Source organism: Maribacter sp. 2-571 (genome assembly GCF_050589625.1).
GTDB lineage: Bacteria > Bacteroidota > Bacteroidia > Flavobacteriales > Flavobacteriaceae > Pelagihabitans.
The window spans coordinates 1-57,671 of the sequence record NZ_JBNGOP010000019.1 but is presented as its reverse complement, the minus strand read 5'-3'; the positions used below and the strand labels follow the sequence as shown (position 1 = coordinate 57,671).

Below are 57,671 nucleotides of genomic sequence, written 5' to 3'. Positions count from 1 at the left end.
GAAATGGATAATAACCCGGCACTCACCCCCGCCGATCAAAAGCCTGGATATTAATTGAGTTAGTTGAGTTAGTTTTAGGAAACCCATGATTTTTTTCATGGGTTTCTTTTTTAATCCGCATTATGCATTGAAGCTTCGTGGTGAAGCTTCAAGATATAAGGAATACCGACTTTTTCTTAATTTTGGCATAGCCCCGAATCCTCGGGGCTACGGCGAAATGAAAAAAAGTAGTTAAGCGACGGTATTCTTGGTAGCTTGGAGCTGTAATAGATTTTCCAACGCCTATTATGGGTTTTAATAAGTATAACTTTCTTCTCACAATGTATTATTACAAATACCATATTCTTATATGTATTGGGCTCCTTTTAGTTGGCTGCAAACAAGGCACGAAGGATTCAAAAAAGTTTGCGCTTTTAAAAGCTTCCGAAACTGGAATCGAATTTCAGAACACCATAGACGAAAATGCCGTCAACGTCTTCGATTATGTAAATATGTACAATGGTGCAGGAGTCGCCGTTGCCGATTTTGATAAGGATGGCTTTGAAGATTTATATTTTGCAGGAAACTTGGTTTCCTCAAAGTTATATCTGAACAACGGAAAGACCGAACCATTCAGCTTTTTGGATAAAACTGCCGAGGCAGGGGTCGGAACGAGTTCTTGGGTAAACGGGGTGACCGTCGTTGATATCGACCAAAATGGTTGGGACGATATTTATTGTAGCGTCTCCGGAGGCAAATCCGGAAATGATAGGGCCAATCTACTCTTTTTGAACAAAGGCTTGGATACGAATGGCGAACTGCATTTTGAGGAAAGCGCGGCCCAGTACCATCTCAATGATACCACTCATACCATACAGTCGGCATTCTTCGACTATGACGGGGATGGAGATCTTGATATATTCATGATCGTGAACTACCCCACTGGTTATATCGGGTCGGAAGCCAATCGCATTATCCGCCTCAAACCGCAAGGGAGGCCTGAACGCACCGATCGCCTCTATCGAAACGACGGTTTGGGAAGCGACGGCCATCCAATATTTACCGATGTTTCGCAAGAGGCCGGTATCACTTTGGAAGGTTTTAGTCTCGGTTTGGCGATACATGATTTCAATCAAGACGGCAAACCCGATATCTACGTAGCGAACGATTATGTCACGAACGATATTATTTATATCAATAATGGCAACGGGACCTTTACCGACCGCATCCGTGATTATGTGAACCATACGAGTTTTGCCTCCATGGGTATCGATGTCTCGGATATCAACAATGATGGCCTGCAAGATTTTATGGTCGTTGATATGCTTCCCGAAGCGGATGAGAGGATGAAAATGATGTACCCGTCTATCGATCATTTCGGATTCGATACACGGAAAAAAGTCGGATACGTAGATCAATATCAAAGAAACACCTTACAACTGAACAACGGTTTACGGGATTCCGTCCCCAGGAAGTTTAGCGAGATCGGAAGATTTTCAAATGTCTCCAATACGAACTGGAGTTGGAGTACCCTGATGCCCGATTTGGACCTTGATGGTTGGCGAGATATTTTCATTACCAATGGTTTCTTGAAGGATGTGAACGATCTGGATTTTGTCAATTACGATGATACCGATCCGTTTGGCAACCAAAGAAAACGGGATGACGCCGCCTATCTTGAGTCCCTGAAAACCCAGAAAGGCATACACCTTCCAAATCGGCTGTACCATAATCAGGGGAATCTCCTTTTTGAGGACAAAAGTGAGGAGTGGGGTTTTACCAGGCCCAGTTTTTCCAATGGAGCGGCCTATGCCGATCTTGATAACGACGGTGACCTGGACCTTATCGTAAACAACATCAACGAAGCCGCTTATATCTATGAAAACCGCACCATAACCTCAACACATCGAGATAACAATTATTTGCAAGTGATTTTGGAAGGAAATCGACCGAACGCAGCGGCGATAGGCAGCAAAATCAGTTTTAAAACCTCTCAGGGCATTGTATCACATATCAATTACCCAACAAAAGGCTTTATGTCTTCCGTGAGTTCCATTGCCACCTTTGGGCTCGGTAGCGATTCGATAATAGATCAAATCGATATTACCTGGCCCGACGGAACAAACCAAATGCTCCGCGATGTTAAACCTAATCAACGAATCGTCATTTCCAAAGAGGCCGGCTCAAAGGTTCCCAAGGGCTCGGACAGGTCTTCGTTGGTTCAAAAGCTTTTCGATCCGGCCAACATAAAGGGGCTTGATTATGTTCACCAGGAAACACCCTTTAATGATTTTGATTACCAAATCCTGATTCCACATAAACTCTCAAGACTAGGGCCGTCGTTGTCCGTCGGCGATGCAGATCAAGATAGCCTTGAGGATTTTTATGTCGGCGGTGCAAAGGGCTCATCCGGCAAGCTATTCTTTCAAGACAAAAGTGGCACTTTTGCAGGTCTGTTGATAGAAGATACGCCTTTATACGAAGATCAGGCTAGCTTGCTCCTCGATATCGACAACGATAACGACCTTGACGTTTATATTGTCAGTGGTGGTGTTGAGAACGGAAGACAGAGCCGATTTTACGCAGATCGTTTATTGCTGAATCTCGGCAATCGAATATTTGAGAACGCCGCTCTTGATTTTCCCAAAGTAAACGGCTCATGTGCGGTCGCTGCGGATTACGATAAGGACGGGGACCTCGATATCTTTGTCGGAGGCGCCTCTCAACCAGAGGCATACCCGTTGCCCGCCCAGAGCATGCTGCTACAAAACGACACGCAAAGACCACATGAACCTATTCTGACCAATCTTGCAGATTCGATCTTGCCAGAACTGAAGACATTGGGCATCGTTCGAAGTGCAGTATGGTCCGATTATGACAATGATGGCTGGCAAGATCTTCTAGTGGTCGGTGAATTTATGCCCCTTACTATCTTCAAAAACCGAAAGGGTAAATTGGAAAAAATAGATACGCAATCACTATCCGAAATAAAAGGGATGTGGAATAGTATTAACGGCCACGATCTGGACCAAGATGGCGATATGGATTATGTTCTGGGAAATTTTGGACTCAATTCCAGATTCCGCCCAACATCGGAGGAACCTGTTCGAATCTATGCAAAAGACTTCGATAAAAACGGTGTCATAGATCCCATTATGACCCATTACCGTGACGGTCGTGAGGTTCCGATACATTTACGGGACGACTTGTACAAGCAACTTGTCGCGTTAAAAAAAGCGCTGCCCACCTACCGGGATTATGCTTCTGCCAGTATAACGGATATTTTACCCTCCGGTGTACTTCAAGAGGCGAAGGTGTTTTCATGGAACTATTCCTATAACGCCTGTTTGATCAATAAGGGCGAAAAAGGTTTTGAACTGGTGCCGCTGCCCTATCAGGCCCAAATCGCCCCCATCTACGGAACGCTGATACAAGATTTTAATGAAGATGGTATTCCCGATATTCTGGCCGTAGGGAACTCGCACAGTCCCGAAGTCTTTTCCGGATGGCAAGACGCTTCCTTTGGATTGCTTTTAATAGGCAATGGAGACGGGAACTTTCAAGTTTCCGATTTGGATACGAGTAATTTCTACATTGATGGCGATGCCAAGGCGCTGGTTCGTCTTAGATATTACGACGGTTCCTATTTGAACTTGATTTCCGTGAACGACGATAGTCTTAAAGTCTTTGGCATTCCGAGACAAACGCCCTTAAAAACCATAAAACTCAGACCTTTGGATCAACGTGCCAAGATGTTTTACCAAGACGGTCGAATCGAGCTGCTTGAATTTCCCTACGGTTCAGGATATTATTCGCAAAGTTCCAGATCCCTTGAAGTGAAACCGATGATGCAAAAAATAGTCATAACCGATGCCCAGGGTAAACAGCGTGAAGTGGCCCCAAGTACGGATGCAATCCTACATTCCGCGCAAAATTGAGAAACGATTCCCATAAGTGGGTAAGTTTAGCGGGGGTCTTACATTGTTTATCAATAGTGTCCCAAACGATTCCGATTTAAAGAATGGAATATCCAGGGATATTCAGCAGTAGTCTAACCCCTTGATATTCATTGCTATAATTCGTATCTTCAAACCTGAGTTCGATTAATATATGATAGCCTTCATATAGGAAAAAAGGCGGAATTTTTGTAACTGAAAGTATTCTAAAACAATTAGTTAACAGAAAAAATCCGCCATGTTTTCAAACCTTCAGGTTACTGACCCCGAGGAGTCGGGGCTGTCTTGTGGACGAGTTCTGCAAGGAATACGACAAGATTGTCGAGAAAAACCTCTTGGGCAACCCTTCCAAACGCCCGCCCATTATGTCCAAGGCGGAGGTCATTACCATAATGGCGCTCTTCCACTTGAGCGGCTACCGTACCTTCAAGCACTTTCACCTTGACCATGTAAAGCTGCACATGAAGGCGGATTTCCCCAGGACCGTTTCCTACAACCGGTTCACCGAACTTATGGGCAGGTGCCTTTTGCCAATGACCTTGTTCCTAAAGACCACGGCAATGGGCAAATGTACCGGTATTTCCTTTGCAGATTCCACCAAGATCAGGGTGTGCAACAACAAAAGGATAAAAAGGAACAGGGTCTTCCAGGGGGCGGCCACTACGGGGAAGTCCACCATGGGATGGTTCTACGGCTTCAAGTTGCACCTGTTGATCAACGAGAAGGGCGAGATTCTGGAGTTCCGCATCTCCCGGGCACATGTCGATGACAGGGAACCTTTCAAAAAGGGCAACTTCCTGAAAAATATATTCGGCAATGGCCATGCGGGCAAGGGCTACATAGGAAAGGAACCGATGCAGGTCTATCGAAACATGCCCCTTCAGAATCTCGACATTGTTGCGCTTGCATACCTCCCGTAGAAGCTCACGGACCCGTCTTCCGACCTCGCCGCCCAAAACCTTTTTCCTATATTTGGTTATCAAGACTATATGGTACTTGCAATCATAGGTCGTATGCGATGTCTTTCGATAGTTCTGCATCACACAAAATTATAAAACTAAAGTCTTCGCCTAAAGGCGAGGGATTTTCCCCCAGAATGATACATTAAAGAATATAGATTGTATTACCAGAGAAAACAGATGGAAGGAAAGCCCCATTTCCTGATTATGAACAACGTGTCAAACAAACTTCTAAGGACCGTATATAGCGTAATAAAAAATAAAAAACCATACCGACCAGACTACATCTGCCTAGATCCAAGAGAAAAGAATGTAAACGGCTCAGCAAAAAAAGTGGCCTGATAATTTGTTTTTTGATAGAGTATATGTCCAGTCTAATATAGCAACTCTACCCGGGGAGAGTTCGCACAGAGCCGAGGCCCACCCCATGAAACTACTGTTGAAGGCCTTGGTGTCAAGGGCCGAAAAGACCCTTCTTCAGCATATCGGGCGAGGGAACCCCGTTGGAAAAGGGACTTTGCCGGCGCAACCAATCCAGCTGGTTCTCCCCGAACAGAACTACCGTCTCCCGATCGTCCGCCCCACTGACAACGCCTGATACCACCAACAACAGTATGTCCGTCAACGGATGGAGGAAATTGCCTTTGTGGGTGCGACGGGAATCTTCTATGTCCTTGAAATGTTCGGTGAAAAGTCTTTTGCGATCGATAGATACTAGATTATGTGCCATTTTTTTGAACCCCTGGCAAAATCAACATTATATTAACCTAACGAGATGGCGAGAAGAATCCAAATCAAATCACAGATTTTTTAAATGCTTTTGTCCTGGGCTTTTTGCCAAGAGCTTCAAAGTACTTAATTTAGGGTAAAAATACACAAGAAAGATGGAGCTAAGATTCAAAAGCCTGTCCCTTTTCGAATTCCAAGAGCGTTACCCCGATGGCGACAGCCGTCTTTCCCACCTCGCGGATTTTAAGTGGGCCGATGGATTCAACTGCCGAAGATGTGGGCATGGCAGAAGTTGCAAGGGCGGCATGCCCCGCTCCCGCCAGTGCACCTCGTGCCGCTACGACGAGTCGCTTACGGCGGGCACCCTTTTCCATAAGGTCAAGTTCGACATCCTGAAGGCCTTCTACATCGTGTACTTCGTGTCGACCAACAAAAAGGGCATTACCTCGACCGAGCTCTCCCGTAAGTTCGATCTTGGGCAGAAGACCTGTTGGGCCTTCAAGCGAAAAGTGATAAAGGCAATGAAAAGTTCGGGCAACTATCCCATAACCGGTACGGCCGAGGTGGACGAGACCGTGTTCGGTGGACAGGAGGAAGGGATCCGGGGCAGGAAGAACGGGACCAAGAAGTTGGTAGTGGTCGGCATCGAGAAAAAGAAAAAGGGCGTCTACAGGCTGTACGCATGGGAGATACCCAAGGCCGATGCAGCTTCCTTGGGCGGTTTCAAGAAGGGCCACATCGCCACTGGCGCAAAGGTCACCACAGATCAGTGGACCGGCTATGGCCCCTTGGCCAAGACCTTCGAGAACCTGGCGGGCATACCGTCGGGCAGAAAGAGGAGCAATTTCCCGGAGCTACATCGCGCCGTGATGAACCTGAAAGGATGGCTCCGGGGCATACACCACCACATAGGGTACCTTCAGGACGATCTCGACGAATACTGCTATAGGTTCAACCGCAGTTTCATGAAAGAAGGGATGTTCGACAATCTCGTGAAGAGAATGGTGCATCCCCGCCATGTTATTTCAAGAACATTAATGCTTAAACGCTTAAGTCAATAAAGGCAAAAGTCTAAATGAGTTCGTTAATCCTTGAGAAAGATATTTACTATGCCTAAAAAAAAAAGTGCCGTCCTTTTTGGTATTCAAGTTATGCAATCAGCGTGCATAGGAGCAATTGCCGTGTGCTGCTCATGTACCGAATTTTCTAAAACGCCCCGGCTTTTCGAAAGCTTGCCCGCGAAGCTGACCGGAGTTGGATTTAAAAACGAAATCATTGAAAATGATCACTATAATTTTTTAAATTTTAGTAATATTTATACGGGTTCCGGGGTCGGCATTGGTGATTTTGATAAGGATGGTTTGCCGGATATTTTTTTTGGTGGATGTATGGAAACCAGTCGCCTTTACCTAAATCGAGGCGATTTCAACTTCAAGGATGCTACCGCAGCGGCCGGTTTGGTGACGGACCGGTGGGTCACGGGCGTGACCGTAGTCGACATTAATTCCGATGGATGGCTCGACCTTTATCTAAGCGTCTCCGGAATCGGATCCCCGGAAAAACTTAAAAACCTCCTGTTTATCAACAATGGTATTCGAGATGGAAAGCATCAAATTTCCTTTACCGAAAGTGCTGAACATTACGGTGTAGCCGACGCCTCGCCCAGCACCCATGCCAATTTTTTCGATTTTGACAAGGACGGTGACCTTGACCTTTTTGTAATCGTGAATCCCCCGGAATACGAATTGGAAAAGGTAAATTATATTCGTCCCAAAAAAGTAAGGGGCGAGGCTATCAGTACCGACAAGCTTTACCGCAACAATACCGTCGAAAACGAGTTGAAACGAAAAGAGGGACGCTACGATGCTACATCAAAGGACATTCCTTTATTTACCGACATTTCCAAAGAGGCAGGTATATTAATCGAGGGCTACAGTCTTGGCCTGAACGTCAGCGACCTGAACAATGACCACTGGCCGGATGTTTATATCACCAACGACTTTTTAAGTAACGACATCGCCTATATCAACAACAGGGATGGAACTTTTACCAACCGTGCGGCAGCGCTCTTTAAGCATACAAGTTACGCCAGTATGGGCGTGGATGTTGCCGATATCAATAACGACGGTTTGCCGGAAGTGTACGTTTTGGATATGCTACCAGAAGAAAACTACCGTCGTAAAATGATCGTAACCTCAGGTAACTATGACCGTTTTCAGCGTGCCGTCGATAATGGATATGAACCATCGTACACGCGCAATACGTTACAATTGAATAATGGCGACGGCACTTATAGTGAGGTAGGTCAACAATTCGGGGTTCACAAAACCGGGTGGAGCTGGAGTGCGCTTTTGGCCGATTACGACAATGATGGCTTTCGTGATCTATATATTACCAATGGCTTTAAAAGAGACCTAGGGAATCTAGACTATATCAACTACGGCGAATGGAATCCTTTCGGTACGGTGGAGTCACAAAAGGAAAGAAGATTGGCGTTGATCAACGAACAGCCAGCGGCCTCCCTTTTCAACTATGTATACCAGAATAGAAAAGCGGAGGGGTTTGCAAAAAAATCGAAGGAATGGGGTATCAATGAGCGTTCGGTCTCGAGTGGAGCGGCATTTGCCGATTTAGACCTGGATGGCGATTTAGATATCGTGGTCAACAACATCGGTCAAGAAGCCTTTATTTATGAAAATAGGGCCAATGAACTTTCGAACAACCGCTACCTGAAACTACAATTGGAAGGAACCCCACATAATCGTCAGGCCTTGGGAGCAAAAATTTGGTTGTATTATGGAGAAGAAATGCAATTTGCCGAGCACACCACCTATCGTGGCTATCAGTCCAGCGTAGACCCGATGCTACATTTTGGTTTGGGGGAGGTAACCCTTTTGGATAGTATCAAGGTAGTTTTTCCGGATGGTAGAAAAGCGGTTCGCAAAAACGTGGAGACCAATACGTTATTGTTGCTTAAAAACAGTTCGGCAAAAGAGGCTAGCGCCCCAGTAAAGGTGAAAACGGAACCGATTCTTTTTGAAAGAGCCGCGCCCCGGAATCAGGTAAAGTATTTGCATCAGGAAGATAAACAAGTCGATTTTAAACAGCAATCCCTTTTACCGCACCAACACTCCCAGCTAGGACCCGCAATGGCGAATGGGGATGTGAATGGCGATGGCTACGAGGATGTGTTTATAGGCGGTGCGGCCGGTAAACCTGCCGTTTTGTTTTTTCAAAAAGCCGATGGCACCTTCATTAAAGAGGAGTGGGCCTTCGACAACGCGCATGAGGACACCAACGCCCTGTTTTTTGACTCGGATTCCGATGGGGACCTGGACCTTTATGTATGTTCCGGTGGCGTTATTCAATATGGGAAACCCACGATATACCAGGATAGGCTCTACCAAAATGATGGTTTAGGAAATTTTGTACGCAACGAGACCGCACTCCCTGCAATGCCGACGAGCACCAAAGCGATCGCTGCGGCCGATTACGATGGGGACGGGGATACCGACTTGTTCGTCGGGGGTCGTGTAAGCCCGGGGGAATATCCCAGAACCCCCCAAAGCTATTTATTGGAAAACCAAAAAGGTACTTTTAGAAAGTCGATAAAGGAAGGTGTTTCAAAATTGAATCGTATTGGCATGATCACCGACGCCCTGTGGACAGATTTTGATGGTGATAGCGACAAGGATTTGATCTTAATAGGCGAATGGATGCCCATCACAATTTTTGAGAATAGGGCAGGAAAACTAGCCGCCGAGCCTACTATCATTTCGGGTTCAAACGGATGGTGGAACACGATTGCAGCGGGCGATTTTGACAAGGATGGCGACCTGGATTTTTTAGCAGGTAATCTAGGCATGAATACGGATTACAGGGCAAGCATAGAGGAACCTTTTCGTTTGTACGCCAAAGATTTTGATCAAAACGGTAGTATAGACCCGGTTTTATCCCAATATATTGACGGGGTTGAGCAGACGGTGGCCTATCGTGATGATTTGATAAAACAAATACCTCCGCTCAAGAGACGTTTTACAAACTATCATCAATATGCTGAAAAACCGTTTAAAGAAGTCTTTACGGCGTCCGAGTTGAAAGACGCAGAAGTACTGGAGAGCTATCTCTTTACTAATAGCTACGTCGAAAATGTAGGGCAAGGAAAATTTGAAATACGACCCTTGCCCATGGAGCTGCAAATGGCTCCGTTAAAAGAATTTATTGTAGCGGATTTTAATGGTAATGGCCATTTAGACGCCTTGGTCATTGGGAACGACTATAGCACAGATGTAACTATGGGCCGCTACGATGCCTTTTCAGGCGCCCTCCTGAAAGGAGATGGAACGGGCAATTTCAAGGTTGCGAGAGGTGCCGCATCGGGTTTCTTGGCGAATAGGAACGCACAGAATATGATCAAGATTCAACTCGGGAAAGATGCCGATAAGGGCGAGTATATATGGGTGGGCAATAACTCGGACAGTCTTCAAGTGTTCAAAAAAGTGGATGGCGACTAGTGTCGTGTCAACTATATAAAGTCGTATTATTTGAGTAATTTTATCGAAAATCACCATAGCCAGATACAAAGTGACATTGACCCAAGAAGAAAGGATGTCGCTTGTGGACATCTCCACAAAGGGTTCCCACAAGTCCCAAAAAAGTGCTTAACGCACTGATATTGTTGAACTGTGACCGTGGGGAGTTCCAGGGCCGGGCATCCACCAACGAGGAGGTTTCGCAGGTCCTGAACATAAGCATGAGGAAAATCGACCGGGTCAAGAAGAGGTTTGTCGAGGAAGGGTTCGACACCGCCCTTAACGGAAGCAAGGGTACAAGGACCTACAAGAGGAAGGTGGACGGCGACCTGGAGGCCCGCTTGGTCGCACTGAGCTGCAACGAGGCCCCGGAAGGGTTCGCCAGGTGGTCGCTGAGGCTGTTGGCCGACAGGGCCGTGGAACTGGAATACGTCGAATCCATATCGCACGAGACGGTACGCCGGCTCCTAAAAAAAACGAGCTCAAGCCCTGGAAGAAGAAGGGCTGGGTGATACCTCCCCTTCGGAACGGCGATTTCGTGGCCCATATGGAAAAGGTGCTGGAGGTCTATAAACGCACGACCCCGTGTTCCCCGTAGTGTGCATGGACAAGTCCCCAAAGCAGCTCATCGGCGAGGCAAAGACCCCCATAAAGGCCGTGCCGGGCAGTGTGGAAAAGTACGACTACGAATACAGGAGGAACGGCGTGTGCAACATTTTCATGGCGATCGAGCCACTGGCCGGAAAGCGGTACGTGAAGGTGACACGGACAAAGACCAAGAGGGACTGGGCGGAATACCTGTCCGGAATCGCCGACCTATATAAGGACGCCGAGAGGATCACATTGGTCATGGACAACCTGAACACGCACAAACCCGAGGTCTTTGTACGAGACCTATCCACCGGAAGAGGCCAAAAGGCTATGGGACAGGTTCGAGTTCGTGTACACGCCCAAGCACGGCGGTTGGCTCAACATGGCCGAGATAGAACTGAACGCGCTCTTGGGCCAATGCCTTGGGAGGAGAATCGACAACATGGCGGAAGTGCAAAGGGAGGTGCAGGCGTGGCAACAATACAGGAACAACAGGAACGCAAAGGCGGATTGGCAGTTCACATCGGAGGATGCAAGAATAAAACTAAAACGTCTTTATCCAACATTTGATGATTGACACGACAGTAGGCTTGTTTGGCCTGTCCGAACTCGCCCTCTATCGCGTTGCGTTCGCTGGACTCCTTCTTTCTCTTCCTTTTTTGGTAGACGGTCTGCTCTGGGCGTTTCCCCTTTGGGGCGACGGTCATCCTTATGCCCCTTTCACGGCACCAGTTGCGGTTCTGGTCGGTCCCGTAATCTTATCGATCTGTATGAGTTCCGGATAATGCCCGTAGAGCTCCCGGTACGATTCGGCATGGGGCTCCAGGTCCGCGCTCTCGTTGTAGGCGTCCCAGCTCAGGGTCTCGGCCTTGGCGAAGCCGCCCGCCTGCGCCAGGCCCATCTTGGTGGCGAACTCGACCTTTTTTCCCGCCTTGCCCCTTACGATAGGCCTGACGTAGGGCTGGGAGATGCTCACGATTCGATTTTCGCACCGGTTCGTTTTGTTCGAGTACATCTCCCGTTACTGGTCGTTCACGGCCTGTACGACCCAGAAGTCCCTCAACATTTCGGGCATCGGGTTCTCCCTTAACAAATCGAGCATACGGTTTATGCTGCGCACGCTGCGGTCAAGGCAACTCAGGTGGTAGCGGATCGCGCTCCTTAGCGTCTTCTTCTTGGCCTGCCTCTTTTTCGATTCGGCAAGGTATTTTTTCCGTGCGACCTCCCGGTAGGTCCTGGGCTTGACCTTGAGCTCGCCGCGCAGGTGTTCGAACAAGAAATCTATGGTGGCCTCCGTTTTTTCCCTGGCCCTGTTGAGCAGGCCCAGGTCGTTTGGGTAGGTTATGTTCTGGTCGGCCACGGTGGCGTCCAGCTTGAGCCTGCCCTTATTGGCGCCCCCTCGGCACTTTGCGTTGCCTTCCCGTCGCCAAGGCATATGGTCGCGAGTACGTCGGCGAAGCCGTTGAAAGTATCGTTGCCCAGCCTTTTCCTCCATTCCACGAACAGGGAGGGCGAGAAGAGCGGGGCCGGGGAGAACCCGTCCTGACCGAGGAAGAACTGCATGTAGGGATTCTCCCCGATGATGCGCACGGTCTCCTCGTCGCTCAAGGCAAGCTTGTGCTTGATGATCAGGCTGCCGATTACGATGCGAGGGTCTATGGCAGTCCTGCCGCTGTCCGGGAAGTGCCCGGAGTAGATCTTGGCGCACTCGTCCCACGGGAAATGGGCCGCCAACTGTATCCACCGGTTACCGGGATCGAGTTTCATTTGGTAAAGGTTGCCGAATTCCTCAATTTTGAGCTGGTGCTCGGAAGTATATTGTACCATGTGCAAGGTATTTGTACGAAATAATCCGCATTAAACTACGGTCAAGACCGTTATAAATTACTGAAATTTAACGAGTTACTGCATGAAGAGACCCTAATTACGTCAATGATAGCGCAGTCGAGAACCTAGAAGCGCAAATAGGTCTCGACTCCGCTCGACCCCATATTCACCGAACAATACAGGTACTATAACCAGTTGACTAGCGACTGACCTCAATCAAACTTTTTCCAACGGGCTAAAAAATGGTTGTTCTGCACGTATTTTTTGTCTTTTTATCGCTCCGTAGCCCCGAGGCCTCAGGGCTATGCTCCTCAAAAAAGATTTCGACCGCGCGCAAAACAGCTAATTTTCGCTCCGATCAAAAAAGTCTAAACTGCTTCAAAGAAAAAACGGTATAAACCCGGACGCCCATTTTACTAAGGACATCCGATTTCGCAAAAACATGAAAAACGAGTTCCTAAACGGTACTGCCGTTAACGATAGCAATGGACTAACCAACTTCTATTTCACCCTAACCTCCAACGGATGCCGCAGCAGTTCTGAAAAACGGGACACATACCGCTCCCAGTCCTCCTTATCCGCAAACTGCCCACTTTTTTTCCAACCAAAACCAGAATAGTAGATTATTTTCCCACCGGTGGCCTCAATATGCGCAAAAAGGTTGCTGGCATCGGTTAGTTCCGTGTCGTAATTTTCATGACCGATCATTTTTCCGTCGGGAACGATAATGGCCGTTCCCAATTCGGAATCGCCGTGAGGTTCCCAATAGCTCACCCAACCGTTTTCCTGGTCAACACCGATTGCGCCCCTTTTTTCATGAAGCGTCAAACCCGCCGAAATGGTATCGGTACCCTTTAAGGCGATTTCAAATTTTGAAAGGTTGCTACCGTGATCTAAAGTGATCGTTTTGACTTCGCCGATCGTTGTACCGTCAGCTTTCCAATCCGCATAGCTCAGCACAAAACCGGTTCGAATTGGGCCGGTATACAAGGTTTCCCATTTGTTGAAGTTTTTGGAAAAGGCATAGGTACTGTCCCCTTTTTTAGCGGTACCGCCTACGCCCCTGCTTACGCCTACATGAAAGTTATCCAACCCTTCACCATTATCCTCATGGTAGGTACCTTCGGTCTGTAACTCTTTATGGTACCATTTGTCGATAATGGGATAGTCAACAAGTTTTAGCCACGCATCGATACCGCTGGACAAGGTTCCCCCGGGTACCCCTTCTTCGTTCATTCTTTGTGCCGTTGGTCCAAAAGTTCGGAATGCCACACGGTCGTTCTCCCAGGCATAGTCGTCGGTCCGTTCGGGAACGAACCTGGAATAACACACATGCGGCGTTTCCGCACCGTTCATTTTTTCGTGTAGCGTCACCTCAAAAATCGCTTCCGAGTTCGCGGCTACCTTAGGCTGGAACAATACTTCGTCCATAGTTCCGTCATTATCGGAATCTACCAGCTGTGTCACCAATACCGTTCCGGAACCGGGTTCCGATATTTCGATTTTTCCCGTTCCCATTTTGGAGCCCAAAGCTTCCAACTTCAAGGACACCGTTTCGTTGGAACGATCGTAGGAAAGTGAGTTCTTTACCGCAATACGAAGCGGCCGGGATCCCGTATCGGCACATGACATCACTAGCGATACGATAAAAAGTGTTCCGATTGCCTTCAAATCCATGTTCTTCAATGTCGTTTACTTTTCGTTTACAGATTTTCCAATGGTGGCCAAAATTCCTCCGTCCACATACAGGATATGGCCATTTACAAAATCACTGGCCTTGGACGATAAAAAAATTGCGGCTCCTGCCAAATCGTTAGGGTCGCCCCATTTCGCGGCCGGAGTACGGTTTAGGATAAACTCGTTGAACGGGTGCCCGTCCACGCGGATAGGCGCGGTTTGTGAGGTTGCAAAATATCCTGGACCGATACCATTGACCTGTATGTTGTGCTTTGCCCATTCCGTGGCCATGTTTTGCGTCAGCATCTTTAATCCTCCTTTGGCAGCGGCATATGCGCCTACGGTATTTCTACCTAGTTCACTCATCATGGAACAGATGTTGATGATTTTTCCCTGTTTGCGGGCGATCATACTTTTTACGACCTGTTTGGACATGATAAACGGACTTACCAAATCGATATCGATCACTTCTTTAAAATCGGCCACTTCCATTTCTTCCAGCGGGGTCCGTTTGATGATTCCGGCATTGTTGACCAAAATATCGATGGGTCCTTGCTCGCTCTGTATTTTGGTTACGGCATCGATAACCTGTTGTTCGTCGGCAACATTAAATTTATATCCCACGGCCGTAACACCTTCCCGCTCATAATACGCGACCGCATCATCGATCTTTAGTTGCGAAGAGTTTCCGTTCACGATTATGGTAGCACCAGCCTTTCCCAAGCCTTCTGCCATGGCCATACCGAGCCCGTGCGTGCTTCCGGTCACCAATGCAATTTTCCCTTTTAAGTTAAACAGTTCCGTACTCATGAATTATCTTAAATCGGTTATTTTGGCAACGTCCATATCACTATAATCCAAGTTTTCGCCCGCCATGCCCCAAATAAAGGTGTAGTTCGAGGTTCCGGAACCGCAATGTATCGACCATGGCGGGGAAATGACCGCCTGATGGTTCTGCATCCAAATATGTCGTGTTTGTTGTGGTTGGCCCATAAAATGGCAAACGGACTGTCCCTCGGGCACATCCAAATAAAAGTATACTTCCATCCTACGATCGTGTACGTGTGCGGGCATGGTATTCCATACGCTTCCGGTATTCAGTTCGGTCATTCCCATTTGCAACTGACATGTAGTGACCACTCCTCCTATAATCATTTGGCTAACCGTTCGATGGTTGGCCGTTTCCAATGCTCCCAGTTCTAGTTTATTCGCCTCTGCTAAACTTACCTTTTTAGTAGGGTAGCTCGTATGTGCCGGAGCCGAATTCAAATAAAATTTAGCGGGGTCCGCTGCACTGTCGCTAGCAAAAATAACTTCCTTGGCACCCATTCCAATATAGAGGGCATCCTTATGATGAAGCGCATACTCCGTTCCATCAACAGTCACTGTTCCCGCAGCACCAACGTTGATGATACCCAGTTCACGCCGTTCCAAAAAGTACTCCGCTTTTAAAGGATCGATCGCTTCCAAGACCAAAGGCTCTTCGGGAACGGCGGAACCGGCAATATAACGATCGTAATGGGTATAGGTAAGATGCAGTTCGCCCTTTCGCATTAAATTATCGATTAAGAATTCGTCACGAAGTTGTTCGGTGTCATATTTTTTAACGGCTTCCGGACTGGAAGCGTACCGCGTATCATAAGATGTTGCCATATTTTTTATATCTCTGTGTTATTGTTTTTGTTTTCAGGGTCATAAAACTACATAAATACTGCCCTTCATCATTGTCTTAAAACTATTATATTCTGCAAAAGCTGCCCTATTTAATTATAAAGTAGCCTTAAACCGAACCAAAGTATGGTTAATCGATTAAATAAATCATCAGCTACTTCCAACACCCAAAACCTTCTTGATGTATTCTATTCTTTTTGCTTTGACAATTTTTACGGTCAGCGCCAAAGATAGTATGCATTCTTTATACGTGCTAATAAAGAAATTTCAAAACGTAATCGTTGATTGTCAATCGGATTTGTAATCCGCATGAACCTAGTTTGCGTTGTTCTTACATATATGAATTTTACCTTTATATCGTAATGAAGTTTTTGTTGTAGGTTACAAACAACAACGTGGACAAGTCGACTACAAGAATAACAAAATCAGGATAAACCTTCGAATAACAAGAAAATTGACTATCGCTCGTTCAGCCCTGCCACTTTCTGCCGTACCATGAACAGGAGCACCAGTTCATATTTACGCCCCAGTTTTTTACGCAAAATAAGAAAAGCCTTTGTAATTTGTGCCTCCACCGTTTTTATGGAAACGTTCAAATGTTCGGAAATCTCTACATTGGTCAGCCCCTCTTTTTTGCTCAGGGTAAACACTCGCTTGCATTTTGGCGGCAGGTTCTGGATTTCCTCGTTTACTACTGCAATCATCCGTTGCAAGGCCGACTCGTCGGTCGTTTCCGTGATGGTCTGTAACGACTCCACATATTTTTGCTGGAGCACCATCATCGAACGGTCTTTTTGATACTTGTTCACAAACTCATTATATACCGATTTGAACAGGAAGCTACTAATACGATAGTTGGGCTTTAATTTCTTTCGGAACTGCCATGTTTTTAAAAATACGTTCTGAACGATATCCTGTGCCATGGCCTGATCGCCCACCAAGGAAATGGCATAGGCGTTTAACCTTATATGATAGGTTTCCAACAAAAAAACATACGCTTTTTCATCACCTTTTTTCAATCGTTTTACCAAATTTTCATCATTTTCCATAGGCCAGCCAGGTGTCAATGCGTCAATTTTTAGGTAAATATAATGGGAATATGAAAAAAAAGTTAGGAAAAAGTTAGGGTATTCCTAATTGGCTTTGTAATACTACTAAACAAGGCTTTAAAACAGAACATCTTGAAAATAGAAGAACGCCTCATTAAATTTTTGAACAAATCGGCAGATTTGGAGGATTTGGACCTTTTGAACCAATGGATCCAAGACCCCGACAACAATTCGGTTTTCAACGATTTTGTAAAAACCTATTTTGCAATAGAACTGGCTATGAGCGAACATGACCACGAACAGATAAAAGCCCGATTACTTGAGGAAATCAGAAAGGAAAAAAATACGTTTCATATCATCAAAAACAAGGGCTTCTATCGGTATGCGGCCCTTTTTATTTTTCTTATCGGACTAGGATATGTGGTTTCCAAAACGTTTTTCAACGCCCCGGCGGCCGTTGTACCCGGCCAAAGCGATGTTACCCTTAGTTGGGAAGATGGTGGTATCGAAGTGGTTTCGGGCAAGCGCACGGCGACCCTTGTAAATAAAGAAGGAACAGTTGTGGGAAGCCAAAAAGGGGACACCCTCTTTTACGATACCGATGTCGCCGGAACATCGGGGACCATCAATACCCTAAAGGTACCTTTCGGGCGCCGTTTTACCGTACAGCTATCCGATGGCACAAGAGTTTTCTTGAATGCCGGTAGTACGTTAACCTACCCTACCTCCTTCATTGGAAATGAAAAAAGAGCGGTTACACTTGTAGGCGAAGCCTATTTTGATATTGCCCATAACCCGGAACGCCCCTTTACCGTAGCATCGGAAAATTTAGCGGTATCGGTGCTGGGAACGCAGTTCAATATGGCCAATTACCCCGAAGAGCAAGATACCGAAGTCGTTTTGGTACAAGGTTCGGTACAACTATCGGATGCTGAAAAGTCCGGCGTTCCAGTACTATTGGAACCTGGTTTTCGCGGCAGTCACCGCAAATCGGATGGGAACATCACCCTTAAAAAAGTAAATACCCGTTCCTACACTTCGTGGATGCAGGGCGCCATCGTTTTCAGGAACGAAACCTTTGCCAATATTATCAAAAAACTGGAGCGCCATTACAATGTGGAAGTATTCAATAGCAATAAAGAACTCGCAAGAGAAACCTTTACCGCTACTTTGGAAACCGATAACGATACCATAGAAGAAGTGTTAGAGTATTTCAACAAGGTACATCATATCGAATATACCATCGTAAACAATACGATCATTATCAACTAAACCAGAACGGCCAATGAACTGAATGCACCAAACGAATCGTTTGTTTTCACAAAAAGAAAAAAATCGGAAAATGCTGGCACATTTCCCGATCAAATACAAGCGATTACAACGAAAACGAGTAAATCACTAGCAAAATTCAAAATTATGAAAAAACAACTAGAGTCTGGGAACTTAGGTTCCTTAGGCTTCAATTTTGATTGGAAAATGAAAATTTCTTTTCTCTTCCTTGTTTTCATATCCCTTGCCCTTCAGGCGAATTCGACCTATGGGCAACGTACCCATATTTCCTTGGATATGAACGATGTTTCGGTAGAGGAGGTAATGAACGAAATAGAAGAAAAAACCGCGTTTCGTTTTATTTTTAATACCAAAGCGGTAGATCTGGAGCGCAGGGTCTTCATTCGGGTTTCCAAAAGCCCCATTCGGAACGTCTTGAAATTGCTCTTCAAAAATGCCGATACCGCTTATGAGATCGACGACCGAAAAATATTGTTGACCCGGACGGTAAAAACGAGGCCCCTTACCACGAAAGTGACCGAGCCATCCGTGACCGTCCAAGAAACGTTGATTACCGGAACGGTTACCGACACCGAAGGAATACCCCTGGCTGGGGCCAATGTGGTGGAAAAGGGCACCGTAAATGGGGTAACTGCCGATTTTGATGGTAATTTTTCATTAACACCTACCCAGGAAAATCCCATCTTAACGGTTTCCTATATCGGTTATGCGACCAAGGAGGTTCCCGTAAACGATGAGACGGTATTGAACATACAGTTAAAAGAATCGGCTTCCAACCTAGAAGAGGTCGTTATCATCGGATACGGCGCCCGAAAAAGGGCAGATTTGATTGGAGCGGTCTCTACCGTTCAAAACGAGGATATCGCCAAACTTCCGGTCAATTCCATAGAAAGTGCCTTATCCGGTCAGGTTTCCGGGGTGCAGTTGCGACAGAACGGGGCACCGGGGAGCGGACCCGAGGTATTGATCAGGGGTATTGCATCTACGGGCGGTAACAATGCGCCATTATACGTTTTGGACGGGGTTCCCCTAGGGAACGTAAACAGCCAACGGGACAATTTTGTACTAAGTTCCATAGATCCCGCTTCCGTTGAATCGATAAGCGTACTCAAGGATGCCTCCGCAAAGGCCATTTACGGTTCCAGGGCATCCAACGGGGTAATCGTCATTACTACCAAGCGGGGCAAGATCGGAAAACCGACCATTACCTTTGAAACCTCTACAGGCTTTCAGACCGTTCCCGATTTTGAGCGGCCGAACGTGATGAACGCTGAAGAATTGCGACGCTTTAGAATAGAACTATTTGAAGACAAATTTGCCGCTACAGGTAATCTGACGGCGAACGAAAGCGCCGATCTGGACCGTTTGATCGCCTTGGGCGATATTGGTGAAGGCACCAATTGGTTCGACGAGATTACAAGAAGCGCCCCCATTTCGGAATACAACATCGGCATAAACGGAGGATCGGAAAACATACGCTATAACGTTTCCTCCAACTATACCAACCAAGATGGAACCCTGATCAATACCAACTTTAAAAGGTATAGCATTCGCGCCAATATGGACATCGATATTTCCGACAAGCTTCGGGTAGGCCTAAATTTGGCCCCTACCCAGACATTGGCCAATGGTGGACGGACCGATGCGGGCGGGGATAATTTCAATATCTTCTCCGCGGTGCCCCTTGCGCGATGGAGCGACCCTTCGGCACCGGTATTTCGCGAAGATGGAACGCTCACTAACGTAGCACAGGGCGATTTAATCGATTTCTACAATGTTAACCCGGTTTACTTGCTTAGGGGAAGGGAAAGCTTGCGCCGTAACAATCAATTGTTGGCAAGCTCTTTTCTAGAGTTCGATATTGCCAAGGGCCTCACCGCTAAAACGTTCGGATCCATACAATATATCGACCGCCGGACGACAACTTTCGAACCTTCGGACTTTCCGGGAAGTGGAGCGCTCACCCCCAATGTTACGGGAACACAACAAGCTACCGCAGGAATTACGGAAGCTACCAATTTTAACTGGGTATGGGAAAATACCCTACGTTATTCCAAAACCTTTAATGAAGCGCACAACATTAATGTACTTGCCGGTTTCACTATGGAGCGGCGACGGTTCGACAATACTATTATCAGCGCTAGGAACCTTATTGACGAATCGATTCGAATTCCAAATTCGAACAACGTAGATCCCGCGGACCCCGACAATTTTACCGGACGGGGCGAAGCAGGTCAAAATTCATTGGTATCGCTTATCGGAAGGGTGGATTACTCCTTTAAAAACCGTTATTATGTTACGGGAACGATCCGAAGGGACGGATCCTCAAAATTCGGGGCCGACACCCGTTATGCCAATTTTCCTTCCGTTGCCCTTGCTTGGCGCGTTTCCAACGAACCCTTTTGGGAAGGGTTAAAAGATATCGTTTCCGAATTTAAGCTCGAGGGGGGATATGGAATCAGTGGAAGCAATGTGAATATCGGCAATTACGAGGCGCAAGGTCGTATCAATGCAGGACCCGATTATGTTTTTGATGGAGGTTTAGCACCCGGCAGTGCAGTATCTGCCCTGCCCAACACTTTATTGACCTGGGAGGAGGCCAAAGAAACGAACTTTGGTTTGGACCTCGGTTTTCTGAACGACCGGATCTATCTGGGCGTGGACTACTACGATATTGAAACGGAGGGCTTCCTATCGGGACTGCCCTTACCGACTACCTCGGGTTTCAGCAATATTCTTTCCAATTTGGGAAGTATTCAAAACAAGGGTTTTGAAGTGGAACTGGCCCTTAAAAATGTATTGGGCGGCAAGGACTTTCAATGGGACGCCAACTTTAACTTTTCAAAAAACAGGAGTAAAGTAATCGATTTAGCTGCCGAAACCGGATTTATAAGGCGCGGAGCTATTGCGAGAACCTTTACCGAAACCAGAATTGGGGAAGAAGTGGGGTTATACCGGGGCTTTAAGGTTACCGGACTGTTTACCCAAGCAGAGATAGACGACCCTAATGTACCCAAATACCCAGATGCGGTAGAAGGATCCCTAAAATATGAAGATGGCAATGGAGATGGTGTATTAGGGGACGAGGAAGACTTCCTGATCATCGGCAACCCTAATGCCGATTTCAATTACGGTATGGTACACAACTTCCGGTACAAGGCATTGGATCTTAGTATGATCTTCGCCGGATCGGTAGGGCAACAGATTTTTGACGGTACCAAACAATACAATGGCAACCAAGATGGTGTATTCAACGTGGATCGCAACCAATTGGAACGCTGGAGGCCTGGGCAAGACCCGAACAGTGTCATAATTCCCGGCACCGCAAGCAACACCAGCAGAGCAAGGTATCGTTTTCCGAACTCACTCTCATTAGACGACGCAGACTACTTATGGGTGCGGAACATCACGCTAGGGTATACGCTAAAAGGGGACATGGTCGGGGATGCCTTTAAAAATGCCCGACTGTATACGAGCATACAAAACCCGTTCTTGTTTACGGAATACAAACGTGGAAATCCCGAGGTCAACCGTTCGGCCGATACGGCACTGGTACGGAACGTTAACTATGGGGCCTACCCCATCTCCAGAGTAATCACCCTAGGTGTCAATGTTACCTTTTAAAACACAAAGATCATGAAAAGCAAGCTATTTTTAATTCTAATGATATTCGGATTGCTCGGTTGTGACGACTTTTTGGACGAAGCTCCCGAAGATTTTGTTACCCCACAGGGATTTTTCAAGAACGAAGCCCAATTTAATGAGGCCGTAACCGCTATCTACAACACCAACAGGGGTCTTATGAACGGGGCGCACTGGCGGTTTGGGGAAAACCGGGGCGACAACAGCTCCTTTCAATACAATCCTAACGATCGCGGGGGAAGGCCCAATGAAGAGGTAGATAATTTTTTGTTGCTGGCGGCCAACACCAATATTAGCAGCTATTGGAACAGCGCGTACTCCGGTATTGCAAGAGCCAATTTCGCCCTTGAAAATTTAGCGGCTATCGAATTTTTAGATGCTTCCGAACCGGAAATACGTACCGGAGAGATCCTATTCCTCAGAAGTTGGTTCTATTTTAATCTGGTGCAACTGTATGGGAACGTTCCTTTGGTGCTCTCCGCCGGGAACACACCGGACGAAATTTTATCGGACGAGTTTCTACAACGGAGCCCGGCAGCTGAAGTATACGCTAAAATATTGGACGACATGGATACGGCGATCGCGGTACTTCCGAACAAGGACGGTACCGAATCGGGAAGGGCCACCAAGGGTGCCGCCCTTATGTTAAAAGCAAAAATGCACATGGTGCTGCAGGAATTCGGAACGGCTAGAGACCTGTTGGAGCAAATGCAGGGCTACTCCCTTCAAACCAGTTATGCCTCCATTTTTGATCCGGAGAACAAAAACAACGATGAAATGGTATTCGAAATCCAATATTCGTTCGCTTTGGGCCAAGGTTCGGACTTTGTAACCCGTTTTGTACCCTTTAATAGTGGAACCGACATTCTCGGGGAAAATGGTCCCGCCAATTCACGGGGCGGACAAAACCAGCCCACCCAGAATTTGATCGACCTTTATAATCCTGCTGACGCCCGACTGTTGCACAATGTCTCTTTTTATGACGATGGTTTTGCGATCCAACCCTGGATGAGCAAGTTCAACTTTGGTTTTGTAGCGCAAGGTAGCAATGCACAGGATGTAAACTTCCCCATGTTCCGCTATGCGGACGCCTTGCTGATGTTGGCCGAATGTTACCAAGAGGTAGGTGGTGGCAATCCTGTACCGCTAATAGAACAGGTACGTGGTCGATCCTTGGAAGATGGAACGTTATCCGCGGCCGAACAGGCCGATTTGGAGCAGACCATTGCCGATGAAAGAAGAAGGGAATTGGCCTTTGAGAACCACCGATGGTTCGATCTGGTACGTACCGGAAAAGCAGTAGACGTAATGACGGCCCACGGTGTGGCACAGAAAGCCCAAAAAAGTACCATTCCCGCGGAAGCGTTTACCAACATCAGAACAATACTGGGCATTCCCTTGGGCCAAGTGGAAGAATTTGGTTTTACCCAAAATGAAGGCTGGTAGTCAACCTTGTTTGCCAGACCACACTAGCTTATTAACTAGATACAAAACAGTACGATATGAAGATTAGATATAATACCGCACCGATCCTTCTTTCCATCCTTACCATAGTTTTGGCAGGGTGCAAGGAAGACGACCCGACCATCGACGCGCCATACACCTTATTTACATTCGATGTGGCCGAACTTACGGTCACCTTTAAAAATGCATCTGTAGATGGTCCCGAAAGTTACCGTTGGGATTTTGGCGATGGGCAAACGTCCACCGAAGAAAGCCCTACCTATTCCTATCAAGAAGGGGGTACCTACACCGTTGTTTTAACCGCCAGTAACGGTTCGGGAGAAGACCGGTTCGAAAGGTCCGTTACCGTTACCGAACCGGAAGAACCCTTACCACCGGTAATTTTTGAATCGTTCGATAGCTACACGGCCGATGCTACCGTAGATGGACAAGGTACCGCCACGGATGGATGGGCCGGACCATGGACAAAGTTGGACGGGGACGACGTAAATGTAATGGCCGAAGGTATTGTCAACAATACCATTGCGGCAGTTACCTCCGGAAACTCCCTATTGCTCGATGCAACCGGCACGAATACACGTTACAAACGCAATTTCGCCACACCATATTCAGATAATGGAAATACCTATTGGTTCGCTTTCCAAGCCGAGTTCGAGAGCACGGAAGTGGACGGTGGTATCGTACAGGTAATGCTGGTGGACAACGATAATGAAGATTTTGGAGCAGGAGGCGGAGACGGTCAATTTTTGGGTCTGGGTAAAACCACTACCCCAAGTGCACTGGGCATCATGACCTTTGGGCCTTTTAACAACATAGAGGCAACGGATGTGACAGCGGACGGACCATTATGGCTGGTAGCCAAAATTGAAACCAATGGAACGGCCGATCCCGACGTGGTACGATTGTTCGTCAACCCTACTCCCGGTGCCGAGCCAATGGCCGGAACAGAGACGTTAAGCTTTGCCGCGCCCGAATTGAACGGTGGCTGGCAGGGAATCGGTTTTAAATATAGCGGAGAAAGTGCCTCTATGGTTAAAATTGATGACCTCTACATCGGTAATACCTTTGAAGATGTGACACCCGGAAATTATGTGGACCTTCCGCCCCCTGTCTTTGAAACGTTCGACAGCTATACGGCAGATGCTACCATAGGAGGACAAGGTACCGCTGCGGATGGGTGGACAGGGCCGTGGATCAACCTGTCCGGAGCCGACGTCAATGTACTTTCCGAAGGAGTAGTAAATGACGATCTTTCAGTAGAAACAACGGGGAACTCCCTATTGCTCGATGCCAGTGTTGGTTCCGTTCGCTACAAACGAGGATTGTCCGAGCCCTATCTAGATAATGGGCGTACCTACTGGTTTGCCTTCCAGGCTGAATTTAGCGATACGGACGTTGACGACGGCGTGGTTCAGGTAATGCTGGTCGATAATGACGCCGAAGACTTTGGTGCCAGCGGAGGAAACGGCCAATTTTTAAGTATCGGCAAAACGATAACCCCGGGCGCATTGGGCATCATGACCTTTGGTCCCTTCAACAATGAAGACGCACCGGATGTGACAGCGGACGGTCCGTTATGGTTGGTTGCCAAAATCGAAACCAATGGAACTGCCGAGCCCGATCTTGTCCGATTGTTCGTCAACCCTACTCCAGGTACCGAGCCGGCAGATGGAACAGAGGCGGTATCCTTTGCCGCTCCGGAACTGAACGGTGGCTGGCAGGCAGTCGGTTTTAAATTTGGTGGAGGTGCCAGTACCGTAAAAATCGATGACATTTACTTGGGCTATCGCTTTGAAGACATTACGCCCGAAAACTATTAGAAAGGCATTAAAGAACACACCGATAACATATTCGTGAAAAATAGTTTAGAGTGAGTTTGGTTAGTTGGCGGTATAATCCTGGAGTGGGGATTATGCCGCCTTTTTTTAACTCGGTTTAAAACAGGGAACGTCGGATAAAACAGTATTTTGTCACCACCGACCGTTCCCGAAAAACCCTAGTCAACATGACACCACCTGTGAAACGATTTTTTTTATTTCTTCTGGTATTCTGCTCTATAAATTGTCAGAATAAATTGGAGGGAGCCAAATACCTGATCGCCCAAAAAGAGCGTATCGTGGACATCCCTTGGGAGGGCCATTGGATTACCGTTGCCGATTCCGTACCGGAGAAGAATGCTTGGATAGCCTTTAGAAAACAATTTAAGCTGGAACGGCATAGCGACCAGGCGACCTTTCGTATCGCGGTGGATTCTAAATATTGGTTGTTCCTCAACGGCAGACCGATCGTTTTCGAAGGTGGCTTAAAACGTGGCCCAACTCCGGAAGGTACCTACTATGACGAACTGGACCTTACGGGAAAATTAAAAAAAGGCACCAATACGATCGCCGTTCTGGTCTGGTATTTCGGAAAGGAAGGGATGAGCCATAAATCGAGTGGGGCCGCCGGCATGGTGGCCGAATTGTTTTCAGGTAACGCTTTGGGCCTAAAAACGGATAAAAGTTGGAAAGCAAGGCTGCACCCAGCCTTCAGTCCCGTTAGTGCGGCGCCCCACCCCAATTGGCGCTTGCCCGAATCGAATATTGTATTCGATGCACAACAGGATATGCCCGGTTGGGAACTGCCGGAATTTGACGACACCCTATGGCCGTATGCCAAAGTTCTAGCGAAAGGAGGGGATGCCCCCTGGAACGCCCTTACCAAAAGACCGATCCCCTTTTGGAAGGACTATGGCCTAAAAACCTATGGCAATCCCATGGTATTTCCATTTGAGAGTACCGGGGATACCCTGGCCTGTAAACTACCTTACAATGCCCAAGTCACCCCTTACCTGAAAGTAGACGCTCCGGGCGGACAACGAATCACCATGCTCACCGATCACTACAAGGGAGGATCCGCATATAATATGAGAGCGGAATACATTACCAAGGCGGGGGTACAACAATACGAATCCCCAGGTTGGATCAATGGTGAGGTGATGTACTATGTGATTCCCAAAGGGGTTACCGTTATGGACCTCCAATATAGGGAGACCGGTTACGCAACCGAATTTGAGGGCTTTTTTGAATGTGACGACCCTTTTTACGACCGACTTTGGCAAAAATCGCTACGCACCCTTTATGTTACTATGCGCGATAATTACATGGATTGCCCCGATCGGGAGAGGGCACAATGGTGGGGCGATGTGGTGTTGGAAAGCGGTGAAGCCTTTTATGCCCTGGATCGGGAGGCCGATAAACTGATGAAGAAGGGTATTTTGGAATTGACCGCTTGGCAGGCTCCCGACAGCACATTGTTCGCTCCTGTTCCTGCCGGAAATTGGAATAAAGAACTACCTACCCAAATGCTTTCCAGTATCGGCACCTATGGCTTTTGGAACTATTATTGGCAAACCGGCGACCGTACTACCATGCAAAAAGTGTATGGTGCCATGGGCAACTATATGGCCAAATGGCGTTTGAACGAAGCGGGCACCCTACACCTTCGAAAAGGGGGATGGACGTGGGGCGATTGGGGCGAAAACCGGGATATGCCCCTACTCTTCAACACCCAATATTATATGGCCCTTGATAGCTATGGCCGTATTGCAAGACTCTTGGGGGAGAAATCCGTTGCCGACTCCATTGAGAATACCATGTACCAGTTTAAGAAAGACTTTAATCAATCCTTTTGGACGGGAAGGGCCTATCGCTCCAAAACCCATAAAGGAAAGACCGACGATCGTTCACAGGCCTTGGCGGTCGTATCCAATTTGGCCGATACCAGTACGTACGAACACATTTATAAGATACTGCAACAGGAAAAACACGCCAGTCCGTACATGGAAAAATACATTTTGGAAGCGCTGTTTCAAATGGATCGACCTGAATTTGCCCTGCAACGTATGAAAGAACGCTTTGGTCCCATGGTCAATGCCAATACCTCTACCTTATGGGAAGGTTGGGGCATTGGGGCAGAAGGATATGGAGGGGGAACCACCAACCATGCATGGTCGGGAGGCGGGCTTACCTTGCTTTCACAATATGTGGCCGGAGTTTCCCCAACTTCGCCCGGTTACGATACTTTTAAGGTAAAACCACAACTCGGACCGTTAAAAAAAGTACACGCTATTGTACCTTCGATAAAAGGCCCCATAACGGTCGACATTGAACTATCCGATACTTATCAAATTAAGATTACCGTTCCAAAAAATACGACCGCTACCGTCTGTATCCCCCACCGATATGGAACCATTCTTGAAAATGGAACAAAAATTTCCTTCAGACCGAGTGTCCCTTATCACGAAATCGAAGTGGTTACGGGAACGTATCTGTTTACCGCATATTAAAATAGGAGTCACTACAGTATAAGTAATCTGAAAAACTTGGGATGCACTCGCCCTAATAGTAGGTACACTTTTAAGTCATGAACACTGAATCGGACATTCTTTGAGAATACCAGTAACGTTTACCCTTTTTGGAGAAATTTAGCCCCATTTCTACTTTTATCACTCTCATTAAAATGCTCCTTCGCGGATAAACATCTAGAAGTACCTTATTCCAATATGTTTAGGGCTTCAGCACATATCCGTTAAATTTTGTTAAAATTAAAATCGTTTTTCGTCAATTCCCGCACATTCCGGAGAAAACCAGCTGCAAATCATCCGCTACCTTGGGCATAGGAATTTCTTTAATCAGTTGGTTTAAGGATGGTCCATAAACCAATAAACGATTTACCGTATTTGCAAATACGACCAGTTAACATGTAAAAACAATTTCAAAAACTTCTATTATGAAAAACTTAAAACGTATTTCGACCATTGTTTTAGCGGTCATCTTTCTATACGCTTGTTCCAAAGAAGATGAAAGCGAAAAGTACGAATCGGCAGTAACAATGAGTACAAGTTCACTTAACTTAACTCCAACGGAAAACACTGAGTTGACAGGGGTACTGGCCGCCGACTTCGAAGAAATGAAAAAGGGTCTAAACGCCGTTTTCTCGGGAAAAATGATTTCCAAAAGATATCAAATACTTGGAACCATACCTTCTTCAGAAACGATAGAACAGGTGGTGAAAGCCGGTGTTGCAGAAAATAGCTTTATCGCAACAGGAGATTACGCCAAACCTGAAAGCATTACTGTAGACATGCTCGGAAGTATCGATCCTTCCATAGCCAAACAACACCGATCTACGGCCTTGACCAAAAAAAGTTTGAACAAACTCGCCGTTGGGGACATTGTTTTAAAATTAACGTGGCAATATCGTGACAATGATATAACGACCATAGCCATTGGAAACCCAAAGAAAGGATTACTTTGGGAAAGTATGCTCTCGGGGCTCTATACGGTAGAGACGACCAAACAATGCGATAGCTGTGCAGATTTGCCTACTGATCCCATGACCGGTAAGGCTTTGGTGTTGAAGTTTGACGAGACAAATATGAAATCGGTTAAAAAAGTGAAGGTTACCGAACGTGGGTATCCCGTAAGACGCTATTGTCATACGGCTATTTCCATGTATGAATGGCGCGGATTCTGGGGATCGAGAAGAGCTGAAAGAATAGGCTGGGCATGGGCACAACTGACAACGGAACACGATCGCATAAACGGAAGCTTGTTGAGAGGATATGCAAATTCAGGAGGGTATATGGAAAACGGCGATATAGTGACCAATGCCGAAATTACGGCGATTTACACTGATAGGGCCGAAATGAGTCTATCTTTAGGGTTGTCCAAAACACCCTGGACCTTGGCCATTAACAATGTGGAATCGGGAGTTTCTTATACTGGCCCGCGTGGTGGCGAACATCGCGTATTAAACTCTGGCCTAACACGGCTGGGCGATCTCTACTCATCCTGTAGAAGTTGGAGGCGATAACCTTCGTTTGTACCATAGAAATGGAATAAACATAGCAATGCCACTCGGCATTTCATCTACACTTTAATGCGACAGGTTGTAAAACCTGTCGCATTTCCATTTTTTGAAAGTGCCCAAAAGTTGGTTTAGAGAATACCTGCCAAAATAACGAGCATTATATTTTGAGTAATGGATATGGTAATTTAAACAGCTTTTTAAATCCGAGACTTTCGCCGAAAGTTCTCCGCACTCATCTGCATTTTCTTTTGAAAGGTCTTGCAAAAATTAGAATGGCTCTGAAAACCCAAATCGTATGCGATAACGGCAATGGGCAAATCGGTTTCCTTAAGAAGGATGATCGACTTACTTACCTTTTGTTCCAAAATATACTGATATGGGGTTACCCCTAAATAGGTTTTGAATACCCGTATAAAATGATGGAACTTCCAATCGGTCATATCGGCCAACTCGCCCACTTCCAGCTTCTTGTCCAGGTTATTGGCAATATAATCGGTGATCTTCCTTATCTTAAAGGGGACGTCGCTCTTGGGTACGGTAGAATTTCGGACCGGGTCAATATTTCTGTGTTTATGGTTACAAAAAGCAATTTCAATAGTAGCTTTAATGATTTCAGGTTTAAAAGGCTTTAAAATGTATCCCATGGGCCTGCTTTTTTTGACCTCATCTACGGTCATGGGGTCGGAATGGGAGGTAATATAGATATAGGGTATCTTGTCCTCGACCAAAAGGTAGTTGGCCACATAAATACCACTGTGTTCGCCGATCAAATGAATATCGATCAACACCATATCGGGGGCGTTTGTTTTGATACTTTCAATGGCATCTTCAGCGGTGTCGCAACAGGGAAGACAACTCCAACCATTTTTTGTCAAAATCACTTCTAAATCGGCGGCAATGATAGCCTCGTCCTCAACAATAAGTATTTTTTTCATAGGTTTTCTTTTTTAGAACTAAATGCCAATGCATATTTGGTTCCATTAGTTGATGTCTTTTCCAAAGTACCCCTAAGCTGCTTTACTACTACATTTACGAGCGTAAGCCCATAAGAGGTTTTTTTCTCGGTTTGATCTTCTTTTATCCCTACGCCGTCATCCTCGACCACCACTACGTCCTGGCCATTTCGTTTAAAGAGTTTTATTGTTAAGGAACCCTTGCTCCGTCCTTTAAATCCATGTTTAAAAGCATTGTTTACCAATTCGTTAATTACAATGGCCAACGGCACTGCCGTATCGATATTATAACGAAAACCCTTGGCATCTATTTGATAGGAGATATCCTTTTTAGTGAAGCCAAAGGTATAGTGTACGGCATCCAACAGTTCGGTCAAATAACGCTGAAAATCAATTTCCTCCATATTGTCACTGCTGTACAATAACTCATGGATAAGGCTCATGGCCTGAATTCGGTTTTGGCTTCTCATCACAAAAAAGTCAATTTTTTCATCCTCTAACCGATTGGCCTGTAACCGCAGCAAACTGATGACCAACTGAAAATTGTTCTTCACCCGATGGTGGATCTCCTTTATAAGCACATCCTTATCCTGCAAAGCGAGATGTAGCTCCTTCCCCTTATCGACCAAACTTTTGTTGGCAAGGCCTATTGCCATATTTTTTAAGGATAATAAACGATTGTTTTCTTTCTTGGTCTTGAACATCCAATAGAATCCTGCTGCACAAACAACAAAAAGAACCAATGCGCCCCAAAGCAAATAATTTTGATACCTCTGCGCTTTTAACAGTAAAAGTTGTTCCCTGTTTTTGGAGTTCAAAGCAAGAATTTCCTTCTCTTTTTCCAAGGTATTGTGTAGTACTTCTAGCTCGCCCAGTTTTTGAAAATCGACTTCTTTTTTTACCGAATCCTTAATTGCGGTATAGCGTTGGTAGTTTTTTAAAGCCGGCAAATAATTCCCTTCAAGGGAATCCAATTGTGAACGCAGCTTAAAAATTTCCATTCTAAAAGCAAAATCTTCTTCCTTTCTACCAATGTTAAGCGCTTTCTCGTTCGTTTCCTTCGCCTTTTCCAAATCACCGAGCTCTTTGTAATTATAGGCCAAGTTCCATAAAACCCGTATTTGATTGCTATAATCTTCAAGAGTTCTATACAATCGAAGTGCCTTAAAAAAATAGGCCTGTGAGTTTTTTCTATTTTGCTCTTTTGAAAACACTAAACCCAGTATTTTGTACGTCTCTGCCAGCACCGAAGGGGTTTTTATAACACGGGCCACTTTTTCGGTCTCCTTGCCCATTTGCATGGCTTTTTCATAATTCCCTAGCCTGAAATACGTATTGGTAAGGTTGTACATGGCCAGTTGTACCGTAATCAATTTCCCTGTTTTCTGGCCATACGCTATGGCTTTTTCAAAACTCACAATGGCCTCCTTATATTTTTCGGTTTCGAACAGTACTCCTCCAATTTGGCCATACATATCTCCGATACCCACTAAATCACCACTTTCCTCAAAATAAGAAAGGGCCTTTAATTTGTTTTCCATAGAAAGTCGAAGTTTCCCCTCCTCCATATAGAACCACCCAAGGCTTTTGTAAAATTCTCCCAGTAACAAGGGGTCTTCGACCCTAACGCTCCGTTTTTTTGCCAACTTATAAAAGTGTTCCGCCGAATCAGCTTTTCGCAAATTCATATAACAGGAGGCAAGATTAGCATATCCTATAAAAAGTTGTGGCCGGTTCTGCACTAATCGGGCCAAGCGTATGCGTCTTATATTTGTATTTTTGGCTTCCACATACTTTCCAAAATTCCTTAAGTAACGTTGTTCTGCCGCAAGAAGATCCAGTTTTAGCCTTGGGTCGGTTTCTTCCCTAAGCACCTGCTTCACCTTATGGATATACATCACAGCAGAATCATTCGCAATTCGGTTATAGTGGACGGCCAAAGAAATGTAGAGCGAAACGCTATCCGAAGGCCGCATTGGCAACAATTGTCGAAGGCTATCGATTTTCAGGGCTTGCCAACTTTTCGATTGGGAACGGCCGCTTACGGCCAATACACCTAAAAAACCAAGTAAAACCGCTTTTTTTAAACTGTTTCTCTTCACGACCAAGGGGAATAAAATGGTATAGTGAACGCTTTATCGGGCCAAAAACCGCTCCTAACCTTATGACTCCATGCTTCCTAAAAAAAAATCTTGCCATGGAATAGCGTAATCGCCTCTACAATAGTACCTTTCTTCCGTTGAACCCATTTCATCATTATTGCACCGAGTTGTCCAAAAGCGATAAAAATCACTTTTGGACAACTGAAAGACAATTGTTTTGTGATGTTGTTGAGTACAATGTGGGCTGAAAAGCTAGAAACTTGAAATAACGTCCAACCTATTGGCCGTTTGATCACTTTAGGAGCTACATTTGAAACAAATGTAGCGGAACTATGGATAATCTTACATCCCCTTGCGTAATTCAAATACCTTTTAGTCATTAAAATAGTACACAGTTTTTGGTCCAAACCGCTGGCCCTTTCCCAAGAAGAGGTAGTACAATCACTAGCGGGTTGGCGCCAACGGAAATACCATTATATGAGCTGGGCGCTAAGCTGCCTGACCTTTAAAAAGGTATATGGTGCCATTGAACTGGTTACCGATAAAAAGGGAAAAGCGATACTCATCGATGCACTACAACTTCCCTATACCGAAGTAAAAGTAGTACTAGATCAGCTAAACCATTATCCCAAAAAACTGTGGGCAATCGGTAAGCTCTACACCTATTCCATACAAAATGATCCTTTTATACATGTCGATGGCGACGTATACATTTGGGAACGCTTTGATGCTCATTTGGAAAAGGCACAACTTGTAGGGCAGCATGTAGATGGGGAAGAGGGACACTATGACTTTGCGCTCGGGCATTTAAAAAATAATGGCATCGGCGTACCGGGCGAAATTACTGCCGACCTTAGCCTTCAAGGCCGGATAAGGGCCACCAACGCGGGTATTATCGGGGGAAGGAACACCGCCTTTTTCAAAGAATATGCCGATAGGGCATTTTCCTTTATCGACAGCAACAGATCCAAAATAACCCCTTCTTTGGTCGGCTCTAGTTATGCCCTCATTTACGAGCAACTATTGTTCAGTGTTATGGCCAGGGCAAAAGACATTGAGGTCGCGCACTATATTGATGAAGGTACGCCACAACTCCAGCAACTGACCGACTTTATGAGGAAGTACGGTACACGTAAATATGTGCATCTATTTGGGAGCGCAAAAACAAGGTTTGATCGCTGTAGAGAATTGGAGTTGCAATTGCGTACGGAGTACCCGGAATACTACGAAAACGTCATCCGTTTTATAAATAACACAAATGCCTGACACGGCCATTACATATAGAAGAACGATACAGCTACTGTCCTTCTTGGGATTGGAGCCGGAAAAGGCAATTCCGATACTGCGGGCGCAAAATCCATCACGTTCCGTAGACGGCCTCCACACCTCGGCGTTGGAACAGCTTGTCCCGGTCGAAAACCAAAGAAAGGCACTTTTGGAAATCTACGCCATCGAAAAGGAAAAAGATATCCTCAAGGGAGACCAACAGCAAGTTTCGGCACTGTTCGCTCTTGAAACCACACTTCTTCAAAAAAGGGAACAATGGCTGAGCCGACCGATCAGAACACTAATGGACCAAACATTTGTGGTCAACCCCAATATAAAAACGTACGAATCCGACAGGAATTGGGATATCGACCCAAAGGGAAACGCCGCAGTACATTTTCAAGCTATTTTAGAATCAGGGGAAGGCGACTATTATTTTGCCCTTATAAAAACGGGGAGTTATGATTCGATCTTACAGAGCAACGTTTTGGAGATACCCCTAAGTGAATATCAAAATTTTCTGTTATATCATTTTGAACGGCCAATAACCATCGGTTCGGCCATGCATTTCTTTAAGGAGCAATTTTCTCCTGAAACTACTGACGAAGCACAGCAACTAGACACCCTTACCGATCTGCTGCTTCAAGCACTGCTATTTCATATGCTGATCGTGGGTACCTAGCAGAGGTTCTCTTTTAACCCGGATTATGCATTAGAACTTCGTAATGAAGCTTTTAGCTGCGATAAAATATGACATTTTATGAATGTACCGCAGCACCATATTTTGAAGTAGCTGGAAGCTGTAATAGATTTTCTAATGCATAAAGCGGGTTTAAAACATATTGCTTCGATTTTCACATCAACTTAACATAATCTGTAAGAATTTAATAAAAAAGTAAGATTTACTTTACTTTATTCGCGTATGTAATTCGTAATTTCAAGAGGTAAAATGAATGTTAACCTTTTAAATCTTGAAGTCATGAAAAAAAGAAAAAAGTAGGTTTGAGTTTGAAGAAAAAGACGGTAAGCGAATTAAGTAGCGCCGCACAACAAAAAATATTGGGAGGCAGTTACCCTACGGCTTGCGGATGCAATGGCGGTGGAACAGCTTCATTGAGTTGTGGTAGTAGGATCGGAAATGCCGGTTGCTGCTATTGAACGGCATCTTTTAAAGATGAATTCAATTGAAAAAGGCTATGGACATCCATGGCCTTTTTCTGTTGGTATCGCTATTTTATTTTTGATTACAACAATCCTAAACAAATTGGAAGCTCCTTAATCCCCCTAAACGCTTCCATACCAATCAAATCCCGAAAAAAAGCTTAGCGTAGCATCAGACATTCATCCCACGTATTGTTTTCCTCGGACAGGTAATCGATCATGCAGAGTCCGATACCTGCAACTCCTTCGAGCACATCAATATCGAATGCCCAACTATCGCGCATATGATTATACTGCCGGTACGGCTCTAGAGCATCTCCGGTATGTTTATCGATGCCGTCCGTTAACCAAAACTCCGCAATTTCCTTAAAGCGATCGTTTTTAAAACGGGCTGCGAAACTTTCGAACATATGGGCATTTCCGTAAGAACCGTGGCAAAAACCGGCATCTACAACAATAGTTTCCTCCACGCGTACCCGTTTGGCGGAATGTAGTAGAATTTCTTCGGATTTCGTTTCTAAATCCGGTTTTCCAAACGTTCTACCGACCGTACCCAAGGCTATTGCAATTCCGATATCACCATAGCACCAAGCCAATCGGCTGTGATGCTCCGGCGGACTCCCCGGCACGATCCAATTTGGAAACAAGGAAAATCCCGTTTCTCCTTTGTTCTCAAAACGCAATATATACCCTATGGCCCCGTTGATCAACGGTGTTAGTTTGTCCCGTAAAATACTTGCATCGTACAAGCGACAAAAAAAGTACACAATACTGCTCATACCATGCGACAGTCCCAAATTAAAGACCTTATCTCCTTTTTCCTCGTCCAATACCGATTCCCATTTGAAATCCGGGCCGTCCGGTATCGCCATTTCCTCCATGCGGAGAACAAAGCTTTCCAAAAAGGTTTCATACTTCTCGCGACTTTCATTATCGGAACTGCCGAGGTATCGGCTTAGAAAGTAAAACGCATACCCCATCGCCCCATGTAGAAAATCGTAGTTTCCATTGTTCAGTTCAAACTCTTGTTGGGAAAACAAGAACGAATCGAAAGGGTCCAACAGCTCCTTTACGTCCAAATCGATAAAATCATGCTCGACCAAATGCTGCACTGTCCAACAAAACCCTGCTATACCATTACAATAGGTAGCATAGGAATATCCGTTGTCGATACTTTCGGTAATGGACGACAGTATTTCAACACCGACCTCGGCATAGGAATCGTCATCAAAATACTTTGCGCAATAAAATTGGAACAGCGCCAGGCCAGAACGGCCCGAAAGCAGACCGATGTGCTCCGATTTGGAATAATCGTCCTTAATGATTTCCGCTATCCGTACAAGTTGGGGTTCCAGTGTTTCCTTCATCAATTTTATTTAAGCACCCAAATCGAATGTGCGTTAGGGCTTACAAAAGATAGCGAAAACTGATGGATTCGATGTTTTTATTTGAAGGCTTTCCTGTATAAAGCTTCACTATGAGAACTTTAAAGCTACGCCTATTGATTACATTCTTGCCGGTAACCGTCAAATTTCCTAGGAATCCATCCGATCCGTTTACCTGATACCGGTAAGAACTCCGTTCAAAAAGTTATAGTGCATTCCATAAAAAAACCCTGACACAATCCGTATCAGGGTTTTAAAAGTACTCGAGGTGGGAATCGAACCCACACTCCAAAGGAACTGGATTTTGAATCCAGCGCGTCTACCAGTTCCGCCACTCGAGCATTATGGTGTTTCAATTATATTTGACCGAGCGTCTACCTCCCGTTACTTCAGGGCCGCCACTCGGTCATAATGATACTTCACTATTTTTAACCGAGCATTTAACTCACGAGCGTTCGGGATTGCTACTCGACGATTTTTATTTCGGACTGCAAAGCTAAAAAATATTTTTGTTTAAAGAATAAAAATAACAACAATTATCCTTTAGCAACAGAAATTAATTTTTAAATTTGCACCTCCTTAGAAAACAGGCAGTTCCCAAACGAATAGGCCCGTTTTTGGACCAATAACAATTGTACTATGCCATATCAAGTACCGGAACCCAAGATTTTTGCCTGTACCGACAGTAGGGCCTTGGCCGAGAAGATTGCCAAATCTTACGGAACCGACTTGGGCAATGTGCATATTTCAAGGTACAGTGATGGGGAATTTCAACCTTCCTTTGAGGAGTCCGTACGCGGTGCCCGAATCTTTATTATTGGTTCCACGCATCCAAGTTCGGAGAACTTAATGGAAATGTTGCTCATGTTGGATGCAGCAAAAAGGGCATCTGCCCGGCACATAACTGCCGTAATCCCATATTTTGGATGGGCCAGACAAGATCGAAAGGACAAACCCCGTGTACCCATAGCGGCGAAATTAATTGCCAAAATGCTAGAGGCGGCGGGAGCAACGCGTATTATTACCATGGACCTGCATGCAGACCAAATTCAAGGGTTTTTCGAAAAACCGGTCGACCATCTGTTCGCATCCACCCTATTTCTTCCCTATTTGAAGTCGCTAAATATGGATAATTTAACCATAGCTTCTCCGGATATGGGAGGTTCCAAAAGGGCCTATGCCTACTCCAAAGCCTTGGAAAGCGATGTGGTGATCTGCTACAAGCAGCGCGCCAAAGCCAATGTGATTTCGCATATGGAGCTGATAGGGGACGTTCAGGGCAAAAACGTTGTCTTGGTCGACGATATGGTAGATACCGCCGGAACGCTTGCCAAGGCCGCCGATCTGATGATGGAGCGCGGAGCTTTGAGCGTAAGGGCCATTACAACCCACGGGTTGCTTTCGGGCAATGCCTATGAAAAAATCAGACAGTCACAGTTGTCGGAATTGATCGTAACCGATAGTATCCCGATACATACGGAAAATGACAAGGTAAAGGTGCTTAGTTGTGCCGACCTTTTTGCCGATGTTATGCAACGCGTACATCACAATACATCGATCGCATCAAAATTTTTAATGTAGCTTCCCATTGCGCGAAGTACCAAATTCAAGAATATTAATACTTAATAGCTATAATGAAGTCAATTACAATTAAAGGATCAGAAAGAGAAAGCGTAGGCAAAAAAGCAGCGAAAGCACTACGTAATGCTGGACAGGTTCCTTGCGTGGTATACGGAGGGGATAAACCAATACACTTTTCAGCGAACGAACTAAGTTTTAGGGATTTGGTGTATACCCCCAACGCACACACTGTTGTGGTTGAACTCGAAAACGGGACCAAAGTGAATGCCGTAATGCAGGACATTCAGTTTCACCCCGTTACCGACAAGATTTTACACATCGATTTCTATCAATTGTTCCCGGACAAAGCGGTAACCATGAACATTCCGGTAGTTTTGGCCGGAAACTCCCCCGGAGTACGAAACGGTGGGCGATTGTTGTTCAGAAAACGAAAACTGGCCATTAAGGCCCTTCCGGACAAGTTACCGGATTTCTTTGACGTTGATATCTCCAAATTGAAAATTGGACAAAATATTTCCGTTGCCAGTTTGATCAATGACGATTTTACTATTTTACATCCGGATACCACGGTAGTTGTACAAGTTAAAACTGCACGTACTGCGATCGCCACCGACGATGAAGAAGAAGAAGGAGAAGAAGGTGCAGAGGGAGCGGAAGCTCCGGCTGCGGAAAGCGAAGCCCAAGAATAGCCTCGCGACCAAAACCTTTTACAAAATTGCATCCCTGCCCGAACCTTTTCGGGTTTCGGGATGCTTTTGTATTTTTAACCCGTTCATCCTTACCCTATGTGGCCCACCCTTAGAACACTTTTTAAATCAAAAGCAACACTTCTTAACCAAACCGACTCCATGAAAAAGTTTTTGATCGTAGGCCTCGGCAATATCGGAACCGAATATGTTGATACACGCCACAACATTGGCTTTACAATTCTGGATGCACTACAACAGGCGAACGATTTTACCTTTACCACCGCCAAACTTGGCGATGTCGGGCAATTCAAGATCAAAGGAAGAAGCGTACTGTGCCTAAAGCCATCCACCTATATGAACCGGAGCGGTAAGGCGTTAAAATATTGGATGGAAAAAGAAAAGATTCCCTTTGAAAATGTGTTGGTGATAACGGACGACATTCACCTCCCTTTTGGCACATTGCGTATGAAGACCAAAGGGAGCGACGGTGGCCACAACGGTTTAAAAGATATTCAACAACTGCTACAAAGTTCAAAATACAACAGATTGCGTTTTGGTGTCGGGGCCAATTTTGGAAAGGGACGCCAGGTAGACTACGTACTGGGGAAATGGAGCGACCAAGAGCAAGTGGATTTAAAGGAACGTTTGGAAAAAAGCGTTCAAATGGTACACTCCTTCGTATTGTCGGGGACGGCGATTACCATGAACCAATTCAATGGCACATAGCCTAAAGATAATTGCGGGAACCAAACTGCCACTAACGATAAGGTCCATTTAAAACACTGTCGAAAACTTTAAGAAGACGGTTTTCGATTTTCGATACTACACCCAATTGCTCCTTAAAATGGCCCATTGGCATTAAAGCAGCTTTTATAGCGCTTTAAAGCTCAACACTCCGGTATCGGAAGTATTCCCTTCCCTGTCCTTGGTAACGATGCGCCAATAATATAAAACATCTTCTTCCACGGCAACGCTAAAACTGCTAGTAACTGCCGTTGGCGAAGCGATGAGTTCCTGTTCGGAATCGGAGGTCGATAAATACACCTCATATCTTTCGATATCGTCGTCCAAATCGCGTCCGGACCATTGTAGGCTTACTTCTCCATTACCGTTCCGGATTACCTGTCCACCAGGCGGAGGGGCGATTATCTCGGCAGGGAACGGAGCAAAACTGGTTAAGGCCCCGGGGCTGTAAAAAAACCATGTATCACTTTTTGCCGTTTCGGAAACCGCTCCGTTACGAGAGGTTACCGACCAGGAAAAAGGCGCAGCCTGTGCTATGGTGACCGTAGCACTATTTTCAGGTATGGTACGCGTCTCCACGGCATTGGTTTCCAAATTGGTCACCCTTAGTTGGTAGGTATCGGTGTTCGCACTGGCCTCCCAAACGAACCGCACCACGTTTTCACCATTACTTTCAGAGGTTATCGGGGTACATTCTTGATTCCTGGCAGGGGCAACCAAAAGGGCCGCTACAGGAGGTCCAGGATCCTTTTTGCACCCGATGATAAACATCCCCAATACTAGTATCGCACCTAAAAACCTCATTGCTTGATCAGTTTAACCGTTTCGTTCTGGGACTCCCCAAAAACCTTTAAAAAATACGTTCCCGAAGCCAGCCCCGAAACATCCAGTACCGCTTCCGTACCGGGAATCGTTTTGGAATCGCTGAGTACCAACTTACCGTTCAAGGAATACACTTCCATAGTAAAAATTCCAGCATCAGCCACATTTACGGTCACCCTATCGACGAACGGATTGGGATAGACCGCCAAACCATCGAACAAGTAAAACCGCTCTTCATAACTACCTTGGCACGACAAGCCAGTGTTTACCTTTACCGTATTGACGCCTTTTTGCAAATCCAAACGTATGGTTTCTTCAGTTACTACCCTTACCACACCGTTCAATGACACTTCATAACTATCCGCCCCTTCAAAATTTAAGATGACCGCGCTGTTGTCCATGGCCAATGTTGCCGATACGCTCAGTGCCTCCGGTTCGGTCACCACTACTTCGGAACAGGCCTCTTCATACGTAATATCGCCATCGGCCGCAAGAACACAAACGGTATAGGTGCCGGCATCCAAACTTCCGGCACGAAAGACCGTAGTAAAGGTATCCGCTATTGAAACGCCGTTTCCTTCAACACTTACGGAATAGTCCAGTTCGGTATCCGGTACTATTATGATCTCTCCGTCATTGTTGGCTCGACATGTTTCGCTGATAACTGAGATCTGTAATGAGTCGTTACCGAGCCTAAAAACAGGACAACCGGTGACATCGACCTCCTGACCGTCAGGGGTATCGGGGCAAAGATCGTCGTCATCAAAAATACCGTCGTTATCGGCATCGGGACTAAACTCCCCTTCCACGCACACATCCATGGAAAACGACCTTAAAAAACCACCGTCGGCCGGGGCCGTATCGGTTACGGTCAGTACCCAATCCCCAAAAATAGATTCCCCGTTAAAACTGCCCAACCCCCCTAGCGGTCTTACGCGCCCGGAAATCGCAGGAGTGCCGTCACATTGAAATGGCTCCGCATCATTATCAAAAATGGCATCGATATTCTTAAGGTCTCCACAGGAATTGGATACCATGGTCACCGAAGTTCCCGAAGGGGAAGTCAACGTAATGACCAAATCGGACAAGAAAGTATGGTCCACATCCAAAATAACATCGATGTCGGCCACCGGAAGGTTTTCAAAAAAGGATATGGTAGAAGTAATCGTCGGTGTACCCGTACTCGAAATTTGCAATTCACCGTCCCTACTCGCTTTTGTAATACAATTGAACGGGATTGTACGGAAACCAAAAGCAGTTCCGAAAGCACCTTCCCCGCAAACATTTTTTGGCCGTACACGCCAAAAATACTGTTGGTCGTTCTCCAAAGCTAAGGGCAGATAGGCATTATCCGTTACCGTAGCGGTTTCCGTAATATTGGCAAAGGCCACATCCGTTGCTATTTCTATATCATAGGCGGTGTAGCCGCCATTCCCTTCCCATTGCAGCTCTTGAACGGAGGTCACCTCCTCCGCGCCATCCGCCGGTGATTGTAAGGTAACGGCCTCAAAGCCATCATCGAAAACGCCGAGCGCCAAAGGGACCTCTTTTACATTTCCCGTTGCGGTACCCGAAACAACGATTTCGTAGGCGCCTACCGCCACATTGTTTGTATTGGATACCGTTACGGTGACCTCGGTATTGTTCGCCGTGGCCGTGGCCGGAGAAAAAACGACGTTGGCTCCCGCTGGTACGGTAGCACTAAAGGTCGATTCCGCCGAAAAACCGTCGAAGGTCTGATAGTCGAATACGAAACTAAGGTCGTCACCTTGGCACACTTCATAGGAAAGTGTTTCAAAAGCAAGAACGACCGGGGCGCTTACAATTTCAAAATCGACCGCATTTACCGCGTAAAAAATATTCCCTTGGGCCTTTACCATGATCCGGGCCGCCGTCGTCGGTAAACCGGGCACCACTACCTCATGGCTACCATCGTTCGGCACACCTTCGGCGAGCGGTAAAAAAGTAGTTCCGCCATCCGTGGAAAGCAAAAGGTCTACGCTGCTGACGTTTACGGGTGCGGTATCGGTATTGGCCACATCCCAAGTAACCGTCATTACATCACCGGCGGTAACCGCATCGGAACTTTCCTGTGAGGTAACTAAAAAGGGTCCGGCGCCGTTAATAACTTGGATAGCGCTGAGCGCCGTACCTACCTGTCCTCCTCCGGTGGCATTGTCGCGCACGGTAAGGGCAAAATTCATTTCGCGTTCTACTTCCGAAACCGTCTCCCAATCATCGTTAAAGTTTGGTGTCGTCTCGGTCAATTGTCCGGCCAGCACCCGAGAAAGGTTGGGAAAATAACGTGTCGGGTCGGTGCTCGGTGGTAACGATCTAAAGTTTGCACCGCTGGGGTTCAAAGGACCGAACGTTCCCTGGGTGACCACCCCATCGTCTATTTGTTCCCAAGTATATGTAAGCACATCACCGGCATCGGCATCCGTTGCCTCCCCGGTCAGCACAAATGCGGTCCCTTTTGGTATGGTATAATCCGATAGTGGGGCAATTACCGGAGGCGTGTTGGTCAAAGGAATCGATTGTCCACAACTTTTCGTTTCCAAGTTTTCAATAATTTGGACGATACTATTATAATGGAAATAATCGTCGCTGTTTAGGGCGACATTGTCACTCCCCGTTATTCCCGCATAGCCCATAATCGTAGTACCGCTTCCCGGTTCTGCCTGCACCTGTGTGCCCTCCGACTCAAAGGACCAGGTGTGGTTGGCCCCCAATTGGTGTCCAATTTCATGGGCGACAAAATCCAGATCAAAAATGTCCCCTTCGGGCGTAGTTCCCGAGGAGAAGGCACTTCCCTTGGAACCATCTTCGCATATCGCTCCTATGAAACCGGCGTTTCCATTGTTTTGATCATTATTGAACAAATGGCCGATATCATAATTGGCCTCCCCGATTTCGCGGGTAAGGGTACTCTGGGCCTGATTGTTCAAATTTCCGGTATACGGGTCGGTATCCGGATCGGTATAGATAACGGAATCGGTATTGCCCACCAAAACCAAACGTACCGCCAGATCGGTTTCAAAAAGCGCATTAATCCGCGTTACTGTGGCATTTATAGCGGCCAAGGCATCCGAAACGCTTCCTCCATGATACTCGGTATATTCCCCGGTAGCCGATACGGCCAATCGATATTCCCGCAAGACCTGCCCATCGACCGGGCGTAAGGCCGAGGCCCTTTCATTGCGATGTACCTTTGCTTTAGTGTCACAAACAAAATCGATATCCGCACGGGAATAGGAATCCCGGGCATACGCCAAATAGCGGTCATCACCGCTTTTTTGGATAAAGGTTGGTGCGCGTTCGTCCGCGTAGGTCGTCATTCCCTGCAATCCCTTGTGTGAAATACTGAATCGAATACGGTCCGCTTTGTTGGTTAAGGAATAGCCCCGATAAGAACGGACCTCAGGATATTTTTGTGCAAGTTCTGGAGCCATTATCGAATGCTCCGAAACACGGAACGCTACCAATTTTCCCGCCTCGTCGGGAAAATAAAGAATGGTGGAACCAGACGTATCTTTTGTAAGAATATCCAATTCGGACCGAAATGCTTGGCGGTCCAAGGAGAAATAGCGGCCTCCCTTTACCTGCAGCCTGCTGACAAGCTTCTTCGCCTGTCTACCGTTCGCAGATGTGGGCGTCCAGTACTTCTGCTGTGCGAATCCGTAAAAGGATAAAAATAATATGGAAAATGAAAAAACAAGACGTAATTTAGCGGCCATCTACGGGGTTTTACCAAATACCGAAGATACGTTTTTTTCTGATCAACCGCTACGTGAAAACAGTCCAAGGCATTACAAAATACGACGAAAAGCACCCCACGGCCATTACGATCGGCACCTTTGACGGCGTACACATCGGGCACCGCACCATTTTGGAGCGATTGATTGCGGAAGCAAAGGAAAAAGGACTTCGATCGACCGTACTGACCTTCTTTCCACACCCAAGAATGGTGTTGCAGAAAGATAGCGATATCAAACTACTGAACACCATTTCAGAGAAATCCAGGATTTTGGAGGAAATGGGATTAGATCAATTGGTCATCCATCCGTTTACAAAGGATTTTTCCCGATTATCGGCTACAAGTTTTGTAAGGGATGTTCTCGTAAACCAATTGCGCACTAAAAAAATAATCATCGGTTACGACCATCGTTTCGGAAGAAACCGCACCGCGAACATCGATGACCTCAAAACCTTTGGCGCGACACTGGATTTTGAGGTAGCCGAAATTCCCGCCCAAGAAATCGATGCCGTTTCGGTAAGTTCCACCAAAATTCGCAAAGCCCTTTTGGATGGTGACATCGTTACGGCAAATACCTTTCTGGGATATGATTATATGCTCAGCGGCAGTATAAAAAAAGGAAAGGGATTGGGGCGACAATTGGCGTTTCCTACGGCGAACCTGCATTTGGATGAAACCTATAAACTGGTTCCCAAAAATGGCGTTTATCTTGTACACAGCAGCATTAATGGCATTACGGTACATGGTATGATGAACATTGGGCACAATCCTACCGTATCGGAGGAAGAGGAAAATCGGCCGCTCCAAAAACGGATCGAGATCCACTTTTTTGATTTTGATCGCGATTTATATGGCCAAAAATTGCAAATACAAGTGGTAAAACGCCTACGGGACGAACACAAGTTCGAATCGGTGGAAGCGCTCCAAAAACAATTGCAGCAGGACCGACTGGTTTCCCTTAAGATACTCTCCGAAAAATGATACGCCGTTTGCTCTTTGGAAGGATCGATAATTCCCCACTCATCATTTTTAGGGTATTTTTCGGCATCCTTTGCGCCTTGGAGTGTTACGGCGCCATCGTAACGGGATGGGTACGCCGTACCCTTGTGGAGCCCGAGTTCACCTTTAATTTTATTGGCTTTGAATGGTTACAGCCCTTGCCAGGAGTTGGAATGTACGTCTATTTTGCGATTATGGGCACCTTGGGCGTGGGCATTGCCCTAGGGTACCGGTACCGCTTTTGTGCCATCGCCTTTACCTTGCTTTGGACCGGGGCGTACCTGATGCAAAAGACCTCGTACAACAACCATTACTACCTTTTGGTCCTAATTTCGGGGTGTATGGCCGTTTTTCCGGCAAACCGTTATTTCTCCCTTGATGTCAAACGAAATCCCAACATCCGTACCATCAGCATGCCCGGTTGGATAAAATGGTCCATAGTACTACAGCTATTTATCGTTTACACCTATGCCGCCATCGCAAAAATGTACGGCGATTGGGTCGATTTTGGAATTGTAAAAATTCTTATGCAGGGAAAGGCAGGGTATCCCATTATCGGATCGGTATTGCAACTTCCCTGGATCCATAAGATCATCGGTGTTTTTGGAATCCTCTTCGATCTTTTGATCATTCCGGCACTGTTATGGAAACCCACCCGTAAACCGGCGTTCATTGCCTCTATTTTTTTCCATCTTTTTAATTCTATTGTTTTTCAGATCGGAATTTTCCCCTATTTGTCGCTAGCTTTCACCGTTTTCTTTTTCGACACCAAAACCATCAACAACCTCTTTTTTAAAAAGAAACCCCATTACAGCGACGCACCGGAGCTATCCCCGGCATACAACAGACCTTTGCTCTTGGTTTTGGGCATCTATTTTCTGGTTCAGATCGCCCTTCCGCTACGCCACCATCTGATACCGGACGATGTGCTATGGACGGAAGAAGGGCATCGTTTGAGTTGGCGTATGATGCTCCGCAGTAGGGCGGGACGCATCCAGTTTCAAGTTGTGCACAAGGACACCCAGAAGAAAGAGTATATCGACGCTTCAAAATACCTTACCGCAAAACAACGCCGACGGCTTGGGTCCTATCCGGATTTCATTTGGCAGTTCGCCCAGAAATTAAAGGCCATCTACGCCGAAAAAGGCATCGCCGTTTCCGTATATGCTATCGGTTCCAAAGTAAGCGTTAACGGAAAACCGTACAGGCCGTTTATTGACCCGACCGTAGATCTTGCCGCGGTTCCCTGGTCGCATCTCCACCACAATGCTTTTATTTTACCCTCGTCCGAAGCGGATACGACCGAAAATTGATTCGACTCTGGATTGGTAGCCTGTATAATTAAGATTAAATTTGCATCCTAAAATAAAAGAGATGCTACAATTACAGGCGATTCGGGAGAACAAAGAAGCGTTGATCGCTGCGTTGAACAAAAGGGGTATCGATGCCACGGCATTGTTGGACACCGTTGCCCAACTTGATGAGCAACGAAGGGCTACACAGACCCAACTTGACGCCACCTTGGCAAACGCGAACAAGCTCTCCAAAGAAATAGGACAACTGTTCAAGACCGGCAAGGCACAGGAAGCGAACGTTTTAAAGGAACGGACCACCGCGCTAAAAGAGGAGTCCAAAACCTTGACGGACACCTTGAACACCTCTGCCGAAGCATTACAGAAAGCACTCTATCAAATACCCAACGTTCCCCATAGCTCCGTACCTGCCGGAGTTACCGAAGCGGACAATGAAGAAATCTTCCAAGAAGGGGCCATACCGACCTTGAACGCGGATGCCCTCCCCCATTGGGAGCTGGCAAAAAAATACGATATCATCGATTTTGAGCTCGGTGTAAAAATTACCGGAGCGGGATTTCCCGTGTACAAAGGAAAGGGAGCCCGGTTACAACGAGCATTGATCTCTTACTTTCTCGATAAAAATAGTGCTGCCGGCTATACCGAAATGCAGGTGCCCCATTTGGTAAACGAGGCTTCGGGCCTTGGCACCGGGCAATTACCGGACAAGGAGGGGCAAATGTACCATGTTGGGGAAGACGACCTGTACCTCATCCCAACGGCCGAAGTACCCGTTACCAACCTGATGCGGAACGAACTAGTTGCCGAAAACGACTTTCCCATATGTTATACCGCATATACCCCTTGTTTTAGAAGGGAAGCGGGCAGCTACGGGGCACATGTACGCGGTTTGAACCGCCTACACCAATTTGATAAGGTAGAAATCGTTCGTGTGGAGCACCCGAGCGAATCCTATAACGCTTTGGACGGTATGGTCGAACATATTAAAACCATTTTAAGGGAACTGCAACTTCCCTTTAGGATATTGCGCCTCTGCGGGGGAGACCTCGGTTTTACCGCGGCACTTACCTATGATTTTGAGGTGTTTTCCACGGCACAGGACCGTTGGTTGGAAATCAGTTCCGTTTCCAATTTTGAAACCTACCAGGCCAACCGTTTGAAATTGCGATATAAAGATTCCGATGGAAAAAGCCGTCTGGCACATACGCTCAACGGAAGCGCACTGGCCCTGCCAAGAGTATTGGCCGGCATCCTGGAAAACTACCAAACTGCCGACGGCATCAATATTCCGGAGGTATTGGTCCCCTACTGTGGTTTCGATACAATTGGGTAGTATTTATGGAACGTCCTCCATTTGAAGACATCCGCACAGGGGCCGAATTCAACCGATGGTACTGGCTCAAGGAGGAGTTGGTCGCCATTTGCAAACAGGCGAACATTCCCGGTAATGGACGAAAATTTGAACTGCGCGACCGTATTATTTTTGCGCTGGACCACCCGAACGAGCCCTTGCCCAAAGCCCCTAAAAAGGTAAAAAAATCGACCTTTAACTGGGCCCGCGCCTCTCTTTCCCTGGATACCAAAATTACCGACTCGGTCAGTTTTGGCCCCAACTTCAGGAATTTTATGAAATCGCATGTCGGAAAACGATTTTCGTGCCATTCCGATTTTATGGATTGGGTAAAGGCAAATACGGGCAAAACATTGGAAGATGCCGTAATGATCTGGCACGAATTGGAGGACCGTAAAAAGAATCCCGATTTTAAAAGGGCCATTGCGGCAAACAATATGCTGGCACAATACGTACGCGACTTTTTGGCCGACAACCCCGAAAAACGCTTTAAGGATGCGCTACACCATTGGAAAATAAAAAAAACGCTCCCCACGGAAACCGGATTTGTAGTGTATGAAATCTCAGATCTGGAGCTTGTTGGGGAAACCTAGCCGTTCAAGGTAGGTGTTCTCTATTTTATTGGTTACCTGCTTAGATTACATCATAGGGTTCATGGTTAACCAAGGCTTAAATAACCTCATACTAGCAAAGTACTGAAGTGATTCATACCTTAGGAAAGGAGAACTTTTGGCTTGGATTATTCATCAATCCCGACAAATCGCGTTCGAAAAACAAAAACACATGGATTTACAACGCTAGTTATCCCATAAAAGCCAAAAATTCAAAATCATGAGTTGCACCTTTTTATTGGATAGAAAAACAACCTCTTGCAACAAAATCCACCACATAAAACCACTGACCAAAACGCTAAAAGCTATTCCCAATTTTCCTTTCGTCCTACCCGGGTTACGTCTTTTCGTCCCATAGCCCCAATTCCCCCGATTTATCAAATAAATTTCAGGTTTAAGAGTTTATTGATAACGATTGTATGCCAACTTAATTACCTTTGGTAACGCACATGAAACATTTCCTTCTTTCCCTTTGCTGTTTTGTTTCGGTCGGCGCGCTTAGCGCGCAAGACGACTTTCTTGCCAAACAATACTTTAACGACGGAAGTTTTGAAAAAGCGGTGGTCTTTTACGAAAAATTGGTGCGCCAAAACCCTAGACGTACCGATTATGGGGAAGGGTTGATCGCTTGCTACCAGCAATTGGAACGCTATGGGGATGCCGAGGGGTATTTGCTGCAACAACTGGGAAAACCATATGCCAACCCCACTTTTTACGTAGAGCTGGGATACAACCACACGCTACAGGACCAACAAGAAGAAGCCTTAAAAAACTACCGTAAGGCCCTAGCACAAATTGAAAAAAAACCGAGTTACGGCTATGCCATAGGGCTCCGTTTTCAGAAATATGCCCTTTTGGACCAAGCGTTGTCGGCCTATTCCAAAGCCATGGAATTGAACCCCAACCTCGACTACAATTACCAACTGGCGAAACTATACGGTGAAAAGGGCGACGTGGAAAAAATGTACGGCGCCTACCTAAAATTGATCAGCGAGGGCAAAACCTCCAAATCCAATGTATTGCGCAGTATTGACGACTTTATATCGGAAGACCCCGAAAACGGGAACAATCTTAAACTGAAAAAGATATTACTTGAGAATGCCCAACGCAATCCGGATGTGTTGTGGAACGAGTTGCTCAGTTGGCTTTTTGTACAACAAAAGCAGTTCGGCAGTGCTTTCCGCCAAGAAAAGGCCATTTACCGCCGATCCGAATCGAGTTCCGTACAACGTTTGGAAAACCTTGGAAAACTTGCGATGGAGGAAAATGAAAACGATTTGGCCCGCGAGGTTTTTGAATATATAATCAAAAACAACAACAATCCCAACAACCTTTTGAACGCTCAATTGCAATTGATTACATTGCAATTACGGACAGCGGATGCCAAAACGCTGGACACGGTAGAAGCACGTTTCGAGGAGTTGATGGAACAATACGGTTACGACAACGGCACCTTGCAATTACAGGTGGCCTATGCCAACTTTCTTACTTTTGAGAAGAACGACCCCGATCCCGCTGTCCGCATCCTAAAAAACAGTTTGGAACTGCCTTTGAACCCCAGGGGAAAAGCATACATCAAACTTGCCCTTGGCGACATATTGGTATACGACCAACGGTTCAACGAGGCCCTGATCTATTTTTCACAGACGCAAAAAGGGTTAAAAAACGATATGCTGGGCCAAGAAGCCCGGTACAAAGTGGCCCAGACCAGCTTTTACAAGGGCGATTTCGATTGGGCACTTACCCAACTTAAAGTATTACGAGGGTCCACCTCCCAATTGATCGCCAATGATGCCATGCAGTTGAGCCTTCTTATCTCCGACAACTCCTTGGAAGATTCCACACAGACCGCCCTTAAAAAATATGCGCGTGCCGACTTGCTAGGTTATCAAAACAGAACCCGGGCGGCGATAGATACGTTGGATATTATTTTAAAAGAACACAAGGGCGAAAAAATAGAGGACGATGCCCTGTTCCAACAGGGGCAGTTGTTGGAGCAATTGAAGGACTATACAGCGGCCGAATTCAACTACCTTAAAATTATCGAATTCTATCCCAACGGCATATTGGCCGATGACGCCCACTTTGCCCTAGGGGAACTTTATCGAACCAAACTGAACGCCCCGGAAAAAGCAAAGGCGCAATACGAAAAGATCATCTATAGGTATCAAGATAGTTATTACTTTCCGCAGGCACGGAAAAACTTCAGAAAACTAAGGGGCGACCCCGTTAACTGATCCAAGATCCCGGCACAAAAATCCATAAAAACGATGGTGCTACGCACCGCTTTTCCCATACACCGATAAACAATGCTCATTTATAACGTAACCACCAATATTGAACAGATCGTTCACGAGCAATGGCTCCAATGGATGAAAGAGACCCACATTCCCGACGTACTGGCAACGGGGAAATTCCTAAATGCAAAACTGGCAAAGGTGCTGGTCACCGAGGAAATGGGCGGCCATACCTATTCGGTACAATTTACCGTTCAGGACCGGGAAACCTTGGAGCGCTACTATAAAGAAGACGCACCGAAGCTTCGCGACGAGGCCCACCAGCTTTTCCCTGGAAAATTTGTATCGTTCCGAACAGAACTGGAAGTCATCAGCGAGAAAGATGTCGCAAAAGAGACATCCACACAACTGTTGTTCGCCTACGGCACCTTGAGGGACAAAACGATACAACAAGCGGTTTTTTCAAAAACCCTGATGCATACCTCCGACACCCTTTTTTCCTATGCCCTTAAGGCCGAACAGGTTGCCGATACCTACCCCAACATTGTTCCGTCAAAAAACGGGGAAGACCATGTTGTTGGCGAGGTGTATCCGTTGACCGAAAACGAATTACGGCTTGCGGACTCCTATGAAGGCAATCTGTATGAACGTATTACCGTAACACTGGCCTCTGGAAGAAAGGCATGGGTGTATGTAAGCAAGGATCACTGATTCCCAATTTTAAACCGATACATGTCCAAAAAGAAAAAATATCCGTCCCGTTTTGAGAAGAAAAACGCTAGAAACGGAGGTGAGCAACGTCCCGTAAAGGCAAAAAAGCACTTGGGACAGCACTTTTTAAAGGACGAGGCCATTGCGCAACAAATAGCCGAAACGCTTTCACTTGATCCCTATCGCAACGTTATCGAAATAGGTCCGGGAACCGGGGTGCTTACCAAATACCTGTTACTGCGCGACCTGGAGTTGGTAGCCATGGACCTCGATGCGGAATCGATCATTTACCTGAACCATAGCTTTCCCTTGGAACACCCAAAGGTATTGGCCAAGCAAGGTTCGTTCACCGTATTGGAGGCCGATTTTTTAAAGTACGACCTCGGTACCCTATTCAATGGGGAACCGTTTGCCATCACCGGCAACTTTCCCTACAACATATCTACCCAAATTGTTTTCAAACTCTTGGAAGTACGCGATCGTGTTCCCGAGTTTTCGGGAATGTTCCAAAAAGAGGTCGCCAAACGAATATGTGAAAAAGAGGGCAGTAAAACCTATGGCATCCTTTCGGTACTGGTACAGGCCTTTTACGATGCCGAGTATCTTTTTACGGTACACCCGCAGGTTTTTGATCCCCCGCCCAAGGTACAGTCCGGTGTAATCCGGTTAAAAAGAAAAGAAGGGCAGTCCTTGGGCTGTAACGAAAAACTGTTCTTTAGGGTGGTCAAGGCCGCTTTTAACCAACGTAGAAAAACGATGCGCAATAGTTTAAAGGCGTTCGACCTTTCCGAAACCTTGCGGGCCGACCCCATTTTCGACAAACGCCCCGAACAACTTAAGGTCTCCGATTTTTTGGCGTTGACCCAAAAAATAGAAACCGACATGAAGGATTGATACCGGTTCCTCAAAAATAAAATAGCCTTGACGGCACTTGCGTTTTTCCGAAGTGGAAACGCAAACGGCCCCTCCATTCTAAACCTTTTTCTTTAGCTTTGCGGCAGATGTTAAAATTCATCGTAACGGCCGTATGACACCCTTTAAACTTACCGAAGCGCTAATTACGGAAATCGAAGCGCTCATCGAAAACCAAAAAGATCAGGAGCTTCAGGTTCTTTTGGAGGACTTGCACTTTGCCGATGTAGCGGAGATCATTAACGAGCTCAACGAAGATGAGGCTACCTATTTGATCAAGCTGCTCGATAGCGATAAAACTTCCGATATCCTTACGGAGTTGGACGAGGATGTACGGGAAGCCATTTTAAGCAACCTGTCCACCAAGGAAATTGCGGAGGAACTGGAGGAACTCGATACGGACGACGCCGCCGATATTATCGCCGAACTCCCCAAGGAAATCATCCAAGAGGTCATCTCCGAAATTGGGGACCGTGAACATGCCAAGGATATTGTAGAGCTGTTGCGATACGATGAGAATTCGGCAGGGGGCCTTATGGCAAAAGAATTGGTAAAGGTCAAAGAAGACTGGGACGTACTCAAATGCGTTAAAGAAATGCGGCTACAGGCCGAAAACGTGACCCGGGTACACTCGATATATGTGGTGGACAAAGAAGAAAAGCTAAAGGGACGCCTTTCCTTAAAAGATTTGTTGACCACCGCGACCAAGACCCAAATTGCCGACATCTATATTCCTAAAGTAGATTCGGTAAGCGTTCATGAAAAACCAGAGGAGGTGGCCAAAATAATGAGCAAATACGACTTGGAGGCCATTCCGGTAATCGATGAGATCGGGCGCCTTGTGGGCCGTATTACCATTGATGATATCGTAGATGTCATTAAGGAAGAAGCCGACAAGGATTACCAATTGGCAGCGGGTATCTCTCAGGATGTAGAGGCCGATGACAGCATTTGGGACCTTACTCGTGCGCGTTTGCCTTGGCTGATTTTGGGGCTTTTTGGAGGTGCGGGCGCCGCAATGATCATGGGCGGCTTTGAAGAAATGTTTCGGGAATACACCGTGTTGTTCCTGTTCACCCCTTTGATCGCCGCAATGGCGGGCAACGTAGGGGTACAATCGAGCGCAATCATCGTACAAGGGCTGGCCAATGACGATATCAAGGGAAGTATCGGCAATCGGCTGGTAAAGGAAATGCTGCTGGCCCTGCTCAATGGGCTTATACTCGCGCTTATACTGTTACTGTTCACCTGGGTGTGGAAAGGCAATTTTTTAACCGCGATGGCCATATCCATTTCGTTGATCGCGGTAATTGTTGTAGCAGGTTTTATCGGTACGTTCGTACCACTGTTCCTCGATAAAAGGGGAATAGACCCTGCCATCGCCACCGGGCCGTTCATTACCACCAGCAATGATATTTTTGGTATTTTGATTTACTTTTTTATCGCTAAAATGGTGCTGGGAATTTAACCTAGCGCTTGAAAATAATACCATCAAACGATATAATATTACTAACCCAAAAGACTACTTATTCTTACATTGGAAACATGAATGCCGACGAAATAAAACTCTTTTTTGAAGAACACGGATACTACCACGCCAAACGGGTTTTTACGGGAGATCCCTTGAACAACTTGGCGGAAGACTACGACCGCATCGTCAATCAGCTGGTACGCTCCGGTGACGAGCTCAATGCCCGGTGGACCAACCCCGAGGCCATGAAAAAAATGAAATCGGAAGATTCCGTTATCCTGCACACCAATAATGTGCAACAATATTCCGGACAGTGGATGTCGGCGCTGTTCCATCCAAACTTTTTATTTTATGCCAATGCCCTCCTCGGAGAGGACGTGGTATTGCACCATACCAAGCTATTTCAAAAACCACCTTCTGTGGGCGCCCCTTTTCCGATGCATCAGGACTGGAGCTATTTCCCCACTTTAAAGGACAGTATGCTCGCGGGCATTATGCACCTTACCGAGGCCACCAATGAAATGGGATGCCTACGCGTGTATCCGGGCAGCCATCGTTTGGGCCGTATACCGAACAGTAACGGACAGGTGAAATCCGAATTTCTTGAAAAATATCCTATGGAGAACGCTACCATACTGGAAGCGGAGCCCGGAGATATCGTATTTTTTCATTATTTCACCTTACATGGCTCCATGCCCAATGTCTCCGAAAAAACGAGAAAAACGGTATTGATTCAGCTATACGCCGGTGATGACGTTACCGAACCGGGTATCGACCATCCCGATGAAAAGTTGGTGCTAAGCGGCTGGAACTATCACGCTTCCCGCTCCAATACCGCTCAATAGTACACGTACTACGGTTTCATCTCCTTGGTCAAAGTTCGCCAATGCTCCACTGCGGTTTAAATTGAGGTTATCGTATCTTTGGCCCATTAAAATCGTATGGCCATGAAACCCATCAACCTTAAAGAAAAACATGCCGCGTTCGACAAACAGTGGCATCCCCATCAGATAGCCGTAGTTGACGACATGCAGGTAATCCTGGCAAAGATTCAGGGAAGCTTTGTATGGCATGCCCATGAAAACGAAGACGAACTTTTTCAGGTACTGAAAGGAACGCTATACATGCAGTTTCGCGACCGTACCGAAATTGTGAAAGAAGGAGAAATCATTGTGGTGCCCAAAGGGGTAGAACACAACCCCATGACCAAAAACGGGGAAGAAGTACACCTTTTGCTGTTCGAAAAGCTACATACCGCCCATACCGGTGGTGTACAACATGCCCTTACACAAACCCATTACCCAAAAATATAGGCCCGCCCATGAAAGTCCTCCATCTCGACAGCAACCATTCGTTACTTTCGGCCCAATTCAGCGTATTGGGCTTTCAAAACGACGAAGACTACACTAGTTCAAAAGCAGAAATAGAAAAAGTGATCCATAACTATGATGGGGTGATCATTCGAAGTCGATTTCGAATCGATGCCGATTTTTTGGACAAGGCCGTCAATTTAAAGTTTATCGGTCGTGTCGGTGCGGGTCTGGAGAACATCGACGTCAAATACGCAAAAGCAAAAGGAGTGTTTTTGGCCGCCGCGCCGGAAGGCAACCGAAATGCCGTTGGGGAGCACACCCTGGGCATGTTGTTGTCCTTGTTCAACAAACTCAACAAGGCCGATCGGGAAGTACGATCGGGAACCTGGGATCGCGAAGGGAATCGCGGTATAGAGCTCGACGGGAAAACCGTGGGCATTATCGGGTATGGAAATATGGGAAAGGCCTTTGCCAAAAAACTTCAAGGTTTCGATGTAGAAATACTTTGCTATGATATTTTAGGGGGCGTAGGCGATGAAAATGCCCGACAGGTCGGTGTTTTGGAACTACAGCAAAAAACGGATGTGCTAAGCCTTCATGTACCACAAACGAAACAGACCATAGGAATGATCGACACGAACTTCATAGAAAGCTTTCAAAAACCCTTTTGGATCCTCAATACCGCCCGTGGAAAATGCATCGATACCGCTACTTTGGTCGAAGCGCTCCGGTCGGGAAAAATTCTAGGGGCCGGATTGGACGTATTGGAATATGAAAAAACCTCCTTTGAAAATATGTTCGCCTCGGATACAAAGGGCGAAAACAATCTTCCGGAGGCCTTCCAATACCTCACTGAAGCCAAAAACGTTCTTTTGAGTCCACACGTTGCGGGGTGGACCGTAGAAAGCAAGCAAAAGTTGGCGCAGACCATTGTAGACAAGATCAAAGCAAAATTTTGTTAACTTTAGTACATGAAGAATGCGATCGTATGGTTCGGAACCTTGTCCTTTGCCCTTGCTCTGCTGCTCCGTTTTGGAAAGCATAGTGTTTCGGATGGCTCCCTTTCCCTTGAAGTGGTCTTGGGCCCTGTAGCGCTTATTTTTTTTATAATGGGCATGCTGCTAACGGAAAGATCAAAAGACGGGCAACCATCTTTGCACATCGTACCCGAACGACCAACAGCATCGCTCGATTTAAGCGCTCGAGAATATGAGATATTGAAAGAAATAGCCTTGGGCCTATCGAACCGGGAAATTGCCGAGAAGCTTTTTGTATCGGAAAGTACCGTTAAAACCCATGTGTCGAATATATTGATCAAATTGAACGCAAAACGAAGAACGCAGGCAGTACATATTGCCAAACGCCAAAACATCATCTAGCCGTTCCCCTATTCTCCCCCAAAAAAGATGATTTGGTACTTTAGTACTACCGTATTTCTTGCTGTGAAGGGTAGTTTTGACCGAACCATAACAACTTGAAATATGAAATGAGCATAAACTTTTTTAAGCATACCTTACCGAGATGATTAAAATAAGTTTATGCGAATTACTGAATGTGCAGTAATTTTTAGTTTCTTCATTTTCAGCAAACTACAAAATTTTAAACAGATGAAAAACACCATTTTAAAATTCGGCACGTACAGCGGGGGAATCGCTTTACTTTGCTTTTTGGCGGCACTCTATTTTGGCAAGGGGGCCAGCTTTACCGTTCAGGAAATTATCGGATATACCACTATAGTGGTAGCGTTGTCCTTTATTTACTTTGGCATCAAATACTACAGGGACCAAAAAAACAACGGGCATATTTCCATAGGCAAAGGAATCGCCATAGGACTTGGCATCGCCGCCTTTGCAGCAGCCGGCATTGCCATTGCCGACTTTATCTATACCGCATATATAAATCCCGATTTTTTTAAGGAATACGCAGAAACCATGAAAGCGCAGGGCTCACAAGAGCCCATTCCCGATTACGGAAGCGGCTTTATGGCAATGATCATGTTTATAACGGTCATGCTGATCGGTTTGGTGATTTCCCTAATTTCAGCACTGTTGTTACAACGAAAAAACTAACCCATGCAATACAAAGCGAACACACCCGAAGCGTATATTGCGCAAACCCCGCCGGACAGGCAAGAGGCCCTTCAAAAGCTACGCGCACTGTTCCAAAAAAACCTCCCCAAAGGTTTTGAAGAGCAAATGAGCTACGGCATGCTAGGTTTTGTGGTACCCCATTCCCTTTACCCAGACGGGTACCACTGCAAACCCGAACAGCCCTTGCCCTTTATAAATATTGCTTCCCAAAAAAAGTTTGTGGCGCTTTACCATTCGGGAATATATGCGAATCCGGACCTACACGATTGGTTCGTAACGGAATACCCAAAGCATAGCAAAAGAAAGCTCGATATGGGAAAAAGCTGTATCCGCTTCAAGTACATGGACGATATTCCATATCAGCTACTGGAAGTATTGGCAAAGAAAATTACGGTAAAGCAGTGGATCTCGACATACGAAAAAAACGTAAAAAACAAATAGACCAGACGGTACTAGAACAGATAAAACGACTGCGATGAAAAAAAGAGTAACGGGCCTAGGCGGATTTTTCTTTAAAACGGAAAACCCGGATAAAATAAAGGAATGGTACAGCACACATTTGGGACTTCCGGTAGATCGGTATGGCTGCACCTTTTGGTGGAAAGACGCAGAAGGGAACGATTGCATTACCCAATGGAGCCCCATGGACCGGGAAACCGACTACTTTTCACCCAGCAAATCATCTTTTATGATGAATTTTAGGGTAGCGAATTTAGAACTGTTGTTAAAGACCCTGGAAAAAGAAGGAGTGACCGTTGTAGGGGAAATCGAAACTTTCGAATACGGCAAGTTTGGATGGATACTGGACCCCGACGGGAACAAATTGGAACTTTGGGAACCGATCGATTCGGCCTTTAAGTAAACTAGCTCGGTGCAGGCCCACAATGCTTTAAAAGGAATTGTCCTTTACTAGGGCGTGTTAACACTAATTGCATCGAAAATCAGGGCGATATAGATAAAGGCCGTGAACATGACGTCGAGTTT

Annotated in this window: 45 protein-coding genes, 1 tRNA gene and 3 pseudogenes (1 of these 49 running past the window's edge); 33 read left to right on the top strand and 16 right to left on the bottom strand. The window is 46.1% G+C overall.

Annotated elements, in window-relative coordinates; translation table 11 throughout:
- The 3 genes and pseudogenes from ACRD7P_RS14080 to ACRD7P_RS14070 all read left to right on the top strand — a co-directional run.
- A protein-coding gene (locus tag ACRD7P_RS14080) for a RagB/SusD family nutrient uptake outer membrane protein (RefSeq protein ID WP_430908270.1) crosses the window boundary here: on the top strand, nucleotides 1–54 show its 3' portion. It extends 1,455 nt beyond the left edge of the window; only the last 54 of its 1,509 coding nucleotides appear in the window; the start codon falls outside the window, past its left edge; its stop codon occupies nucleotides 52–54.
- A 266-nt stretch (nucleotides 55–320) separates the two neighbouring features.
- Complete coding sequence (locus ACRD7P_RS14075; RefSeq protein ID WP_430908269.1) at nucleotides 321–3,917, top strand: VCBS repeat-containing protein; 3,597 nt, start codon at nucleotides 321–323, stop codon at nucleotides 3,915–3,917.
- Between the two features lie 278 nt (nucleotides 3,918–4,195).
- Nucleotides 4,196–4,786, top strand: a pseudogene (locus ACRD7P_RS14070) (IS982 family transposase); the annotation flags it as partial.
- A 57-nt stretch (nucleotides 4,787–4,843) separates the two neighbouring features.
- Here ACRD7P_RS14070 and ACRD7P_RS14065 read toward each other — a convergent pair.
- A pseudogene (locus tag ACRD7P_RS14065) lies at nucleotides 4,844–4,975 on the bottom strand (transposase); the annotation flags it as partial.
- Between the two features lie 373 nt (nucleotides 4,976–5,348).
- Nucleotides 5,349–5,624 (bottom strand): transposase family protein, encoded by a 276-nt coding sequence (locus tag ACRD7P_RS14060; protein ID WP_430908268.1) that lies wholly within the window; start codon nucleotides 5,622–5,624, stop codon nucleotides 5,349–5,351.
- Between the two features lie 154 nt (nucleotides 5,625–5,778).
- On the opposite strand from ACRD7P_RS14060, the gene ACRD7P_RS14055 reads away from it, so the two are divergent.
- From ACRD7P_RS14055 to ACRD7P_RS14045, 3 genes and pseudogenes are all read left to right on the top strand, one after another.
- On the top strand, nucleotides 5,779–6,684 hold the full coding sequence (locus tag ACRD7P_RS14055) for an IS1595 family transposase (protein WP_430908267.1): 906 nt from the start codon (nucleotides 5,779–5,781) through the stop codon (nucleotides 6,682–6,684).
- Between the two features lie 48 nt (nucleotides 6,685–6,732).
- Nucleotides 6,733–10,137 (top strand): VCBS repeat-containing protein, encoded by a 3,405-nt coding sequence (locus ACRD7P_RS14050; protein ID WP_430908266.1) that lies wholly within the window; start codon nucleotides 6,733–6,735, stop codon nucleotides 10,135–10,137.
- A 55-nt stretch (nucleotides 10,138–10,192) separates the two neighbouring features.
- A pseudogene (locus ACRD7P_RS14045) lies at nucleotides 10,193–11,323 on the top strand (IS630 family transposase).
- Here the strand turns inward: ACRD7P_RS14045 and ACRD7P_RS14040 are convergent.
- The 8 genes from ACRD7P_RS14040 to ACRD7P_RS14005 form a co-directional block, all read right to left on the bottom strand.
- A complete protein-coding gene (locus ACRD7P_RS14040; protein WP_430908265.1) occupies nucleotides 11,265–11,453 on the bottom strand; it encodes a hypothetical protein in 189 nt (62 codons plus the stop codon). The pseudogene ACRD7P_RS14045 and the gene ACRD7P_RS14040 sit on opposite strands and share 59 nt — an antisense overlap.
- Nucleotides 11,454–11,455: 2 nt before the next feature.
- A complete protein-coding gene (locus ACRD7P_RS14035; protein ID WP_430908264.1) occupies nucleotides 11,456–11,761 on the bottom strand; it encodes a hypothetical protein in 306 nt (101 codons plus the stop codon).
- Nucleotides 11,762–11,767: 6 nt separating this feature from the next.
- Entirely contained in the window at nucleotides 11,768–12,106 is a 339-nt protein-coding gene (locus ACRD7P_RS14030; RefSeq protein WP_430908263.1) for a hypothetical protein, read from the bottom strand.
- Entirely contained in the window at nucleotides 12,088–12,573 is a 486-nt protein-coding gene (locus tag ACRD7P_RS14025) for a transposase (protein ID WP_430908262.1), read from the bottom strand. Before ACRD7P_RS14025 ends, ACRD7P_RS14030 begins: the two co-directional genes overlap by 19 nt.
- A 501-nt stretch (nucleotides 12,574–13,074) precedes the next feature.
- Entirely contained in the window at nucleotides 13,075–14,250 is a 1,176-nt protein-coding gene (locus ACRD7P_RS14020) for a DUF4861 family protein (protein WP_430908261.1), read from the bottom strand.
- A 15-nt stretch (nucleotides 14,251–14,265) separates the two neighbouring features.
- Nucleotides 14,266–15,060 (bottom strand): gluconate 5-dehydrogenase, encoded by a 795-nt coding sequence (locus ACRD7P_RS14015; protein ID WP_430908260.1) that lies wholly within the window; start codon nucleotides 15,058–15,060, stop codon nucleotides 14,266–14,268.
- A gap of 3 nt (nucleotides 15,061–15,063) precedes the next feature.
- The gene (gene kduI / locus ACRD7P_RS14010) at nucleotides 15,064–15,903 is read right to left on the bottom strand and encodes a 5-dehydro-4-deoxy-D-glucuronate isomerase (RefSeq protein WP_430908259.1); all 840 of its coding nucleotides are present in this window, start codon (nucleotides 15,901–15,903) and stop codon (nucleotides 15,064–15,066) included.
- Between the two features lie 476 nt (nucleotides 15,904–16,379).
- The gene (locus tag ACRD7P_RS14005; protein WP_430908258.1) at nucleotides 16,380–16,970 is read right to left on the bottom strand and encodes an RNA polymerase sigma factor; all 591 of its coding nucleotides are present in this window, start codon (nucleotides 16,968–16,970) and stop codon (nucleotides 16,380–16,382) included.
- Nucleotides 16,971–17,102: 132 nt separating this feature from the next.
- Here ACRD7P_RS14005 and ACRD7P_RS14000 point away from each other — a divergent pair, with 132 nt between their 5' ends.
- The 6 genes from ACRD7P_RS14000 to ACRD7P_RS13975 all read left to right on the top strand — a co-directional run bounded on the left by ACRD7P_RS14000 (nucleotide 17,103) and on the right by ACRD7P_RS13975 (nucleotide 29,222).
- The gene (locus ACRD7P_RS14000) at nucleotides 17,103–18,242 is read left to right on the top strand and encodes a FecR family protein (RefSeq protein ID WP_430908257.1); all 1,140 of its coding nucleotides are present in this window, start codon (nucleotides 17,103–17,105) and stop codon (nucleotides 18,240–18,242) included.
- 144 nt (nucleotides 18,243–18,386) lie between these two features.
- Entirely contained in the window at nucleotides 18,387–21,884 is a 3,498-nt protein-coding gene (locus tag ACRD7P_RS13995) for a TonB-dependent receptor (protein WP_430908256.1), read from the top strand.
- A gap of 12 nt (nucleotides 21,885–21,896) precedes the next feature.
- On the top strand, nucleotides 21,897–23,348 hold the full coding sequence (locus ACRD7P_RS13990; protein ID WP_430908255.1) for a RagB/SusD family nutrient uptake outer membrane protein: 1,452 nt from the start codon (nucleotides 21,897–21,899) through the stop codon (nucleotides 23,346–23,348).
- 56 nt (nucleotides 23,349–23,404) lie between these two features.
- Complete coding sequence (locus tag ACRD7P_RS13985; RefSeq protein WP_430908254.1) at nucleotides 23,405–25,186, top strand: PKD domain-containing protein; 1,782 nt, start codon at nucleotides 23,405–23,407, stop codon at nucleotides 25,184–25,186.
- Nucleotides 25,187–25,371: 185 nt separating this feature from the next.
- Nucleotides 25,372–27,693 carry an alpha-L-rhamnosidase C-terminal domain-containing protein gene (locus ACRD7P_RS13980; protein ID WP_430908253.1) on the top strand — a complete coding sequence of 774 codons (2,322 nt, stop codon included), beginning with the start codon at nucleotides 25,372–25,374 and terminating at the stop codon, nucleotides 27,691–27,693.
- Between the two features lie 443 nt (nucleotides 27,694–28,136).
- On the top strand, nucleotides 28,137–29,222 hold the full coding sequence (locus ACRD7P_RS13975) for a hypothetical protein (RefSeq protein WP_430908252.1): 1,086 nt from the start codon (nucleotides 28,137–28,139) through the stop codon (nucleotides 29,220–29,222).
- 194 nt (nucleotides 29,223–29,416) lie between these two features.
- Here ACRD7P_RS13975 and ACRD7P_RS13970 read toward each other — a convergent pair whose 3' ends face one another.
- Entirely contained in the window at nucleotides 29,417–30,154 is a 738-nt protein-coding gene (locus tag ACRD7P_RS13970) for a response regulator transcription factor (RefSeq protein WP_430908251.1), read from the bottom strand.
- Complete coding sequence (locus ACRD7P_RS13965) at nucleotides 30,151–32,274, bottom strand: histidine kinase dimerization/phosphoacceptor domain -containing protein (RefSeq protein ID WP_430908250.1); 2,124 nt, start codon at nucleotides 32,272–32,274, stop codon at nucleotides 30,151–30,153. Before ACRD7P_RS13965 ends, ACRD7P_RS13970 begins: the two co-directional genes overlap by 4 nt.
- A gap of 378 nt (nucleotides 32,275–32,652) precedes the next feature.
- Between ACRD7P_RS13965 and ACRD7P_RS13960 the strand changes: the two genes are divergently transcribed.
- The 3 genes from ACRD7P_RS13960 (at nucleotide 32,653) to ACRD7P_RS13950 (ending at nucleotide 34,698) form a co-directional block, all read left to right on the top strand.
- Nucleotides 32,653–33,540 carry a DUF6734 family protein gene (locus ACRD7P_RS13960; RefSeq protein ID WP_430908295.1) on the top strand — a complete coding sequence of 296 codons (888 nt, stop codon included), beginning with the start codon at nucleotides 32,653–32,655 and terminating at the stop codon, nucleotides 33,538–33,540.
- Nucleotides 33,533–34,222 (top strand): hypothetical protein, encoded by a 690-nt coding sequence (locus ACRD7P_RS13955; protein WP_430908249.1) that lies wholly within the window; start codon nucleotides 33,533–33,535, stop codon nucleotides 34,220–34,222. Before ACRD7P_RS13960 ends, ACRD7P_RS13955 begins: the two co-directional genes overlap by 8 nt.
- 320 nt (nucleotides 34,223–34,542) lie before the next feature.
- Nucleotides 34,543–34,698, top strand: coding sequence for a hypothetical protein (locus ACRD7P_RS13950; RefSeq protein ID WP_430908248.1), 156 nt, complete (start codon nucleotides 34,543–34,545; stop codon nucleotides 34,696–34,698).
- Nucleotides 34,699–34,862: 164 nt separating this feature from the next.
- Here the strand turns inward: ACRD7P_RS13950 and ACRD7P_RS13945 are convergent, their stop codons facing one another.
- Both ACRD7P_RS13945 and ACRD7P_RS13940 read right to left on the bottom strand, forming a co-directional pair.
- Nucleotides 34,863–36,068, bottom strand: coding sequence for a lanthionine synthetase C family protein (locus ACRD7P_RS13945; RefSeq protein ID WP_430908247.1), 1,206 nt, complete (start codon nucleotides 36,066–36,068; stop codon nucleotides 34,863–34,865).
- 278 nt (nucleotides 36,069–36,346) lie between these two features.
- Nucleotides 36,347–36,427, bottom strand: a tRNA-Leu gene (locus ACRD7P_RS13940).
- Nucleotides 36,428–36,725: 298 nt separating this feature from the next.
- Here ACRD7P_RS13940 and ACRD7P_RS13935 point away from each other — a divergent pair.
- The 3 genes from ACRD7P_RS13935 (at nucleotide 36,726) to pth (ending at nucleotide 39,082) form a co-directional block, all read left to right on the top strand.
- Nucleotides 36,726–37,667, top strand: coding sequence for a ribose-phosphate pyrophosphokinase (locus ACRD7P_RS13935; RefSeq protein WP_430908246.1), 942 nt, complete (start codon nucleotides 36,726–36,728; stop codon nucleotides 37,665–37,667).
- Nucleotides 37,668–37,720: 53 nt separating this feature from the next.
- Entirely contained in the window at nucleotides 37,721–38,356 is a 636-nt protein-coding gene (locus ACRD7P_RS13930) for a 50S ribosomal protein L25/general stress protein Ctc (protein WP_430908245.1), read from the top strand.
- A gap of 159 nt (nucleotides 38,357–38,515) precedes the next feature.
- Nucleotides 38,516–39,082 (top strand): aminoacyl-tRNA hydrolase, encoded by a 567-nt coding sequence (gene pth, locus ACRD7P_RS13925; protein WP_430908244.1) that lies wholly within the window; start codon nucleotides 38,516–38,518, stop codon nucleotides 39,080–39,082.
- Between the two features lie 144 nt (nucleotides 39,083–39,226).
- Here pth and ACRD7P_RS13920 read toward each other — a convergent pair whose 3' ends face one another.
- Both ACRD7P_RS13920 and ACRD7P_RS13915 read right to left on the bottom strand, forming a co-directional pair.
- Nucleotides 39,227–39,904, bottom strand: a complete 678-nt coding sequence (locus ACRD7P_RS13920) for a hypothetical protein (protein WP_430908243.1) — start codon at nucleotides 39,902–39,904, stop codon at nucleotides 39,227–39,229.
- Nucleotides 39,901–43,659, bottom strand: a complete 3,759-nt coding sequence (locus ACRD7P_RS13915) for a reprolysin-like metallopeptidase (RefSeq protein WP_430908242.1) — start codon at nucleotides 43,657–43,659, stop codon at nucleotides 39,901–39,903. Before ACRD7P_RS13915 ends, ACRD7P_RS13920 begins: the two co-directional genes overlap by 4 nt.
- 53 nt (nucleotides 43,660–43,712) lie before the next feature.
- Between ACRD7P_RS13915 and ACRD7P_RS13910 the strand changes: the two genes are divergently transcribed.
- The 15 genes from ACRD7P_RS13910 (at nucleotide 43,713) to ACRD7P_RS13840 (ending at nucleotide 57,549) form a co-directional block, all read left to right on the top strand.
- Nucleotides 43,713–44,660, top strand: coding sequence for a bifunctional riboflavin kinase/FAD synthetase (locus ACRD7P_RS13910; protein ID WP_430908241.1), 948 nt, complete (start codon nucleotides 43,713–43,715; stop codon nucleotides 44,658–44,660).
- Nucleotides 44,657–45,991: an HTTM domain-containing protein gene (locus ACRD7P_RS13905; RefSeq protein ID WP_430908240.1), complete on the top strand. Its 1,335-nt coding sequence runs from the start codon at nucleotides 44,657–44,659 to the stop codon at nucleotides 45,989–45,991. The genes ACRD7P_RS13910 and ACRD7P_RS13905 overlap by 4 nt, the downstream gene beginning before the upstream one ends.
- Nucleotides 45,992–46,052: 61 nt before the next feature.
- A complete protein-coding gene (gene serS, locus ACRD7P_RS13900) occupies nucleotides 46,053–47,324 on the top strand; it encodes a serine--tRNA ligase (RefSeq protein ID WP_430908239.1) in 1,272 nt (423 codons plus the stop codon).
- Between the two features lie 5 nt (nucleotides 47,325–47,329).
- Nucleotides 47,330–47,935, top strand: a complete 606-nt coding sequence (locus ACRD7P_RS13895) for a DUF6434 domain-containing protein (RefSeq protein WP_430908238.1) — start codon at nucleotides 47,330–47,332, stop codon at nucleotides 47,933–47,935.
- A 467-nt stretch (nucleotides 47,936–48,402) separates the two neighbouring features.
- On the top strand, nucleotides 48,403–50,190 hold the full coding sequence (locus ACRD7P_RS13890; RefSeq protein WP_430908237.1) for a tetratricopeptide repeat protein: 1,788 nt from the start codon (nucleotides 48,403–48,405) through the stop codon (nucleotides 50,188–50,190).
- A gap of 72 nt (nucleotides 50,191–50,262) precedes the next feature.
- Nucleotides 50,263–50,901 carry a DUF4286 family protein gene (locus ACRD7P_RS13885; protein WP_430908236.1) on the top strand — a complete coding sequence of 213 codons (639 nt, stop codon included), beginning with the start codon at nucleotides 50,263–50,265 and terminating at the stop codon, nucleotides 50,899–50,901.
- Nucleotides 50,902–50,922: 21 nt separating this feature from the next.
- Nucleotides 50,923–51,795, top strand: a complete 873-nt coding sequence (gene rsmA, locus ACRD7P_RS13880) for a 16S rRNA (adenine(1518)-N(6)/adenine(1519)-N(6))-dimethyltransferase RsmA (RefSeq protein WP_430908235.1) — start codon at nucleotides 50,923–50,925, stop codon at nucleotides 51,793–51,795.
- Between the two features lie 133 nt (nucleotides 51,796–51,928).
- A complete protein-coding gene (mgtE, locus tag ACRD7P_RS13875; RefSeq protein ID WP_430908234.1) occupies nucleotides 51,929–53,281 on the top strand; it encodes a magnesium transporter in 1,353 nt (450 codons plus the stop codon).
- 77 nt (nucleotides 53,282–53,358) lie between these two features.
- Nucleotides 53,359–54,129, top strand: a complete 771-nt coding sequence (locus ACRD7P_RS13870) for a phytanoyl-CoA dioxygenase family protein (RefSeq protein WP_430908233.1) — start codon at nucleotides 53,359–53,361, stop codon at nucleotides 54,127–54,129.
- A 102-nt stretch (nucleotides 54,130–54,231) separates the two neighbouring features.
- A complete protein-coding gene (locus ACRD7P_RS13865; RefSeq protein ID WP_430908232.1) occupies nucleotides 54,232–54,597 on the top strand; it encodes a cupin domain-containing protein in 366 nt (121 codons plus the stop codon).
- Nucleotides 54,598–54,605: 8 nt separating this feature from the next.
- Entirely contained in the window at nucleotides 54,606–55,559 is a 954-nt protein-coding gene (locus ACRD7P_RS13860; protein ID WP_430908231.1) for a 2-hydroxyacid dehydrogenase, read from the top strand.
- Nucleotides 55,560–55,568: 9 nt separating this feature from the next.
- Nucleotides 55,569–55,976: a response regulator transcription factor gene (locus tag ACRD7P_RS13855; protein ID WP_430908230.1), complete on the top strand. Its 408-nt coding sequence runs from the start codon at nucleotides 55,569–55,571 to the stop codon at nucleotides 55,974–55,976.
- Between the two features lie 228 nt (nucleotides 55,977–56,204).
- Nucleotides 56,205–56,666 (top strand): DUF4199 domain-containing protein, encoded by a 462-nt coding sequence (locus tag ACRD7P_RS13850; RefSeq protein ID WP_430908229.1) that lies wholly within the window; start codon nucleotides 56,205–56,207, stop codon nucleotides 56,664–56,666.
- 3 nt (nucleotides 56,667–56,669) lie between these two features.
- On the top strand, nucleotides 56,670–57,128 hold the full coding sequence (locus ACRD7P_RS13845; RefSeq protein WP_430908228.1) for a DUF1801 domain-containing protein: 459 nt from the start codon (nucleotides 56,670–56,672) through the stop codon (nucleotides 57,126–57,128).
- A gap of 34 nt (nucleotides 57,129–57,162) precedes the next feature.
- Nucleotides 57,163–57,549, top strand: a complete 387-nt coding sequence (locus ACRD7P_RS13840) for a VOC family protein (protein WP_430908227.1) — start codon at nucleotides 57,163–57,165, stop codon at nucleotides 57,547–57,549.
- The last annotated feature ends 122 nt before the right edge of the window (nucleotides 57,550–57,671 follow it).

Coding starts and splice junctions, on each gene's coding strand:
- ACRD7P_RS14075 (WP_430908269.1), top strand. CDS start 321: ATGTATTATTACAAATACCATATTCTTATATGTATTGGGCTCCTTTTA.
- ACRD7P_RS14060 (WP_430908268.1), bottom strand. CDS start 5,624: ATGGCACATAATCTAGTATCTATCGATCGCAAAAGACTTTTCACCGAA.
- ACRD7P_RS14055 (WP_430908267.1), top strand. CDS start 5,779: ATGGAGCTAAGATTCAAAAGCCTGTCCCTTTTCGAATTCCAAGAGCGT.
- ACRD7P_RS14050 (WP_430908266.1), top strand. CDS start 6,733: ATGCCTAAAAAAAAAAGTGCCGTCCTTTTTGGTATTCAAGTTATGCAA.
- ACRD7P_RS14040 (WP_430908265.1), bottom strand. CDS start 11,453: ATGACCGTCGCCCCAAAGGGGAAACGCCCAGAGCAGACCGTCTACCAA.
- ACRD7P_RS14035 (WP_430908264.1), bottom strand. CDS start 11,761: ATGTACTCGAACAAAACGAACCGGTGCGAAAATCGAATCGTGAGCATC.
- ACRD7P_RS14025 (WP_430908262.1), bottom strand. CDS start 12,573: ATGGTACAATATACTTCCGAGCACCAGCTCAAAATTGAGGAATTCGGC.
- ACRD7P_RS14020 (WP_430908261.1), bottom strand. CDS start 14,250: ATGGATTTGAAGGCAATCGGAACACTTTTTATCGTATCGCTAGTGATG.
- ACRD7P_RS14015 (WP_430908260.1), bottom strand. CDS start 15,060: ATGAGTACGGAACTGTTTAACTTAAAAGGGAAAATTGCATTGGTGACC.
- kduI (WP_430908259.1), bottom strand. CDS start 15,903: ATGGCAACATCTTATGATACGCGGTACGCTTCCAGTCCGGAAGCCGTT.
- ACRD7P_RS14005 (WP_430908258.1), bottom strand. CDS start 16,970: ATGGAAAATGATGAAAATTTGGTAAAACGATTGAAAAAAGGTGATGAA.
- ACRD7P_RS13995 (WP_430908256.1), top strand. CDS start 18,387: ATGAAAAAACAACTAGAGTCTGGGAACTTAGGTTCCTTAGGCTTCAAT.
- ACRD7P_RS13990 (WP_430908255.1), top strand. CDS start 21,897: ATGAAAAGCAAGCTATTTTTAATTCTAATGATATTCGGATTGCTCGGT.
- ACRD7P_RS13985 (WP_430908254.1), top strand. CDS start 23,405: ATGAAGATTAGATATAATACCGCACCGATCCTTCTTTCCATCCTTACC.
- ACRD7P_RS13980 (WP_430908253.1), top strand. CDS start 25,372: ATGACACCACCTGTGAAACGATTTTTTTTATTTCTTCTGGTATTCTGC.
- ACRD7P_RS13975 (WP_430908252.1), top strand. CDS start 28,137: ATGAAAAACTTAAAACGTATTTCGACCATTGTTTTAGCGGTCATCTTT.
- ACRD7P_RS13970 (WP_430908251.1), bottom strand. CDS start 30,154: ATGAAAAAAATACTTATTGTTGAGGACGAGGCTATCATTGCCGCCGAT.
- ACRD7P_RS13955 (WP_430908249.1), top strand. CDS start 33,533: ATGCCTGACACGGCCATTACATATAGAAGAACGATACAGCTACTGTCC.
- ACRD7P_RS13945 (WP_430908247.1), bottom strand. CDS start 36,068: ATGAAGGAAACACTGGAACCCCAACTTGTACGGATAGCGGAAATCATT.
- ACRD7P_RS13935 (WP_430908246.1), top strand. CDS start 36,726: ATGCCATATCAAGTACCGGAACCCAAGATTTTTGCCTGTACCGACAGT.
- ACRD7P_RS13930 (WP_430908245.1), top strand. CDS start 37,721: ATGAAGTCAATTACAATTAAAGGATCAGAAAGAGAAAGCGTAGGCAAA.
- pth (WP_430908244.1), top strand. CDS start 38,516: ATGAAAAAGTTTTTGATCGTAGGCCTCGGCAATATCGGAACCGAATAT.
- ACRD7P_RS13920 (WP_430908243.1), bottom strand. CDS start 39,904: ATGAGGTTTTTAGGTGCGATACTAGTATTGGGGATGTTTATCATCGGG.
- ACRD7P_RS13915 (WP_430908242.1), bottom strand. CDS start 43,659: ATGGCCGCTAAATTACGTCTTGTTTTTTCATTTTCCATATTATTTTTA.
- ACRD7P_RS13905 (WP_430908240.1), top strand. CDS start 44,657: ATGATACGCCGTTTGCTCTTTGGAAGGATCGATAATTCCCCACTCATC.
- serS (WP_430908239.1), top strand. CDS start 46,053: ATGCTACAATTACAGGCGATTCGGGAGAACAAAGAAGCGTTGATCGCT.
- ACRD7P_RS13895 (WP_430908238.1), top strand. CDS start 47,330: ATGGAACGTCCTCCATTTGAAGACATCCGCACAGGGGCCGAATTCAAC.
- ACRD7P_RS13890 (WP_430908237.1), top strand. CDS start 48,403: ATGAAACATTTCCTTCTTTCCCTTTGCTGTTTTGTTTCGGTCGGCGCG.
- ACRD7P_RS13885 (WP_430908236.1), top strand. CDS start 50,263: ATGCTCATTTATAACGTAACCACCAATATTGAACAGATCGTTCACGAG.
- rsmA (WP_430908235.1), top strand. CDS start 50,923: ATGTCCAAAAAGAAAAAATATCCGTCCCGTTTTGAGAAGAAAAACGCT.
- mgtE (WP_430908234.1), top strand. CDS start 51,929: ATGACACCCTTTAAACTTACCGAAGCGCTAATTACGGAAATCGAAGCG.
- ACRD7P_RS13870 (WP_430908233.1), top strand. CDS start 53,359: ATGAATGCCGACGAAATAAAACTCTTTTTTGAAGAACACGGATACTAC.
- ACRD7P_RS13865 (WP_430908232.1), top strand. CDS start 54,232: ATGAAACCCATCAACCTTAAAGAAAAACATGCCGCGTTCGACAAACAG.
- ACRD7P_RS13860 (WP_430908231.1), top strand. CDS start 54,606: ATGAAAGTCCTCCATCTCGACAGCAACCATTCGTTACTTTCGGCCCAA.
- ACRD7P_RS13855 (WP_430908230.1), top strand. CDS start 55,569: ATGAAGAATGCGATCGTATGGTTCGGAACCTTGTCCTTTGCCCTTGCT.
- ACRD7P_RS13850 (WP_430908229.1), top strand. CDS start 56,205: ATGAAAAACACCATTTTAAAATTCGGCACGTACAGCGGGGGAATCGCT.
- ACRD7P_RS13845 (WP_430908228.1), top strand. CDS start 56,670: ATGCAATACAAAGCGAACACACCCGAAGCGTATATTGCGCAAACCCCG.
- ACRD7P_RS13840 (WP_430908227.1), top strand. CDS start 57,163: ATGAAAAAAAGAGTAACGGGCCTAGGCGGATTTTTCTTTAAAACGGAA.